Origin of the sequence: Nocardioides sp. NPDC127503 (assembly GCF_040302165.1) — a bacterium.
In the GTDB taxonomy this organism is placed as follows: Bacteria; Actinomycetota; Actinomycetes; order Propionibacteriales; family Nocardioidaceae; genus Nocardioides.
This window is the reverse complement of sequence record NZ_JBEORH010000017.1, coordinates 56,348-100,154: the sequence shown is the minus strand read 5'-3', so window position 1 is coordinate 100,154 and position 43,807 is coordinate 56,348. Positions and strand designations below refer to the sequence as shown.

Below are 43,807 nucleotides of genomic sequence, written 5' to 3'. Positions count from 1 at the left end.
CGGCCGCTTCGCGGTCCTGGACTCCGGACCAGATCGAGAAAAGATTTGGCTGGCTATCGGGGCGGCGGCCCGGGTGTGGCCACGGCACACTCACCTACGAAAGGTGACCGATCCACGCCTACACCAGACATGGGGTCTCCGGGTGAAAGAAAAATTTCTTCCACGTGCCAACCCCACCCCGGCCAGACACCCTCTGAGGCGAACGAAAATTCGTTCGCCCGCCGCCCCTCCGCGCGGGGAACGCAAGGCGGAAAGAAAATTCCTTCCCCTAACCCTCCCGGCTCCAAGTGGTCTCCCCGCGCCGAACGAAAATTCGTTCGCCTTCCGACCCCATCTGTCGTGTCGGTCCACGGCGGAAGGAAAATTCCTTCCACCGGTCGGCCCGACCGGCCTGAGCTCCCAAGCCCCCGCCCAACCCAAACTCCCGCGCCAAACCCCTGCCGCCGACCCGATAGCCAGCCAAAATTCTCAACGGATCCCGGTGTCAAGGATCGCCGCAGGCGACCGGCGTCAGCCGGCGGCCGAAGGCCGTCCTTTACTCCGGGATCCGTTGAGAACACCCTCCCCGAAAGGGTCGGCGGCAAACCCCAACCACAAAAACACAGCCCCGACAGAGCCGGAAAACCTACCCCCGCCGAGTCAACACCCTCTGCGCGACGACAAACACCAGCACCAGAACCCCGATAGTGATCCGAGTCCACCAAGAGGACAGCGTGCCGTCGAAGGAGATGAAGGTCTGGATCGTCCCGAGCACGAGCACTCCGAGCAGCGACCCGATCACGAACCCACGGCCACCGGTGAGCAACGTCCCGCCGATGACGACGGCGGCGATCGCGTCCAGCTCCATCCCGACCGCGTGCAGCGAGTAGCCCGAGAGCGTGTAGAGCGCGAACAGCAGTCCGCCGAGGGCCGCGCACAGCCCGCTGATCGCGTACACGCCGACCTTGGTCGCCGCCACCGGCAATCCCATCAGCAGCGCCGACGGCTCGCTACCGCCGAGCGCGTAGACGGTGCGGCCGAAGCGGGTTGAGGAGAGGACGTACGCAGCAACCGCGACGATCACCAGCGCGAAGACCGCCGTCCACCCGAGGTAGTAGCCACCGGGCAGGGTGATCGTGCCGAACGCGATGGCCTTGAAGGTCTCGTCCTTGATCGGGATCGAGTCGACGCTGATCAGGTAGCAGAGCCCGCGGGCCAGGAACATGCCCGCCAGGGTGGCGATGAACGGCTGGATGTCGAAGTAGTGGATCAACAGTCCCATCGCGGTGCCCAGCAGGGTGCCGGACAGGAGCACGATCACGATCACCGCGACCACCGGTAGGCCGAGCTCGAGCGTCCTCGCCGCGATCAGCGTCGAGAGAGCCACGTTGGAGCCGACGGAGAGGTCGATCCCGCCGGTGAGGATCACGAACGTCATCCCCACCGCGAGCACGATCAGGAACGCGTTGTCGAGCAGCAGCGTCAGGAAGACCTGCGGGTCGGCGAACCCTTCGTAGCGGATCCCGCCGACGCCGAACATGCCGATGAACAGCGCGAACGTGCCGAGCACGGGCAGGTAGCGACGCGGCGGGCTGTAGCGTGCGACCCGGGCGATGAGCCCAGTCTCGATCGCGGGCACCTGGACACTCATGCGACAGCCTCCTCGCGGCTGGTCGGCGTACGGTCGCTGCGTCGTTGCAGCACCGCTCGCGCCTTCGGCGACTGCAGCAGGCACACGATCACGACCACCAGCGCCTTGAACAGATAGTTGGCCTCGGCCGGGATGCCGATGTTGGGGATGGTCCTGGTGAGAGTGGCGATCAGCATCGCCCCGACGAGGGTGCCGGTCAGGGAGAAGCGGCCGCCGGCCAGCGACGTACCTCCGATGACGACGGCCAGGATCGCGTCCAGCTCGATCCACAGGCCGAGGCTGTTCGCGTTCACCGAGTGGGTGTTGGCAGCGATGATCAGGCCGGCGGTCCCGGCGCAGAGCGCCGCGAAGACGTAGACGGTCCAGATGATCGTGCGGGAGCGTACGCCGGCCAGCCGGCTCGCCTCCGGGTTGATCCCGACCGACTCGATGAGCAGGCCGAGCGCGGTGCGGCGTACGACGATCTGGGTGGCCGCGAAGACTCCGAGCGCGATGAGAGCCGCGACTGGGAGGGTGAGCAGGTGGCCGGAGGCCAGCGCGGCGAAGGCGTCGTTGTTGACCGTGGTGATCTGGCCGCCGGTCACCAGCATCGCGATCCCGCGGCCGGCGACCATCAGGACCAGCGTGGCGATGATCGGCTGGATGCCGACGACCGCGACCAGGAAGCCGTTCCACAGCCCCAGCGCGACACTGACGGCGAGTGCCATCGAGATTGCGATGACGGCCGTGCCGGCGGCACCGTCGGCGGGGCTCTTGACGATGTAGACGCAGGCGACGGCGCCCGCGATCGCCGCCACGGCTCCCACCGAGAGATCGATCCCGCGGGTCGCGATGACCAGCGTCATCCCGATCGCGACCAACAGCACCGGTGCACCGTTGCGGACGATGTCGACCAGGCTGCCGAAGAGGTGACCGTCCTGGATGCGTACGTTGAAGAACGTCGGCGTCGCGATCAGGTTGACCACCAGCAGCGCGCCGAGCGCGGCCAGCGGCCAGAAGAGGCGATGGGCCATCGCGCGGGCGCCGAGCGCCCTGCCCGATCTGATGGTCTCAGGCATCTGCTCGCTCCTTCTCGGCCAAGCCGCCGGGTTCGCCGGTGATGATCTCGAGTACGTCGTTGATGTCGATGCCCCGGTTGGGCCGCTCGTCGATCTTGCGGCGGTCCTTGAGGACCACCAGCCGGTGGCTCAGCCGGAGCACCTCTTCGAGCTCGGCGGAGATGAACACCACGCTCATCCCCTTCTCGGCGAGATCGGCGACGAGCTGCTGGATCTGGGTCTTGGCACCGATGTCGATGCCGCGGGTGGGCTCGTCGAGCAGGAGTACGTCGGGCTCCGTGATCAGCCAGCGCGCCAGCAGGACCTTCTGCTGGTTGCCGCCGGACAGACTTCGCATCGGCAGGCTCGGATCGGCCGGCCGTACGTCGAGAGCGGTCATGAACTCCTTGACCAGCTTCTCGCGGGTGGCCGCCGGGATCGGTCGCAGCCAGCCACGGCTGGCCTGCAGGCCGAGCAGCATGTTGTCGGCCACGGAGAGCTCCTCGAAGACGCCCTCGGCCTTGCGGTCCTCGCTGCAGAAGGCGAGCTTGCGGTCGATCGCGTGCCGAGGGCTGCGGAGCCTCCGGCGAGTCGAGCCTCGTACCGTGAGCTCGCCGGTGTCCGGAGCATCGGCACCGAACAACAGCCGGGCCAGCTCCGTACGCCCCGAGCCGAGCAGGCCGGCGATGCCGACGACCTCCCCGGGGTACAGGGTCAGGTCGGTGGCCTCCAGGCTCCCCTTGCGGCCCAGCCCGACGGCGCTCAGTACCGGGAGACGCTGCTCGGCGGTCGCCTCGGTGGCCTCGTGCACGGCGTGGTCGAGGCGCTCGAGGACCTGGAGGTCGCGGCCGATCATCAGCTGCACCAACTCCAGCTGGGTGGTCGTCTCGACCAGCCGCTCGCCCACCACCCGGCCGTTGCGCAGGATCGTCATCCGGTCGGAGATGTCGAAGACCTGGTCGAGGAAGTGGGAGACGAAGACGATCGCGGTGCCCTGGTCGCGCAGCCTGCGCATCACCTCGAAGAGCCTGGCCACCTCATCGGCGTCGAGGCTGGAGGTCGGCTCGTCGAGGATCAGCACCCGAGCATCGGTGTCGACGGCACGCGCGATCGCGACGAGCTGCTGGACGGCGATCGGGTGGCTGCCGAGCTCTGAACCGGGATCGATGTCGATGCCGAGGCCCTGCAGCGAGGCGGCCGCGCGGCGATTCATCGCCCGGCGGTCGATCGGGCCGATCCCGTTGAGGCGGCGCGGCTCGCGGCCGAGGAGCATGTTCTCGGCCACGGTGAGGTTCGGTACCAGGTTGACCTCCTGGTAGACCGTGCTGATCCCGGCGTGCTGCGCCGCGGCCGGGGTGGCGAACTGGGTCTCGACGCCGGCGATCTCCACCCGCCCCGAGTCGATCGTGTAGACCCCGGTCAGCGCCTTGATCAGCGTCGACTTCCCGGCCCCGTTCTCCCCCATGAGTGCGTGCACCTCCCCCGGCAGGAGTCGCAGCGAGACGCCGTCGAGCGCTCGGACCGCTCCGAACGTGATGGAGACGTCGAGCATCTCCACCACCGGTCGGGGTGGCTTCATTTCTGCCTGGCTCATGTCGTACTGGCTCCTGGCGGGGTCGAGGGGGGCGGCGGCGGATGCTCACCGAGGTAGCTCGGTGAGCGCGCGCTTCCCTCGTGGAGTTCCACGAGGGAAGCGACGGCTCACCGAGGCACCTCGGTCAACGGGCGTCAGTACTTGCGGTCGGGCAGCGCCTCAGCTGCCTGCTCCGGGGTGAAGGTGGTCTCCTCGGTGACGATGCGCTCGGGGACCTCCTCGCCGGCGACGACCTTCTCGGCGACGTCCATCAGCTGCGGCCCGAGCAGCGGGCTGCACTCGACGATGAAGTTGATCTCGCCGGCGGCCAGCGCGGTCATGCCGTCCTTGACCGCGTCGACGGTGATGATCTTGATGTCGGTGCCGGGCTTCTTGCCGGCTGCCTTGATCGCCTCGATCGCACCCAGGCCCATGTCGTCGTTGTGGGCGTAGACGACGTCGATCTTCGGGTTCGACTGCAAGAAGGCCTCCATGACCTGCTTGCCACCGTCACGGGTGAAGTCACCGGTCTGGGACTCGGTGATCTTGATCTTGGAGTCCGCGGAGATCTTGTCCTCGAACCCCTTCTTGCGGTCGATCGCCGGCGCCGATCCGGTGGTGCCCTGGAGCTCGACGACGTTGACCGCGCCGTCCTTGTCGACGTCCGAGGCGTCGGCGTTGTCGACCAGCCACTGACCGGCCTTCTCGCCCTCCTCGACGAAGTCGGAGCCGATGAAGGTGACGTAGAGCGAGGTGTCTTCGGTGTCCACGGCCCGGTCGGTCAGCACGACGGGGATCTTGGCGCGCTTGGCCTCCTGGAGCACCGCGTCCCAGCCGGTCTCGACGACCGGGCTGAACGCGATGACGTCCACCTTCTGCTGGATGTAGGACCGGATCGACTTGATCTGGTTCTCCTGCTTCTGCTGAGCGTCGGAGAACTTCAGGTCGATGCCGGCTTCCTTGGCCGAGTCCTGGATGGATGTGGTGTTCGCGGTGCGCCAGCCGCTCTCGGCGCCGACCTGGGCGAAGCCCATGGTGATCGAGCCGTCGTCGGCTGCTTCGCTGCCGCCGCACGCGCTGAGCGACATCCCACCCATGGCGAGCGCACACAGCCCGATGAGGGTCTTCTTCACTGTGGTCCTCCAGTGTTTTTACTGCGGCGGCCGGTGTGACCGTCGTCACGATGCGACCCAGTGTGAGCGTTAACATCCGCGCGGTCAAGCGGAATCGGAAGATCGGTTCGAATCGGCAGCAGGTCGTCCGGAACTCCCCATACTGTGTCGACCATGACGCTCACCCTGACTCCGGAACAGGCACGCCGCATCGCGGTCCGCGCCCAGCTCCTCGACGCGCGTCGGCCCGTCTCGCTGGTGGAGACCGTCGATCAGCTGACGCTCCTGCAGATCGACCCGACCAAGGCGATCGCCCCGAGCGCGGATCTGGTGGCGTGGTCGCGGTTGGGGGATGCGTACGATCATTCGGATCTGACCTTCGCCCTCGAGCAGGAGCGCTCGCTGGTGGAGTTCTCCAGCTTCATCTTCCCCATGGACGAGATCGAGACGGTCCTGGTCCTGTCTCCGGGCCGGATCCACCCCACGGCCGTCGAGTGGGTGGAGGCCAACAAGAGATTCCGTACGCAGGTCCTGGACCGCCTGCGAGCCGACGGTCCGCTCGTGGCCGGCGAGATCGAGGACACCGCCGAGGTGCCGTGGGCCTCGACCGGGTGGACCAACGACAAGAACGTCCTGCGGATGATCGAGCTGCTCAACCGGATGGGCGAGGTCGCGATCGCCGGCCGCCGCGGCAAGCTGCGCACCTGGGATCTCGCCGAGAGGGTCTACCCCTCCGACCTGCGCCTTCCTTCGGCCGAGGACGCCCTCAGGGTGGAGACGGTGCGCCGGTTGGCATCGCTCGGGATCGCCCGCCCCGGACGGAAGGACTCCTCCGGCGGCGAGGTGCTCGGCGCCGGGGACGCGGGCATCCCGTGCACCGTGGCCGGCGTCGATGGCGAGTGGCGGGTCGACCCCGAGGCCCTGGCCGCGCTCGAGGACGGGTTCGCGCCGCGTGCTGCCCTGCTCTCGCCCTTCGACCGACTCGTCTACGACCGCGACCGGGCGCTGGACCTGTTCGGGTTCGAGTACGTCCTGGAGATGTACAAGCCGGCCGCCAAGCGACGCTGGGGCTACTTCGCGCTCCCGATCCTGTACGGCGAGCGGCTGGTCGGGAAGCTCGACGCGAAGGTGGACCACAAGAAGGTGCTGCTGAACGTCTTCGCCGTCCATGAGGACTTCGGGTGGACCGCCGAGATCGGTGACGCGGTGGAGGCCGAGATCGAGGCGCTGGCCGGGTGGCTGGGCGTCGAGATCGCCCACCCGTGATCAGGCCCCGAAAACAGGGCAAACCGAAGCGAATTGCTCTTCTCCACCTCCTTCGAGGCGCTTACTGTGACTGAACGGGGTCGGAAATCGATCAAAGGAGACGATCCGGATGGCAACGCTCAACCCCTACATCAGCTTCAAGTCCGAGGCCGCTGAGGCGCTCGAGTTCTACCGATCGGTGCTCGGCGGCACCGTCGAGACGATGACCTTCGACTCCATGGGCGACGCGATGGGTCCGATGCCGCCGGAGGCGAAGGACCTGGTCATGCACGGCTCGCTGACCCTCGACGACGGCCTCGTCCTGATGGCCTCCGACACGCCTCCGGGCATGGGCATGGAGTACGTCGCCCCGACCGCCGGCGTCACCGTCGCGATGACCAGCGCCGACCCCGCCGACCAGCCGCGCTTCGCCGACTACTACGCCAAGCTCTCCGAGGGCGGCACGCCCGGGATGCCGTTCGCACAGGCTCCGTGGGGCGACTACTTCGGCCAGTTCGACGACAAGTTCGGCGTGAGTTGGATGTTCGACGTCGCCGGGCCGGAGTCGGCAGAGGCCTAGACGAAGGTCCGAACAAAGATCCGTCTTTCGTAGGAGGCGCCGGGCAGCAAGTCGTTTTACCGTCGATACATGCTGATCGCGGAAGACCTGCTGCTGCTCGTGCTCGACGACGAGAAGGGCACGCTCGCCTCGTCCTGGGTCCAGCAGGCGCTGGGCGGAGCGATCCTGACCGAGCTCGTCATGGCGGGCTCGGTCCAGATCGTCCCCAAGTCCGGGCTCACCCCGGCCAAGGCGATGGCGGTGCCGGGTCGGCGGCCGGACGAGCCGGTCCTGGCCGCTGCGTACGACGTGTTGGCGGTCAAGCCGCTGGCCGCCAAGAACGCCGTCACCAACCTCGGCAAGGGCCTGCACGAGGCCCTGGCCGCGCGGCTGTGCGACCGCAACATCCTCAAGCGCCGCGACGAGAAGATCCTCGGCATCTTCCCGCGCACCACCTGGCCGGCTGCCGACTCGAGCCACGAGAACGCCGTACGCGGCCACCTGGTCGCCGTGCTCATCCACGGTGCCGCACCGGACGCACGGACCGGCCCGCTCATCGCCCTTCTCTCCTCCATCGACCTAGCCCACAAGGTGGTCGACACGAGGGCCGTCGGCGCCGGAGCGGTCAAGAAGCGGGCGAGGGAGATCGCCCGCGGTGACTGGGCCGCAAAGGGCGTCAAGGACGCGATGGACGAGGTCACCGCGGTCATGACCGCGGTGATGGTCGCCACCACCGTCACCACGACGACCACCTGACAAAACCCGAGGATCGCAGCCGCGGAGGGGCTGCGATCCTCGGGCTCTTTGCGGGATCTCAGGCGAAGAACGCCCGCAGGTCGGCGGCGACGTCCTCGGGACGCTCCATGGCCGCGTAGTGGCCGCCTTCGGAGAACTCCGACCAGTGCTGGATGTTGGCGTTGTCCCGCTCGGCCAGCGACCTGATGGTCTGGAAGTCGTCCTTGAAGACGGCGACCCCGATCCGGCCCTGGGAGACCTCCGGCTCGCGCTCGGCGTGGCCCTCCTCGTAGTGGTAGCGCGCTGCAGAGGCGTAGGAGTTGGTCAGCCAGTAGTAGGTCGCCTGCTCGATGACCTGCTCGGGAGTGACCAGCGATGTGCCGTTGCCGAAGGACTCGAAGAGCTCGCTGTAGGCCAGCGTCCCGACCGGCGAGTCGGCCAGCGCCGCACCGATCGTCTGCGGCCGGGAGCCGTTCATGGCGTTGTAGCCGCCGACCGACTGGAACCACTGCATGTGCTCGAGCGCGGCGTACTCCTTCGGGCCGAAGCCCTCGAACTCGCTCGGGTCGCCCGACGGGAAGGAGAAGAGCTGCAGCACGTGCGCACCGAGGAAACCCTCCGGGTTCAGCAGGGCCAGCTCGCGACCGATCATCGCGCCGCCGTCGCTGCCGTGCACCCCGTAGGAGTCGTAGCCGAGCCGGCGCATCAGAACGTCGTACGCCTCGGCCGCCCGCTTCATCGTCCAGCCGGTGTCGACCACCGGCGTCGAGAGACCGAAGCCCGGCAGCTCGGGGATGACCAGGTGGAACTCGTCCGTCAGGGACTCGGTCATCGGCAGGAATTCCAGGAACGAGCCCGGGTAGGTGTGGGCGAGCAGGAGGGCCTTGGCGTCCGGGTTCGACGAGGGTACGTGGACGAAGTGGATGACCTGGCCGTCGATCTCGGTCAGGTGGTTGGGCACCGCGTTGATGCGCGCCTCGACCGCACGCCAGTCGAAGCTCTTCCAGCGCTCGACCATGTCGGCGAGGTAGGACGTCGGGGTGCCGTAGTCCCAGGAGTCGCCGGGCACGCTGGCCGCGAACCGGGTGCGCTCCAGGCGGGTGCGGAGGTCGTCGAGGTCCGCCTGCGGGAACTCGACGGTGACGGTGCTGATCTCGCCATTGGACTTGGTGCTGATTCCGGTGCTGACCTGCGTGTTCATGACTTCTCCTTGGTGGTTTCCGACCTTGTGAGACCCACGTTATGAAGGGTTCCGGCAAGCCTGATTCCGGAATTCCGGTGGCCCGTGAATCTTTTTTGCCGCACGCTGAGCCCGTGCTGGAAACCTCTGCGCGACTGCTCGCGCTCCTGGGCCTGCTGCAGTCCTCGGCCGGCTGGACCGGCGCCGACCTGGCCACCCGGCTCGACGTCTCCGAGCGCACCGTGCGCAACGACATGACCAAGCTGCGCGAGCTCGGCTATCCGGTGGAGTCCGTACGCGGCCCGGGTGGGCGCTACCGGCTCGGTGCCGGCGGCAAGCTCCCGCCGCTGCTGCTCGACGACGAGGAGGCGCTCGCCGTCGCCGTCGGGCTGCGTGCCGCGACGGGCATCACCGGCGTCGCCGAGACCAGCGCCAGGGCGCTGGGCAAGCTCGAGCAGGTGCTGCCCGACCACTTGCGCCGCAAGCTGGCCGCGGTGGTCGATGCGATGGATGCCGGCCCTGTCAACACCGACAGCAACGTCCCCGACCCGGACGTCGACTCCGGCACTCTGCAGGCGCTGGCCACCGCGATCCGGGACCACGTCGGCGTACGCGCCGACTACCGCGACGAGCCCATCGAGGTCGAGCCCTACCGGCTGATTGCCTGGCAACGCCGCTGGTACCTCGTCGCCCGCGACCCCCGTGCCGACGCCTGGCTGCCGCTGCGCGTCGACTGGCTGCGCCTGAAGGTGCCCGGCGGGCGCCCGTTCCGCCCCGCCGACCCCAGCTTCGACCTCACCGAGTTCGTCGTACGCGAGGTCGCCCGCACCGGCTGGGCCGTCCACGCCCGCCTGATCATCGCCGCCTCCGCCGAGGAGGTCATCTCCCGCATCAACCCCGCCGTCGGCACCGTCGAACCGATCTCCCCCGACCGCAGCGTCCTGGTCACCGGCGGAGACAGCCTCGAGGTCGTGGCTGTCTGGATCGGCATGCTCGGCCTCGACTTCACCGTCGAGTCCCCACCTGAGCTGGTCGACCACCTCCGCGTCCTCGCGGAGCGCTACGCGGCCGCGTCGACGATTGCGCCGAATCCGGTGTCGTGAACACCGTCCGGCCGCTACGTTTCGGGCCATGCTGATCGCCGAGGAGCTCATCCTGCTCACCCTCGAGGACATCACCGGACAGCCCGTCAAAGGCCTCCGCAACCTGGCGACGCGGGACGTGCTGGTCGGCGGTGCGCTGCTCGCCGAGCTCGCGCTCGCGGGCGCCGTCGAGGTGCACCAGCAGTCGTTCTGGCGCTCGCCCAAGGTGCGCCCCGTGAAGGTCCAGGTCGCTGACGACGCGAGCCTTCAGCACGCGTATGACATCGTCTGCGAGCGCGCCAGAACGCCGCCCAAGGTGGTCAAGCGCATCGGCACCGGAATGACTGCCTACCTGATCGGCCATCTCGTCAACCAGGGTCTGCTGCGAGCCGAGGACCGGAAGGGCCTCTTCTTCAGCACGACCGTCCACCCGGTCCTCGACCCGCGGTCGAAGCAGCCCGTGCGCGGCCGGATCGCCGGCGTCCTGCTCCACGGCCATACACCCGACGAGCGCACCGGCACCCTGATCGCACTGCTCTCCGCCGTCGACCAGGCCCACCGCCTGTTCGTCACCCCCACCGTGCCGCCCCGCGTGGTCAAGAAACGCGCCAAAGAGATCGCCCGGGCAGACTGGGCCGCCGGTGCCGTACGCGAGGCCATCATCGCCGCCCGTCAGGGCGTCGAGTCCGGCTTCAGCGACAGCGGCGGCGACGGAGGAGGGGGCGACTGACTACCGCCCGCGCTGCTCCACCGCGTCGACGAATGCTCGCACGAGGGGATGGACAGGCGCTCCCGCGAGGGCGCCGATGTGGGGCTGGAACATGCTGGTGACGTAGAACGGGTGGTCGGGGAACTCCAGGACCTCCGCGCCGGCGTCGTCCGCGGTGGCGCCGACGACGACACCGATCTTCTCCAGCGCCATCACGGCCTCAGCAGTCGGCGCGTAGTTGCAGAAGTGCATGCCGACGAACGGCTCCGGCTGCCAGCCCGCGAAGCGTGTGCCGGGGACAGGCGTCACCAGTCGCTCCTCGCCGTAGAGCGAACAGGCCAGCGCGGAGACCGCGTTGTCCTCACCCGCGCCGTCGGACTCGGCATGGGTCGCCGTGGAGCCGAGCACGTTGCGGGTCCACTCCAGCACGGCGTACTGCATCCCACCGCACACCCCGAGGAACGGGATCCCCCGCTCGCGGACCACAGTGAGGGCCGCGAGAACCGCAGCATCGTCGGCATAGGGCGAGCCGGGAACGAGCCAGACACCGTCGTACGCCCCGATGTCGAACCCCGAGTCGGTCGGCACCCACTCCGTCTCGGCACCGAGCTCGGCCAGCTGCGGCCGAAGCGCGTTGAGCTCCTGATGGCTGCGGTGTCCCCGGTCATCGCCGAGCAGTGCGATCATGCGCCGAATCCTCGCAGCCGGGCGCAACCCGATCCAACGATTTCAACTGCGGGCGGAGTGGCCGCTACTCCGGCTTGATGCCCAGGCGGTCGAGCTCCTCGTCGATGATCGCGGTGTCCAGCTTCTGGAAGACCGGGGTGGGCTTGGCGACCGGGGTGCCGACGACGATGTCGTGGCGTCCCCAGGTGGGGGCGCCGGTGTAGTCGCCGGTGATGATCGGGTAGGGCTTGCCGTCGTCGAGGTCCTCGACCTCCTCGATGCGGGGCATCGGAGCGACCTCGCCCTTGCCACCGAGCGCCTTGTCGATCTCGTTGGCGGAGAACGGCAGGAACGGGGACAGGATCAGGTTGAGGTCGGCGACGCACTGTGCCATCACGTGCAGCACGGTGCCGAGGCGCTCGCGGTCCTCGGGAGCCTTGGCCAGCTTCCACGGCTCGAGGTCGGTGACGTACTTGTTGACCTCGCCGACCGCACGCATCGCCTCGCCGATCGCCTGCTTCTGCCGGTGACGGCCGATCAGGTCGCCCACCGTGCCGAACGCGGCGCCGACGGTGTCCAGGATCGCCTGGTCGGCCTCGGTCAGCGTCCCGGCGGCGGGCAGCTCGCCGAAGTTCTTCGCGATCAGGGTGGCGGTGCGGTTGACCAGGTTGCCCCAGCCTGCGACGAGCTCGTCGTTCGTACGCCGCACGAACTCCGCCCAGGTGAAGTCGGAGTCGTTCGACTCGGGGCCGGCGGCGGCTACGAAGTAGCGGAACGCGTCGGGCTGGTAGCGCGAGAGGAGGTCGCGCACGTAGATCACGATCTTCTTCGAGGAGGAGAACTTCTTGCCCTCCATCGTCAGGTACTCGCTGGAGACGACCTCGGTCGGCAGGTTGAGGATGCCGTACGCCCCCGGCTCACCGCCCTTCGAGCCACGGCCGTTGTAGGCGAGCAGCTCGGCCGGCCAGATCTGCGAGTGGAAGGTGATGTTGTCCTTGCCCATGAAGTAGTAGGACAGCGGCTCCGCGGCGGCGAGCTCGGCGGCGGTGGCGCCCTGCGGCCCCTCGGCCGGGTTCCACCACTTCCGCCAGGCCTCGGGGTCGCCCGAGCGCCGAGCCCACTCGATCGAGGCGGACAGGTAGCCGATGACCGCGTCGAACCAGACGTACAGCTTCTTGGTCGGGTTCTCGCTCCACCCCTCGAGGGGCACCGCGATCCCCCAGTCGATGTCGCGGGTCATCGCGCGCGGGCGGATCTCCTTGAGGATGTTGCGGGAGAAGCCGATCACGTTGGGGCGCCACAGGCCGGTGCGCTCGCGCTCGGCCAGCCACTCGGACAGCGCGTCGGCCAGGGCCGGGAGGTCGAGGAAGATGTGCTGGGTCTCGATGAACTCCGGCGTCTCGCCGTTGATCTTGGAGACCGGGTTGATCAGCTGGTCCGGGTCGAGCTGGTTGCCACAGTTGTCGCACTGGTCACCGCGCGCTCCGTCGGCACCGCAGATCGGGCAGGTGCCCTCGATGTAACGGTCGGGCAGGGTCCGCCCGGTCGACGGCGAGATCGCGCCCTTGGAGGTCTGCTCGACGAAGTAGCCGTTGTTCCACACACCGAGGAACAGCTCCTGCACCACCGAGTGGTGGTTGGCCGAGGTGGTGCGGGTGTAGAGGTCGTACGTCAGGCCGAGCGAGACCAGGTCCTCGACGATGATCCGGTGGTTCTTGTCGACGAGCTCCTGGGGTGTCACGCCGGCCTCGTCGGCGGCGATCAGGATCGGGGTGCCGTGCTCGTCGGAGCCGGAGACCATGAGCACGTCGTGGCCCGCCATCCGCATGTACCGACTGAAGACGTCGGACGGTACGCCGAAACCGGCCACATGGCCGATGTGGCGCGGGCCGTTTGCGTACGGCCAGGCGACTGCGGACAGAACGTTGCTCATGGCCCCATCCTAGGGAGAGGGCGCCATCAGTTTTCTATCGACATGGCTATCGATGCGGGCAACCCGGATCACGGGTTGAACATCTGGTCCCGCTGGTAGGCGTACTTCCGGATCCACGGCAGCCACTTGGCGAGCTGGGCGCCCGGGCAGGAGGTCTCGTTGGTGTGGAAGTGGCCGTCGATGACCCAGACCCGGACGCGCCGGCCGGCCGGGAACCGGTCGCTGCCCTTCGAGATCGTCTCGAGCGTGCCGCGCTCGTCGCGGCCGGCCATGTCGAGCTTCCAGGCCGCCATCCGCTCGGTCTTGATGAGGGCGTCGTCGGAGGGACGTACGTTCTCGAAGTTGCCGATCAGGGCGATGCCCATCGACTGGTGGTTGAAGCCACGCGTGTGGGCGCCCTTGACGAGCCGGTCGATGCCGCCGGAGCGGCCCTCCCAGGCACGGCCGTACTTGTCGATGAGGAAGTTGTACGCGATGTCGAACCACCCCAGTGACCTGGTGTGATAGCTGTAGATGCCGCGGATGATCCCCGGCACGTCGCCCTTGGAATAATTGTTGCTCGTGGCGGTGTGGTGGATGTGGACCTGCTTGAGCGAGCTGTTGTACTCCGGGCGGCCGTTGCGCCAGGAGTTGTTGGCACCCCACTGCGACCGGGTGAAGATCGTCGGCTTCGGAGCCCACCGCGGTCGCGACCGCGCGACCCGGCCGCTGGCGCTGTCGTTCGAAGCACTGCCGTAGCCCAGGTCGTCGGCCTCCTTCTTCGGAGCCTTGACGTCCTCCTGCGGCCCGGTGTTGATCAGGGTCAGCTTCAGGTCCTTGGGCTGCGCGCCCTCGACCCGCACCTGTACGCCGCTGGCCCGGCCGGTCCACACCGGCTGGGTGCCCCGGCGCTCGATCTTGCCGCGCGCGGCGACGCTCTCGGCACCGTCGGGCAGGTCCTCCTGCAGCGGCAGCTCCTGCCACTCGCGCCACGTGTCCGACTTGCTCACGCGCACCTCGACCTGGGGAGTCTCCGCCCCGGTCCAGGAGACCCCGACCATCGAGAAGGTGGTCGTCCGCAGCTTCTCGGTCGAGGCCGCGGCGGCCGACCGCTCGGTCAGCCGCGGCGGCAGCTTCACGTCACGGGTGGCGATGCCGTCCTCGAGACGAGGCAGCTTGATCAGCTGGCCGTCTTCGGCGGCCGCCGGATCGATCGCCGAGCCGATGGCCGGAACGAGCATCGACGCGCCGACAACGACAGCGGTCAGGGTCATGGTGATGACGCGGGGGAAGCTGGCCATACCCTTGATTTTGAAGAGTCGAGCGCCCGACATGCCGCAAACGCATGTGTTCGGTGTGTCGTTTGGGACTTCTGTGACTAAAGCGACGGTGCCGGCACGAACGGCACCGGCCTCCCGGCGTACGCAGCCAGGTGCTCGTAAGCGCCCGAACCCTCAGGCGCCGAGAGCGCATTGGCGAAGGCCCGCCCCTTGCGCTCCGGCCCGAGGATGCGGTCCATCGCGACGACCGCCCGCTGGGCGACAGCCTCGTCGAGGCCGTCGGTCGGGCGGCCGAGCGCCGCGCACACGTCCCAGGTGTGGACCGCGATCTCGGCCGACTGCCAGTCGGGGTCGATCATCACCATGTCGTCGGGGCCGACCTCGCGCCACAGGTTGATCAGCGCGTTGCCCCTGGTGCGGAGCTCCTCGCCCAGGTTGACCGCGTAGTCCTCACGCCCGTCCCATCCCGGCGGCGAGCCCTGGAGCATCGTCACGAAGACACGCGGCTGGGCGATCATGTGGTTGGCCAGCTTGCGCAGATCCCACTCGGGGCACGGCGTCGGCCGGGTCAGGTCGTCCGCCGTGACGGTGTCGAGAAGCTCTGCTGCCTGCGTCAGGGCCCGCTGCAGCGCGAGCACTCCCATCTGGTCAACCACACCACCATGGTGTCAGGCGAGCCTGCGTCCCGCGAAAGCAGCCAGCCGCTCGTACGCCCCGGCATCCTCGGGCGCCGCCACCTCGGCGCCGAACGCACCCATGCGCATCTCCGGCTTCAGGGTCGCCTTCATGAAGGCCAGCCCGACCTCGGCCAGCTCCGGGTCGAGCTCGGAGGTCGGGACGTCGAGCGCCTGCGCGAGGTCCCAGGAGTGGGTGGCGTACTCGGCGACGAGCAGGCCGACCGGCACCGCCGCCCCGGGACCCTGTCCCCATGCGTGGAGCACGTCGTCGGCACCGACCCTGAACGTCGGGCCCCAGCTCTCGGTGACGTGCTGCGGGGGCGCGCCCCAGTCGGGCTCCCCACCACGAAGCATCGTGACGAAGTTGGTGCCGTCCGCGATCACGTGGTCGGCCAGCGTGCCGACATCCCACTGCCGGCACGGCGTCGGCCGTGAAACGGTCGCGGCGTGCACCCGGTCGAGCAGGTCGCCGGTCTGATCCAGCGCCCGCGAGAGAATTCCTGCTTCGTCTGTTGTAGCCACGCAGCCAACGTACGTCTTCGCGTCCCGACCGTCACCGCCAAATACTCGGCTACCCCATGTTCTCGAAGTCGATCTGCTGGCGGGGCTTCGGCGCGACGATCTCCGTGGGCTCATCGAAACCGCTGAAGATCACGTCTGCCGCGTCCTTGCCGGTGTTCGACACCTTGACGACGTAGTGGGGCTCCTCGGCCTGGACATAGATCGTGCCCTGCTCGCTGCTGCGGTCCTCGAGCTTGATCACCGGCTGCCCGTCGACCTGGTCCTTCGACTTCTTGATCGTCAGGCCCTCGATGGTGCTCGGGACCAGAAGCTCGAGGAACTCGTCGGAGAGCTCGTCCCAGTCGCACAGTTCGGCGAGGTCGCCGATGTCGTCGCCACCGGCGACCCACTTCTTCCCCACCATCGCGAGGACCGCGTCGGCGTCGCCACCGGCGTTGGCCTCCCAGAACGCTCGGTCGGCCTTGAACCAGCCCTTGCCGCCGACGACGAGCAGCGTCATCTCCCCGTCCGGCGTACCGATCGTGCCGGTGCAGTCGCCCGTCGTCGAGACGGTCATGTCGATGTTCATCTCATTGCCGTCATCGAGGCCGCTCCCCGAGATGTGAACGGACTTCAGCGAGCTCATCGACGCCTTCGCGTCGGCGAGAATCTTCTTAGGGGACTCGTCGGCGTACGACTTGTCCTTGCCCGAGGATGCAGTGCCTCCGCAGGCGGTCAAGCCGCCCAGCAGAGCGGCCAGCGACAGGGTAACTGTCAGCTGGCGGCGCAATCCGTTCAGAGTCATACGCGATGGTCCCACCGCCCGGAACCACTCGCGACCTCATATTCGGCTCAGCTGAAATCGAGGTCGTGGACCCGGGCACGCTTGAGCTCGTAGACGTAGGGGTAGGCGGTGATCAGCTGGAACCCGTCCCAGAGCTTGCCGGCCTCCTCGCCCTTGGGCGCCTTGGAGATGACCGGTCCGAAGAAGGCCGAGCCGTTCATCGCGATCGTCGGGGTGCCGACGTCGTTGCCGACCTGATCCATGCCCTCGTGGTGCGACTTGGCGATGTCCTCGTCGAACGAGGAGTCGTCCATCGCGTCGGCGAGCTCGACGGGCAGCTCGACCGAGGCCAGCGCGTCCTCGATGACCTCGCGGGTGAACTCCTTCTTCTCCACGTGGCGCCGGGTGCCGAGCGCCGTGTAGATCTCGGCCAGCTTCTCCTGGCCGTACTCGTTCTGCACTGCCATGCAGACCCGCACCGGGCCCCACGCGGTCGCGAGCATCTTCCGGTAGTCCTCGGGGATGTCCTTGTCCTGGTTCAGGTACGCCAGGCTCATGATGTGCCACGTCACCTCGACGTCACGCACCTTCTCGACCTCGAGGATCCAGCGTGAGGTGATCCACGCGAACGGACAGGCGGGGTCGAACCAGAAGTCGGCAGCGGTCTTCTCGGAATCGGGGGAGGTCTGCGTCATATCGACCCTCAACCACCGCTCCCCAGGATCTGTTCCAGACTCGTTACCGCTACTCGCAAGTAAAGGCCTGCATACCCCACTAGGCTTCCGCGGTCCGATCGCTCGGATCGGAGCATCCCCCACGCACAAGGACAAGTCTCGTGAGACTCTCGATCGACCGGAGAACAGGTCTGGTCGGCGGTGTCGTCGCTGTCGTTGCGACCGCCGCTGCCATGTTCTCCCTCCTGCCCTCGAACGCCGGCGCCGCGACAACGGTGGTCCTCGACGGCGTCTCGGTCGCCGTTCCCTACGGTGGCACGCAGGTCGTCACCGTGAACCGGACCTCAGGGACGTACGCCAACGTCCGCTTCTGGGTGAAGGCCGACGGGAGGTGGACCCAGAAGTTCATGACGACCAACGGGCGGATCGGCTCCGGCGGACTCGTGGCGCGCGACCAGCGCAAGCAGGGCACCAGCACGACCCCGATGGGCACCTTCAGTCTGATGTCCACCTTCGGCACCCACGCCAAGGCGACCACGCAGAAGCTCAGCCACAGAAAGATCACCAGCGAGTCCTACTGGGTCCAGGACAACAACTCGGCCTACTACAACCGCTACCGCCTCAAGTCGCAGGGCGGCTTCCGCTACTGGCTCCCGGCCAGTGACGTGAACAGCTCCGAGCGGCTGGCGGCCTACCCGACGCAGTACGAGTACGCGGTCGTCATCAAGTACAACTACGACAATCCAGTCCGCTACCGCGGCGCCGGGATCTTCCTGCACGTCAACGGCTCGGGTGCGACCGGCGGTTGCGTCAGCGTCCCGCGCTGGATGATGAAGGAGTACTTCAGCCTTCTCGACCCCACCAAGAAGCCCGTCATCGCCATCGGCGCCTGACCTAGCCGTGAAGACAGCACAGTGGGCCGGAGCGAGGATCGCTCCGGCCCACGGCCATGTGACGGATGAATCTTGCGGCCCGCCCGGTCAGTTGACGGTGGTGAAGTCACCCCCGCTGGCCCAGTAGGCGACCTCGTCGCCGCTGTAGGCGGCAGTGACGGCGTACTCACCTGCAGGGAGCTTGACGAAGGTGACGCCGGCCTTCCCGCCGCTGAGCGTCTTGGTGACCGTACGTCCACCGTTGGTCGTGATCTTGACCGTCCCGGTCGGCAGGTAGCCCGGCGCGATGACCTCGACGGCCACCTTCGCCTCTCGGGAGCCGCCGGTCGCGGTGACCTTGACGCTCGGCTTGACGCGGACCCGGCCGCTGGGGCCGTACGTCTTGGTCAGCGACTGGCCGCTGCTGGAGCGGGCGACCACGGTGACGCTGAGACGGCGACCGACGTCGGCCTCGGTCGGGTAGTACTTGTTGCTCGTCGCCCCGGAGATCGGCGTGCCTTCACGCGTCCACTGGTAGGAGAGGTCGACCGCCTCGCTGAAGCCGCCCGGGTCGACCTGCATCAGGCCGCCGAGACGAGTGCCGCCCTTCACGAAGCCGGCCTCGGTCTGCGCCAGCTCGCCGCCGCTCGGCGGCTCTGCCGGTTGCTGCGGAGCCTTGCCACCACCGACGAGCGTGTCGGCGAAGGCGTACGAGTGCTTCGGACGATAGCCCACCTGGACACCGACGACGACCGCCCCGATCCTCTTTCCGGAGGCCGCTGCGGGCACCTTCAGGAAGCGGGACTTGGTGCGCGTGATCAGCTGCTTGTCGGCGTACCACCTGACCTCGCCGATCTTGGCCGACGGCTCGTAGTCGGCGCCGCCGACGGAGATCGTCGAGCCGACCTTCTGGGTACCGCTGATCTTCGGCTGCGCTAGAACCTTGAACGTGCCCTGCTTGATCGGCGGCAGGATCTCGCTCATCGTCCTGGCCTCGCTGTAGTCCCGGCGGGTGCCGGTGAGCACTGCCGCGATCTGCTTGCCGGCGAGGTGGCCGGGGATGCGGAAGGTCTTGTTGGTCGCACCCGGGATCGGCTTCTTGTCGACGATCCACTGGTAGCGGATCTTGTTCGGGTTCGGGCTCCACGAGCCGGTGTTGACCGTGACCGCCTTGCCGACCTGTGCCGTGCCCTCGACCGTGGGGCGCTTGGTGACCGAGAGGCGCTGGTCGTTGAAGTGGATGAACCCGGTCGGGTAGTTCACCGAGTCCTTGCCGATCCGGCGCCAGCTGATGTCGCTGCCGTAGTTGGACTCCGAGATCGTGATCGTGTCCGCGCCGACCTTCTCGACCATCGCGACGTGCCCGAAGCGGCTCGCGCTCGGGTGCGAGGAGTGCCACCAGGCGACCGACCCGACGGTCGGCGTCCGGTTCGTCATCCGGCTCAGCACGACGCCCCAGTTGGTGGCGTTGCCCTCGCCCGACCAGGGGCGAGCGTTCGGCAGACCGGTCTGGATCAGCTTGTACGCGACGTAGTTGGTGCAGTTCCGACCGGCGTACATCCGCCAGTACATGCTCCCCCACGCACTCTCGTACCCGCCGGTGGAGTAGCCCTTGCTGCGGCAGTCCGAGAAGCCGGAGCAGAGCGTGATAGAGCCCGCGTGCGCCGGTGATGCCAACTTGGGGATGACTTGCACACCGAGGCCGACGAGCAGCAGAACCGCGCCGGTGACCAAGGTCCGGCGCAGCGCCCCGCCAGGCTTCCCCACCCGGCGCGACTCCTGTGAATACTGGTGTTTCTGTGACTTGAGGGGCACATGAGTACCCTAGGGAAAGTTGTCAACCATTGATACCGGTGTGTCGGAATTACAACACTGTATTTTTACTTTTCACGCTCAGTGACTCCCAAGAACGGGCAACAACGGCGATATAAATGTCTCGAAATCCGGGCGCAGTGAGAGGATCCAGCCATGCCTGGAACCAATCTGACGCGCGCCGAAGCCACCGCTAGGGCCGCACTACTCGACGTCCTCTCGTACGACATCGATCTCGACCTCACCACGGGTGCTGAGACCTTCGGTTCGACGACGACGATCACCTTCACCTCCACCGAGGCCGGCGCCTCGACCTTCGCCGATCTGGTCGGCGCGACGGTCCACGAGATCACGCTCAACGGCGTGGCGCTCGACCCCGCGGTGGCATACCAGGACTCCCGGATCCTCCTCGACGGCCTCGCGGCCGAGAACGTGCTCGTCGTCAAGGCCGACTGCGCCTACTCCCACACCGGCGAGGGGCTGCACCGCTTCGTCGACCCCGCCGACGACCGCGTCTACCTCTACTCCCAGTTCGAGGTCCCCGACGCGCGCCGCGTCTACACCACCTTCGAGCAGCCCGACCTCAAGTCCGTCTTCACCTTCCACGTGACCGCTCCCGAGGGCTGGAAGGTCGTCTCCAACGCGGTCACGCCCGAGCCGAAGCCGCTCGGCGACGGCCGCGCGACCTGGGACTTCGAGCCCACCAAGAAGATGTCGACCTACATCACCGCGCTGATCGCCGGTGAGTACCACGAGGTCCAGGACGTCTACGAGGGCAAGTTCGGCACCATCCCGCTGGGTCACTACTGCCGCCAGTCGCTGGTCCCCCACCTCGACCGCGACGAGCTCGTGAAGATCACCAAGCAGGGCTTCGAGTTCTTCGAGGACGCCTTCGACTTCCCCTACCCCTTCGGGAAGTACGACCAGCTCTACGTGCCCGAGTACAACATGGGCGCGATGGAGAACGCCGGCGCCGTGACGCTGCGCGACGAGTACCTGCCGCGCTCCAAGCAGCCGCGCTCCTTCTACGACTTCCGCGCCTCGGTGATCCTCCACGAGATGGCGCACATGTGGTTCGGCGACCTGGTCACCATGAAGTGGTGGGACGACTTGTGGCTCAACGAGTCGTTCGCCGAGTGGGCCTGCTACCACGCCCAGGCCAACGCGACCGAGTTCACCGACGCCTGGACCGGCTTCACCAACGCGCGCAAGCAGACCGGCTACCGCCAGGACCAGCTGCCCACGACCCACCCGATCGCCGCGGACAACTACGACCTGCAGGCCGTCGAGGTCAACTTCGACATGATCACCTACGCCAAGGGCGCCTCCGTCCTGAAGCAGCTCGTGGCGTGGGTCGGGCTCGAGCCGTTCCTGGAGGGGCTGAAGGCCTACTTCAAGGAGTTCGCCTACGGGAACTCCGAGTTCAAGGACCTGCTGCGCCACCTCGAGGCCGCCTCCGGGCGTGAGCTCCAGGGCTGGGCCCAGGAGTGGCTGCAGACGGCCGGCGTCAACACCCTCGCTCCGGAGTTCACGCTCGCCGAGGACGGTTCGTACACCTCCTTCTCCGTCCGTCAGTCGGCGGCTGCCGACTACCCGACGCTGCGCCGCCACCGCATCGGTCTGGGCCTCTACGACCTGGTCGACGGTTCGCTCGTACGCCGCGACGCGTTCGAGATCGACGTCACCGGTGAGCTGACCTCGGTTCCGCAGCTCGAGGGCGTCAAGCAGCCCGACCTGCTGCTGCTGAACGAGGGCGACCTGACGTACGCCAAGATCCGGCTCGACGAGCGCTCGCTGGCCACCGCGCTGTCGTCGCTGTCCGTGCTGGGCGACTCGCTCTCGCGCGCGCTGATCTGGGGTGCGGCCTGGGACATGACCCGCGACGCGGAGATGCGGGCGAGCGACTTCGTCGAGCTCGTGCTGGCCAACATCGGCCAGGAGACCGACGCCTGGGGCGTCACCCGGATCCCGGTCTTCGCCGCCCAGGCGGTGGGCTCGTTCTCGGCCCCGGCCAACCGCGACGCCCTCAAGGCGCGCTGGGAGACCGGCCTCAGGGAGCTGCTGGGGGCCGCCGCTCCGAGCAGCGACCACCAGCTGACCTTCGCCAGGACGTACGCCGCCGCAGCCCGCTCCGAGGCCGCGATCGCCGATCTCAAGGGTCTGCTCTCCGGTGACCTGGCCTTCGACGGTCTCGACATCGACCAGGACCTGCGCTGGGCGCTCGTCACCGGCCTGGCCGCCTCGGGCACCTTCGGTGAGGCCGAGATCGCCGCCGAGCTCGAGCGCGACAACACCATCTCCGGCCAGGAGAAGGCAGCCGCCGCCCGCGCCGCGCAGCCGACCGCCGAGGCCAAGGAAGCCGCCTGGGAGTCGGTCGTCGTCCGCACCGACGTGGCCAACGAGACCGCCCGCTCGATCGTGCTCTCGTTCCAGCGCGGCGGCCAGGACGAGGTGCTGGCGCCCTTCGTCGATCGCTACTTCGAGGCCGCCGACACCCTCTGGGACCACCTCGGCACCCACCGCGCCTCCACGGTGCTGGAGTTCATCTTCCCCAAGCCGGCCGCCTCCCCCGAGCTCCTCGAGAAGGCCGACAAGTGGCTCGAGACCTCCCCCGCCGAGCCCGCCGCCAAGCGGTACGTCCGCGAGGGACGTGACGAGGTCGCCCGCGCCCTCGCCGCCCAGGAGCGCGACGCGCAGTAGCACCACACGAAGGACCCCCCGGAAGCCGTGCTTCCGGGGGTCCTTCGTATCTGCTCGAAAACCAAGAAAGAAGGGGATATCTCCCCTTCCACTAACAACTTTATAGCGCATATAGGGGCTTGCCGCAAGACCCCCGGATTGGGGCAGAATCTCCTCCTCGAACAGGTAAAAGGCCTGATCAGACAGGGGATTCAACGTTGCAAGCATTCGATCTCGCGGGCCGTCACGATGCCAAGGCGGACCCGGCATTGATCGCTGAGGACGAGCAGCACTTCGCTGCCATCGCGAAGAGCCTCGAGGAGCAGATCTCCGAGCTGAACGAACGGCTGGACGACGTACGCCGCCGCCCGGGTGGGCATGGGCAGGAGGCGATGGACCGGGATCTGGAGGTGCACCGGATCGGTGGGCAGCTGCGGATGCTGCGCAGGTTCAGCCTGGACCTGTGCCTGGGGCGGATCGTCACGGAGTCAGGGCTCGATGGTCAGAGCCGGGCCATCTACATCGGGCGGCTCGGCCTGACCGCCAGCGACGGGCAGCGGCTGCTGGTCGACTGGCGCTCGCCGGCCGCGGAGCCGTTCTTCGCGGCCACCCATGGCGACCCGCACGGGCTGCTGAGCCGGCGCCGCTACCGCTGGACCAACGGGCGGATCACCGACTACTGGGACGAGGTCTTCACGGCCGAAGGACTCGAGGGGCATGCCGCCCTCGATGACCAGTCGGCCTTCATCGCCACGCTCGGCAGCAGCCGCTCGCCGCGGATGCGCGACGTGCTCGGCACCATCCAGGCCGACCAGGACGCCATCGTCCGAGCGTCCTCGCGGGGTGCCCTGGTCGTCGACGGCGGTCCGGGGACGGGCAAGACCGTGGTGGCGCTGCACCGCACGGCGTACCTCCTCTACTCCGACCCGCGCCTGGGCGAGGGCAAGGGTGGGGTGCTGTTCGTGGGGCCGCACGAGCCCTACCTCTCCTATGTCGCGGACGTGCTGCCGAGCCTGGGCGAGGAGGGCGTACGCACCACCACGCTGCGGCGGATGGTGCCCGAGGGTGCCTCGCTGGCGCCCGAGACGGACGCGGAGGTCGCCCGGCTCAAGGCCGACGTCCGGATGGTCGGGGCGATCGAGCCGGCGGTGGCGCTCTACGAGAAGCCTCCGTCGAAGCCGACGCTGGTCGAGACACCCTACGGCGACGCGGTGATCAGCACCGGCGACTGGGCCGAGGCGATCGCCGCGGCCGAGCAGGGTACGCCGCACAACGACGCCCGCGACCAGGTCTGGGAGGCGCTGCTGAGGATCGTGACCGAGAGGATCCAGGCGAACACCGGCGCCGACCCCGACCACGACTACGACGCCGAGGCGGATCTCGACGACTGGGGCGACTCCGACCAGGAGGAGGCCGAGTTCGACGCGTACGGCCTCGTCGACGAGGACTCGACAGACGCCCTGCGTGCCTCGCTGGAGACCAACGCCGGACTGCTCGACGTCTTCGGCGAGGTCTGGCCGCGGCTGCGGCCGGCCGACATCGTCGGGGACCTGTGGGAGGTGCCGGCGTTCCTGCGGATGTGCGCGCCCTGGCTCACTCCCGAGGAGGTGAAGACGCTGCAGCGCGCGGACCCCAAGGCCTGGACCGAGGCGGGCCTGCCGCTGCTCGATGCCGCCCATCGCCGGCTCGGCGACCCCGACGCCTCGCGGCGCCGGAGCGCCCGGAAGGCAGCGGCGGCGGCCGACCGGAAGGCGAAGGCGGCGGTCGTCTCGGACCTGATCAGCCACGACGACTCCGACATGAAGGTGATGTCGATGTTGCGCGGCCAGGACCTGCGCACCGCGCTCCTCGACGACTCGGTGCGGGAGCCGGAGGAGCTCGACCCGTACGCCGGCCCGTTCGCGCACATCGTCGTCGACGAGGCGCAGGAGCTGACCGACGCCGAGTGGCAGATGCTGATCAGCCGCTGCCCCTCGCGCAGCTTCACGATCGTCGGCGACCGCGCCCAGGCGCGGCACGGGTTCACCGAGTCGTGGCAGGAGCGGCTCGAGCGCGTCGGCCTGGACCGGATCGAGATGGCCGGCCTGAGCATCAACTACCGCACGCCCGAGGAGGTGATGACCGAGGCCGAGCCGGTCATCCGCGCGGCGCTACCCGACGCCAACGTGCCCACGTCGATCCGTGCCTCCGGCATCCCGGTCGTCCACGGCTCCGTCGCAGATCTCGACGTGATCCTCGACACGTGGCTCGCCGAGAACGAGGAGGGTATCGCCTGTGTCATCGCCGCCGACTCATCGGACACGAACGAAGGCCGCGTACGCCGGTTGAGCCCCGTGCACGCCAAGGGGCTCGAGTTCGACCTGGTCGTCCTCATCGACCCCGAGACGTACGGGACCGGGATCGAGGGTGCCGTGGACCGCTACGTCGCGATGACGCGGGCGACCCAGCAGCTGGCCATTCTCACCTGACCGACCTGAAGGGTCAGTGCGTCGCGGCGGGGAGGTTGTCGTCCTCGGCCTTGTGGGGCTTGGGCAGCAGCCCCTCGCCGCGGAACACGCCCGGCAGGAGCACCAGGAGGGAGATGACCACCATCAGGATCACCGGGATGAGCAGGATGAGCAGGAGCAGACCGGAGGCGGTCATGTCCTCGGCGACAGGCCAGCCGTTGGGGACCTCGGCGCTGGCGGGGCCGGCGGTAGCAACAGAGGCGACGACGGCGGCGGAGGCGGAGGCGCCGAGGAGGCCGGCGCGGCGCAGGATCTGGTTGCTCACGGGGCAGATACTAACCGGCGTACGTCCTGGTTCTCATCTCTGCCCCTCGTCGCCGCGGCGGGAGTCGATGCCCGGGCGGGGATTGGCCGTCGACCTTGAACGGCTTGGATACTGGAACCCATGTCCATCCCCCCGAACCCCCCACTGATCTCGGTCTCCTGGTCGACGCTCGGCGAATGGGTGATCGGCATCCCCCTGCGTATCGCCGGCCTGATCCTGCTGGCGATCGTGCTCCGCTGGATACTGCACCGGGTGATCGACAAGGTCGTCGTCCGCGCCGTGGAGGCCCCCGGGCTGAGCGGCAAGATCACCAAGATGGCCGACGGAGGCGAGGCCAGTGTCGCGTCGTCGCGCCGCAGTCAGCGCGCCCAGGCGATCGGCTCGCTGTTCAAGAGCGTCGTCACCGGCGTCATGGTCGCGATCTTCGCCACCATGATCCTGGATCAGCTCGGCATCAACATCGCCCCGATCATCGCCTCGGCCGGAATCGTCGGTCTGGCGCTCGGTTTCGGCGCCCAGTCGCTGGTGCGGGACTACCTGTCGGGCATCTTCATGATCATCGAGGACCAGTACGGCGTCGGTGACAGCATCGAGGTCAACAACATCAGCGGCACCGTCGAGGCCGTGACGCTGCGGATCACCCGGCTGCGCTCGCTCGACGGCACGGTCTGGTACATCCCCAACGGTGAGATCCTCACCGTCGGCAACCACAGCCAGAACTGGGCCCGCGCCGTCATCGACGTCGGCGTCGGCTACAACGAGGACCTCAACAAGGTGCAGCGCGTGCTGCGCGAGGTCTCCCACGACCTGTGGGTCGACGAGGACTTCAAGGGCCAGATCATCGAGGAGCCCGAGGTCACCGGCGTCGAGGCGCTGGCCGCCGACGCCATCACCGTGCGGGTGCTGATCAAGACGCTGCCGCTCAAGCAGTGGGCGATCGCGCGCGAGATGCGCCAGCGGATCAAGGCCCGTCTCGACTACGAGGGCATCGAGATGCCCTTCCCGCAGCGGGTCATCTGGCACCGTGACGAGAAGGCGGCCGCCGCCGAGGAGACGGCCAAGGCCTGAGCCCCGCTGGTCGAGCCGCCGGAGCCGCTAGGCGGAGGCGTGTCGAGACCAACACGGCCTGTCGAGCGCCGACGGGACCGTGTTGGCTTCGACACCGGCTCGCTGGCGCTCGCCGGGCTCAACCAGCGGGGGTTGATCAGGCGAGGGCGGCGTCGAGCGTGATCGTGGTGCCGGTGAGAGCCTGGCTGACCGGACAGCCGGCCTTGGCGGCCTCGGCGAGGCGGACGAAGGCGTCGTTGTCGAGCCCCTCGACCACACCACGGGTGGTCAGCTTGATGCCGGTGATGCCCTTGCCGGGGGTGAACTCGACCTCGGCGCTGGTCTGGAGGCTGGTCGGCGGGGTGCCGTTGTCGGCCAGGCCGTTGGAGAAGGCCATCGAGAAGCAGGAGGAGTGGGCGGCGGCGATGAGCTCCTCGGGGCTGGTCTTGCCGCCGGGCGCCTCCGTGCGGGCCGGCCACGAGACGTCGTAGGTCCCCAGGCCCGAGGAGTCGAGCGTCACCTTGCCGGCGCCCTCGAAGAGCGAGCCCTCCCAGACGGTGGTGGCGGTGCGGGTGGTGGCCATCGTAATCTCCCAAAGTTCGTGTGAGTGCGTACGTCCCCGATCCTGCCACGGCAGGCGAGCGGGGACCCGCGTGGAAGAATGGCTCAGTGACGTTTTATGAGGAGATCGGCGGGATGGACACCATCCGCACGATCGTGGCCAAGTTCTACGAGGGCGTGGCGACCGACGAGCTGATGCGGCCGATGTATCCTGAGGAGGATCTCGGTCCGGCGCAGGAGCGGCTGACGCTCTTCCTGGCTCAGTACTGGGGCGGCCCGACGACCTACTCCGAGCAGCGCGGCCACCCGCGGCTGCGGATGCGTCACGCGCCGTTCGAGGTCACCTCGGAGGCTCGTGACCGCTGGCTCCAGCACTTCCGCGAGGGCCTCGACGCCGCCGGGCTCACCCCCGAGCAGGACGCGCAGTTCTGGGCGTACGCCGAGCACGCAGCCAACTTCATGATCAACACTCCCAGCTGACCCTCCGGCGGGCCCGCTCGCCACGGCCGCGCGTGCCGTGCCTCTAGAGTGGCGCCCGTGTCGATGAGCTCCTCCCTCACGCGTCGAGCGCGTCGCGCTCGACCGCTGCTGCGCCATCCGGGCCAGGTGGTCGTCGCCGGGTTCGCGGTCGCGATCCTGATCGGCACCCTGCTCCTGATGCTGCCGGTGGCGCGCACCGACCCCGGCCACGCGCCGTTCCTGACCGCGTTGTTCACCTCGACCAGCGCGGTCTGCGTCACCGGTCTGGTCGTGGTCGACACCCCGACCTACTGGTCGACGTTCGGCGAGGTCACCATCCTCGGGCTGATCCAGGTCGGCGGGATCGGGATCATGACTCTCGCCTCGTTGCTGGCGCTGATCGTCTTCCGCCGCCTCGGGCTGCGCTTCCGGCTCACCGCCGCTGTGGAGCACACCAGCTCGGGACTCGGCGACGTCCGCAGCGTGGTCAAGGGAGTGGTCGGGATCAGCCTGGTCATCGAGCTGATCGTCGCGATCCCGCTGATGCTGCGGTTCTGGCTGGGTTACGGCTCCTCCCCCGAACGGGCCGCCTACGACGGTGTCTTCCACGCGATCTCCGCCTTCAACAACGCCGGCTTCGCACTGAGGTCGGACAACCTGATGGGCTACGTCGACGATCCCTGGATCTGTCTGCCCATCGTCGTCGCCGTGATCGCCGGCGGCCTCGGGTTCCCGGTGTGGCTGGAGCTGCTGCAGCGTACGAAGGTACGGATGTGGAGCCTCCACACGAAGATGACCGTCACGGGCACCATCGGCCTGCTGCTCATCGGCACCGTGTTCTTCATGGCCACGGAGTGGCGCAACCCGGACACCCTCGGGGCGCTGAGCACACCCGGGAAGCTGCTGGCCGGCTTCTTCCAGAGCACCATGACGCGTACGGCCGGGTTCAACAGCCTCGACTACGAGCAGATGCACGAAGGCACCCTGCTCGGCGTGGACGTGCTGATGCTCATCGGCGGCGGGTCGGCGGGCACTGCGGGCGGCCTCAAGATCACCACGTTCATGCTGCTCTTCTTCGTCATCCTCGCCGAGGTGCGCGGCCAGCGCGAGGTCGAGGCCTTCGACCGGCGCATCGACCCGCGCGCGATCCGTCAGGCACTCACGGTCGCGCTGCTCTCGGTCGGCTTCGTGGTCACCGGCACCATCGCCCTGCTCCATCTTGTCGACGCACCCACCCACCGGGTGCTCTTCGAGGCCGTCTCGGCCTTCGCCACGGTGGGCCTGTCGGCGAACCTCACCTACGACGTGCCCTCGGGCGGTCAGATCGTCCTCATCGCGATGATGTTCGTCGGCAGGATCGGCCCGATCACCCTCGTCTCCGCACTGGCGCTCCGCGACCGCGAGCGACTGCACCGCCTCCCGGAAGGACGGCCACTCATTGGCTAGAAAAGACACCACCTACGGCGGAGTCGCTGTGCTCGGCCTCGGCCGGTTCGGCAGCGCGCTCGCCCTGGAGCTGGTCGAGGAGGGCGAGGAGGTGCTCGCCGCCGACATGAACTCTCGGACGGTGCAGGAGCACGCCGGCCTGCTCACCCATGTGGTCGAGGCCGACACCACGAGCGAGGACGCGATGCGGGAGCTCGGCCTGAGCGAGTTCGGCACCGTGGTCGTCAGCATCGGCACCGACATCGAGGCGAGCATCCTCACCGCCTCCGTCGCGGTCCACCTCGGCGTACGCAATGTCTGGGCCAAGGCGATCAGCGCACCGCACGCCCGGATCCTCACCCAGATCGGGGTGCACCGCGTCGTACGTCCCGAGCACGACATGGGGCAGCGCGTCGCCCACCTGGTCCGCGGACGGATGCTGGACTACATCGAGTTCGACGACGGGTACGTCTTCGTCAAGACCCGGCCGCCGGCCGCGCTGCACAACCGCAGCCTCACCGGCGTCGGGGTCCGCCAGAACTACGGAGTCACCGTCGTCGGGGTCAAACCAGCCGGAGGCAAGTTCACCTACACGACGCCCGAGACCGTCATCCGCGCCGACGACGAGATCGTCGTCTCCGGGCCCCAGTACAAGGTCGAGGCCTTCGCCCGGCTCTGACGCGTGGTCTCACGCGCCCGGCTCGAGGGTGTAGCCGACGCCGGGCGTGGTGACCAGCAGGCGCGGGTGAGCCGGGTCGTCCTCGAGCTTGCGCCGCAGCTGTGCGGCATAGACGCGCAGGTAGTGGGTCTCCTTGGCGTACGCCGGCCCCCACACCTCGTTGAGGATCTGCTCACGCGTCACCAGCCGGCCGAGGTTGCGGGCCAGGAGCTCCAGGAACGACCACTCGGTCGGCGTGAGGCGTACGTCCTCCCCCGACCGGTGGACCCGCTTGCGCGCGAAGTCGATCTCCAGGTCTCCGACCGTGACGACGGCGGCGGCAGGGGGTGCGGCGTCCTGCGAGCGCCGGACGGCCGCTCGTAGGCGGGCCATCAGCTCGTTCATGGCGAACGGCTTGGTCACGTAGTCGTCGGCGCCGAGGTCGAGCGCCTCCACCTTGTCGTCGCCGTGCTGCCGGGCCGAGAGCACGACCACCGGTACCTGGGTCCAGCCGCGCAGCCCCTCGATCACCTCGGTTCCGTCCAGGTCCGGCAGACCGAGGTCGAGGAGGACCACGTCGGGGTGGGTCGCGGCGGCCGCGGCGAGACCCGATCGGCCGTCGGCGGCGGTCTCGACCTCCCAGCCGGCCGCGCGAAGGTTGATCGCGAGCGCACGCAGCAGCGCAGGCTCGTCGTCGATCACCAGCACCCGGCTCATCTCGCCCTCACTCCTGACCCGGCACGGCGCGGGGCACGGCCAGGACCATCGTCAGTCCACCGCCGGGGGTGTCCTCGGCGGTGATCCCGACGCCGAGCGTCTCGCTGAGCCCGCGCGCAACGGCCAGACCGAGGCCCAGCCCGCCCGGCGAGGTGTCGTCGAGACGCTGGAACGGCTCGAACATCCGCTCCCGCTGTGCCGCGGGCACACCGGGGCCACGATCCACGATCATCACCTCCACAGTCTCCGGGGTCACATGGGCGAGGACACGCACCGGCTCGCCCTTGGACACGCGGACGGCGTTGCCGACCACGTTGGCGACCACCCGTTCCAACAGGGCCGAGTCGGTGCGTACGAGGGGAGCGTCCTCACCCACCTCCAGGGCGACCGACCCGGGCGGCAGCCCGGCGATCGCCAGCGGTAGCGACTCGTCCAGGCTGACGGTGCGGATGACCGGATGGACCAGATCGGCGTCCACCCGGGACAGGTCGAGAAGGTCGTCGATGAGGGACTCGAGCTGCTCGGCGGACCCGGCCGCGGACTCCACCAGCTCCTTCCGGTCGGACTCCGGGACCCGCCCACCGAGCAGGCCGTCGAGGGATGCCCGCATGGTGGCCAGCGGCGTACGCAGGTCGTGGGAGACGGCGCGGAGCAGCGAGGTCGACGTCTGCTCCGCCTTCTCCAGCACGAGGGCGCGGTCGGCCTGGTCGCGGAGCCGGCGGTACTCGAGCACCAAGGAGGTCTGGACCGCGAACGCGTCCAGGACACGCTGGTCGGCCGCGCGGAGCGGCTCGCCGCGGAGGACGATCACATGGTCGTCGTCGACCCTGACCACCGTGTCGCCCGCCCCTGGCTCTCGCGCCGGGTCCTCGCCGACCGCGGCCAGCGCGTGCCACCCGGTGGCGCTCGAGCTCAGCAGCGCGACCGACCGCTGCCCGAAGCTCTCGCGTACGCGGTGGACGATCGCCTCCGCCGTGTCCTGACCAGTGAGGACCGACCTCGACAGTGCGCTCACCGTCGCCGCCTCGGCCCGCGCCCGGGCCGCCTCCTCCGAGCGCCGTGCCACTTGGTCGACGACCCCGGCGACCGCCAGCGCCATGGTCAGGAAGACCGCCAGGGCCAGGATGTTGTGCAGGCTCTGCACACGCAGCTCGAAGTACGGCTGGGTGAAGAAGAAGTTCAGCAGGCCGGCTCCGATCAGGGCGCCTGCCGCCGACGCCCAGCGGCCACCGATGAGGGCCGCCGCGACGATCGCCCCGGTCATCAGCAGGCTGGCGACCGGCAGCTGGGCGTTGCGTTCGCCGGACGGCACCAGGTAGAGCCCGCCGAGGACGATGAAGGGCAGCGCGACCGCGGCCAGCCAGCCGGCGATGCGCCGGGAGCGGCCCAGTGCGGAGCGCGGCCGCCGCAGACGTACGCCTGCTCCGGCGTGCTCATGCGTCACCAGATGTACGTCGATGCTGCCCGCGGCGATGGCGATCCGATCACCCGTGCTGCCGGTGAACAGCCGCCGAACCCGGCCGTGCCGGGAGACTCCGACGATGATCATCGTGGCGTTGGCACCGACCGCGAAGTCCACGATCGCCGCGGCCGCGTCATCGCCGATGACCGTGTGGAACGTGCCTCCCAGCGACCGGGTGAGCTCCTGGCTCCGGGGTACGTCGCTGCCCGCGGGCCGGGCCAGCCCGTCGGCGGAGATCACGTGCACGGCCAGGAGCTCTGATCCCTTGGCCCGCTGGCACAGCCGGGCCCCGCGGCGTAGCAGGGTCTCCGTCTCCGGCCCACCCGTCACCGCGACCACGATGCGCTCCTTGGTGGGCCACGGGTGCGCGATCTGGTGCTCGCGCCGGTAGTCGCCGAGCGCGTCGTCGACCCGGTCGGCGAGCCACAGCAGCGCCAGCTCGCGCAGCGCGGTGAGGTTGCCGACCCGGAAGTAGGAGGTCAGCGAGGCATCGATGGTCTCGGGCTTGTAGACGTTGCCATGAGCCATCCGCCGCCGCAGCGCCTCCGGCGCCATGTCGACCAGATGGATCATGTCGGCGGTCCGCACGAGATCGTCGGGCACGGTCTCCCGCTGGCGTACGCCGGTGATCCGCTCGACCTCGTCGTTGAGGGACTCCAGGTGCTGGATGTTGACGGTGGTGATCACGTCGATCCCGGCCGCCCGGATCTGGTAGACGTCTTGGGCGCGTTTGGTGTGCCGGCTGCCGGGCACGTTGGTGTGCGCGAGCTCGTCGATGCAGACCACCTTCGGGTCGCGGGCGATCACCGCCTCGACGTCTAGCTCGGTGAAGGTCGTCCCGCGGTAGTCGATCTCCCGGCGCGGGATCACCTCGAGCCCCTCGATCTGGCGCGCGGTGTTGCTGCGGTCGTGGGTCTCGACGAACCCGACCACCACATCGGTCCCCCGCGCCTGGCGCCGCTGCGCCTCGCCGAGCATGGCGTACGTCTTGCCGACGCCTGGCGCGGCTCCGAGATAGACGGTCAGACGACCCCGCTTGCGCGGGGACCGTCCGGCCGTTGACGTGGTCTGCACGCCCCTATTCAACCCTCTGCGCGCGCACCGCGATGTTGAGCTCGAGCACGTTGACCCGCGGCTCACCGAGGATGCCGAAGGTCCGGCCGTCGGTGTGCTCGGCCACCAGCGCCGTCACCGCCTCCTCCGAGAGCCCGTTGGCGCGGGCCACCCGGGACACCTGGAGGGCTGCGTAAGCCGGTGAGATGTCCGGGTCGATGCCGGATGCGGAGGTGGTGACGGCGTCGGCGGGGATCTGGTCGTCCGTGACGCCTTCGCGCGCGGCGATCTCGCGCCGGCGCTCCGTGATCGCCTTGACCAGATCCGGGTCCTCCGGGCCGAGGTTGGAGCCGTAGGTGGACAGCGTGTCCCAGCCGTCGCCGGCCGCGCTGGGACGCGGGTAGAAGAGGCCCTCGTCGTCGTTGCCCTGCCCGATCAGGGCCGAGCCGACCGCCTCGGCGGGGTCGTTGGTGTGCGCGCCGGACTCGGTGACCAGAGAACCGTCGGCACGCCAGCCGAAGGCGGCCTGGGCGACGCCGGTGACGACGAGCGGGTAGGCGATCCCGCACAGCAGCGTCGCGGCGATGAGCACGCGGAGCCCGGCGAGGGAGTGGCGAAGGAGTGCATAGAGATCTGACATGTTCACAGTCCTGGGATGAGGGAGATGACGAGGTCGAGCAGCTTGATCCCGACGAACGGCACGATCAGGCCGCCGACCCCGTAGAGCAGCAGGTTGCGGCGCAGCAGGGCCGAGGCCGAGGACGGCCGGTAGCGGACGCCGCGCAGCGCCAGCGGGATCAGCGCGATGATGATCAGCGCGTTGAAGACCACCGCGGAGACGATGGCAGACTCCGGCGAGGAGAGCCGCATGACGTTGAGGACGTCCAGCGCGGGAAAGGCGCCGACGAACATCGCCGGCAGGATCGCGAAGTACTTCGCGACGTCGTTGGCCACCGAGAAGGTGGTCAACGCGCCCCTGGTGATCAGCAGCTGCTTGCCGATCTCGACCACGTCGATCAGCTTGGTCGGGTCGGAGTCGAGGTCGACCATGTTGCCGGCCTCCTTGGCCGCGGTCGTCCCGGTGTTCATCGCGACACCGACATCGGCCTGCGCGAGCGCGGGCGCGTCGTTGGTGCCGTCGCCGCACATCGCGATCATCCGTCCGCCGCGCTGCTCCTTGCGGATCAGCGCCAGCTTGTCCTCCGGGGTCGCCTCGGCGAGGAAGTCGTCGACGCCCGCCTCCTTGGCGATGGCCGCGGCGGTGGCCGCGTTGTCGCCGGTGATCATGACCGTCTTGATGCCCATCGCGCGCAGCTCCTCGAACCGCTCGCGGATGCCGTCCTTGACGACGTCCTTGAGATGTACGACGCCCAGCACCCGTGCCGGGTCGCTGTTGCGGTGCTCGGCGACGACGAGCGGGGTGCCACCCGTCTCGGCGATCTCGGAGACGATCACCGCGGTCTCCGGGGGCACCTGGCCGCCGTTCTCCTTGACCCAGGCCGTCACCGCGGAGGCGGCGCCCTTGCGTACGCTCAGACCGGGGCTGTCGAGGCCGGACATCCGGGTGGTGGCGGAGAACTCCACCATCGTGGCCTCCGCCGGCCCGCCCATGGAGCGACCGACGAGCGTGAGGATGCTGCGGCCCTCCGGGGTCTGGTCGGAGAGGCTGGCCAGGACCGCGGCGTTCTCGGCGCCGGTCAGCGTGACCCCGGTGACCGGGATGATCTCGTACGCCTGCCGGTTGCCGTACGTGATCGTGCCGGTCTTGTCGAGCAGGAGCACGTCGACGTCACCGGCCGCCTCGACGGCCCTTCCCGACATCGCCAGGACGTTGCGGCGTACGAGCCGGTCCATGCCGGCGATGCCGATGGCGCTCAGCAGCGCGCCGATGGTGGTCGGGATCAGGCAGACCAGCAGGGCGGTCAGGACCAGCCAGGACTGGTGCGCGCCGGAGTAGCCGGCCAGGTAGTAGAGGCTCCAGCAGACGACCACGAAGATGGCGGTCAGGCTGGTCAGGAGCACGTTGAGCGCGATCTCGTTCGGCGTACGCTGCCGCTCCGAGCCCTCGACCAAGGCGATCATCCGGTCCACGAAGGAGTGGCCCGGGTCGGAGGTGATCCGGACGACGATGCGGTCCGAGAGGACCAGGGTGCCGCCGGTCACGGCGCTGCGGTCGCCACCAGACTCACGGATCACCGGCGCGGACTCGCCGGTCACCGCGCTCTCGTCGACGCTCGCGACCCCCTCGATGACGTCACCGTCACCGGGAATCCGCTCGCCGGCCTCGACCACGACGACGTCGCCGGCGCGCAGGTCGGTGGAAGCGACGAGCTCCTCGGCGCCACCGGCACCCCCACGCAGACGACGGGCGGTGGTCTCGGTCTGTAGGGAACGCAGGCTGGCCGCCTGGGCCTTGCCGCGGCCCTCGGCGACCGACTCGGCGAGGGAACCGAAGACGACGGTGAGCCACAGCCAGACGGTGACCAGCCAGCCCATCACCGACGGGTCGAGGATCGACATGACGGTCGTGGCGGCCGCACCGAGCTCGACCACGAGCATGACTGGGGTCGCCACCAGCTTGCGGGGATCGAGCTTGCGCAGCGCACCAGGCACCGCCTCGGCGATCTGCTTGGCCGTGAGCACCGACGGGGCTGCGTCGACATGGGTGGGGTGCTCGGTGAGTTCTTCAGGGGTACGTACGGGGGTCTGGGTCATGACAGGGACTCCACGATCGGGCCCAGCATGAGAGCCGGGACGAAGGTCAGGCCGACGACGACCAGCGCGACGCCGGTCAGCAGGCCCACGAAGAGCGGGCGGTGGGTGGGCAGGGTGCCGGCGTTGTCCGGCAGCCGGCTGGCGGTCGCGAACCGGCCCGCCAGGGCGAGCACGAAGACCATCGGGACGAACCGGCCGAGCAGCATCAGCATCCCGAGCAGCGTGTTCCAGAACGGAGTGCCCGAGGTGATGCCGGCGAAGGCGGAGCCGTTGTTGTTGGCGGCGCTGGTGACGGCGTACAGCGCCTCGGAGAGGCCGTGCGGGCCGTCGGTCGAGAGGCCGGCCAACCCTGCCGGAGCGGTCAGCGCGATCGCTGCGCCGACCAGCACCAGGATCGGCGTGGTCAGGATGTAGACCGCGACCAGCACCATCTCGTCGCGGCTGATCTTCTTGCCGAGGTACTCAGGCGTACGTCCCACCATCAGGCCGCACAGGAAGACCGTGACCACGGCGAGCATGAGCATGCCGTAGAGACCGGAGCCGACGCCGCCCGGCGCGATCTCGCCGAGCATCATCCCGAACATCGCGACGCCGCCACCAGGAGCGGTCAGGCTCTCGTGCATGCCGTTGACGGCACCGGTCGAGGTGCCGGTGGTGGCGGCGGCGAACAGCGCCGTGGCGGCCTCACCGAAGCGGGTCTCCTTGCCCTCCATCGCGGCTCCGGCGAGCTGCGGAGCGGTGCCGGGGCCGGCCATCTCCGCCCAGGTCAGCAGGGTGATGCCGACGGTGAGGAGGGTGCCCATCGTGGCCACCACCGCGCCGCCTTGGCGCTTGTCCTTGACGATCAGGCCGAAGGCCCAGGCCATCGAGAACGGCAGCACGAGGATCGCCCAGATCTCGAGCAGGTTGGTGAACGGGTTGGGGTTCTCGAAGGGGTGGGCGGAGTTGACGTTGTAGAAGCCACCGCCGTTGGTGCCGAGCTCCTTGATCGCCTCCTGGCTGGCGACCGGGCCACCGGTCAGCGGCTGGGTGCCGCCGGTCAGCGTGGTCATCTCGTGCACGGCGTGCAGGTTCTGCACGGCCCCGGCCGCGACCAGCACGATCGCGACCACGAACGCCGCCGGCAGGAGAACCCGAACCGTCGTACGCACCAGGTCGACCCAGAAGTTGCCGATCCTTCCCTGGTTGCGGGTGCGGGCGAGCCCGCGCGCGAAGGCCGCGGCGACGGAGAGACCGACCGCGGCGGAGACGAAGTTCTGCACCGCCAACCCGGCCATCTGGATCAGGTGGCCGGCGGCCGCCTCCCCGGAGTACCACTGCCAGTTGGTGTTGGTCACGAACGAGACCGCGGTGTTCCAGGCACCGTCGCTGGGCAGCGGGTCGAAGCCGCCGTCGAGCGGCAGCAGGTTCTGCAGCCGGCCGAAGGCGAACAGGAACAGGATCCCGGCCAGCGAGAAGCCCAGCGCCGACATCGCGTACGAGCGCCAGTGCTGGTCGGCCTCGGCGTCGACCTTGAGCGCCCGGTAGGCCACGGCCTCGGCGCGCAGGTGCTTCGGGCTGGTGTAGATGTGGGTGAGGTAGCGGCCGAAGAGCGGGACCGCGAGGGCCAGCGCTGCGATCAGGACGACGATCTGCAGGACGGCGGCGGCGACGGAGCTCATCGGCTCACCGCCCGCGGCTCGGTCTCGGTGGGGGTGGCGCCGGTGTCGGTGTCGGAGGGCTGGCCCAACCGTCGGTCGATGACTCCGACCAGCGCGGCGAGCCCTGCGAAGGACACCAGCGTGATGAGGATGTAGACGAGATCTAGCACGTCTCCATTGCAGCCCCGCCCGAGGCCAGTGAGGGTCGGCCTTGACGGTTCCCTGACGGCGTACGCCTCGCGATTGACGCATCCTTGACCGGTGCACTCGGGCTGGTGCTGACCGTCAACGTCGTCCTCTATATCCTCTTCCGCCGCCGCAACTGGATCTGAGAAGAGGCCCCCCACACATGATCGTCTACGCACTGCGCCCGACCGGGCTCACCGAGCACGTCCCGAAGGAGGTCCCCGATCTGCTCGACGAGCCGGACACCGTGGTGTGGATCGACATCCCGCAGTGCGACGAGGAGGCGGCCGAGCAGCTCGGACAGTGGTTCCCGTTCCACACCCTCGCGCTGGGCGACTGCATGGCCCGCAACCACATCTCGAAGTTCCACTTCTACGAGGACCACGTCTTCACGGTGCTGCACGCCCCGAAGCTGGGGACCGGCGGGCACGTGCACTACGTCGAGCTCGACCAGTTCATCGGCGCGAACTACCTGGTCACCGTGCACGGTCCGGTCAACCCGGTGGTCGACCCGGAGGTGGCGCATATCGACACCGACCACGTGCGGCGGCGGATCCTGAAGGGCGACGTCGCCCTGCGTACGTCCTGGGACGTGTCCCACGCCATCGCCTCGTCGATGATCCGCCGCGAGACGCAGCTCGTCGCCGACCTCGCCCGCGAGTCCGGGCGGATCGAGCAGCAGGTCACCGACGACGACCCCGACGACGATCCGGCGACCCTCCTGGAGGACCTGTTCCAGGTCGGTCACGCGCTGCTGACCGTACGCACCATCGCCACGCACAGCGCGGAGACGTGTCGCGCGCTAGCGCGGCGCGGGACCGGGCCGGTCGCGGGACTGGCGGCACGAGCGGCCGAGCTGGCCGACCGGTTCGACATGGTGCGCACGATGGCCGACGGGCAGGGCGAGTTCGTCCGCGGAGTGATCGACTTCTACCAGGCTCGCACCAGCACTCACCTGGCGCTGGCCACCGAGGAGCTGGCCGCCACCTCGGTGCGACAGAACGACGACATGCGCCGGATCTCGGCGTGGGTCGCCATCATCGCCGCCCCCACCCTGGTCACCGGCTTCTTCGGACAGAACGTCCCCTACCCCGGCTTCGGTCAGCTCAGCGGCTTCATCGTCTCGACCGGCGTCATCGTGGTCGCCGCGATCGTCCTGTACGTGCTGCTCAAGGCCAGACGCTGGCTGTGACCCGGCGTGGTCGGGTCATGAAACGCTGACAAAGGTCCCGCTTCTCGACAACTGACGTAAGCACTGGGAGGCTACTGGACTCAAGCAGAACATTCTGTTGACCAGAGCGCTCTCGGAGGACGCATGCGGGCAATTCAGCGGGCTATCGTCGGAGTCGGCCTTGCAGTCGTCGCCATCGTCGCGATGGCACTGCTCATCGGCGGTCTACGGTCGATCGGACCGGACCAGTCGAACCAGCCCGCGCAGCAGGCGACCGGCCAGCAGACTCCGCTCGCCGACGGCCCAACCGGCCCGCCCGAGCCCATCGACGCCGCCGAGGACACCGCGGTCGGCACGCTGCCCCCTCCGGCTGACGCCTCGCTCGCCACCCAGCTCGCCTCGCGTGACCTGCTCGCGCCGCCCGACTCGGCGCCGAACGCGTCCCCCGCCGAGGGCAGCACGCTGAGCGCCCGGAAGACGCGCGCCGGGAAGAGGTCGGGCGAGGCCTCAGGGGTCCCGACGATGCCCAGCCAGGACTTCACCGCGACCCAGGACGGCTGGGACTGGAGTGACTGGGGCGACGCGGATGGCTGGTACGGCGACAGCGACGAGGACTGCCGACGCGACCACCGCGACGGGCATCGCTACGACCGCCGCGACGACTGCGACGATGACGACCGGCGCGACTGAGGCCGTCTAGAGCACGCTCTCGACGGCCGCACGCACCTGCGGGCTGGGCTCGATGGCCTTGCCGGACTCCAGGTCGTAGAAGACCAGCGTGACCTGCCCGCGGGCGAGCCGGAGGTCTCCATCGGCGATCTCGGACTCGATGGTCATCGACTTGGTGCCCAGCCGGGAGACGTAGCTCCACACGTCGTACGGCTCCGAGCGAGCCAGGACCGGCGCGTGGTAGGTGACATCGGTCTGCGCGACCACGACGGAGGGCCAGCCGTTGATCTCGTTGTGGGAGCTGAGCCGCTTCATCAGCGCCAGTCGCGACTCCTGGAAGTACTCGAAGTACTTCACGTTGTTCACGTGCCCGTAGGCGTCGACGTCGGAGAAGCGGACGAAGAGCGGGAAGCGCCCGTCCTCGAGCCGCTTCGTCTCGCCCAGCGCGAGCGGCTTCGGCGACCATTCCTCCGGGTAGGCCTCGAGGTACGGCTGGAGGTTGGCCTTCTCCTCAGGCTTGAGCCGGCGCGGCGACTCGGTGGCGAAGACGTACGGCGCCAGGACCGTGCTCGCCCGCAGGAAGACCTTGCGGGTGCCGTCGGGCTGGTCGCGGAAGATCTCGTAGGCCATCGTGAAGCTGGCCGCCCGGATCTCGGTCACCCACGACTCGACGTAGACCGGCGTGAAGTCGAAGAGCAGCGGGGCGACGTACGTGACCTGGTGGCTGGCCACCACGACACCCTCGGCCAGGCCCTGGGTCTGCGGGCTCCGGGCGTGCGTGCGCAGCATGTCCACGCGCGCCTCTTGGAGGTAGTCGACGTAGACGACGTTGTTGACGTGGCCGAGCATGTCGAGGTCGGCCCAACGCATGGGGCATTCGTAGAGGTGGCGCACGTGGCCGATCCTTCCAGATGCCTGTATCGAGCTTGTCGAGATGATCTTGGGCACTGGGCCTGGCGACCAGACGCTGTCCGGGCGAGTATGGTGTCGACCACAGTTCAACCTACTCATCAGTAACCGGGAGTCTTCATGCCTGAGGCAGTCATCGTCGCCGCCGCCCGCACTCCGATCGGGCGAGCCAACAAGGGATCTCTGAAGGACTTCCGTCCCGACGACCTCGCGGCGCTCATCACCAAGGAAGCAGTCGGCAAGGTCGAGGGTCTCGACCCCAACGACATCGACGACCTGCTGCTCGGGTGTGGTCTGCCGGGCGGCGAATCGGGCAACAACATGGGCCGCGTGGTCTCCGTGCTGAACGGCTGGGACAAGGTGCCCGGCGCGACCATCACCCGCTACTGCTCTTCCTCGGTGCAGACCTCGCGGATGGCGCTGCACGCGATCAAGGCCGGCGAGGCCGACATCATCGTCTCGGCCGGTGTCGAGACCGTGTCCCGCTTCGTCAAGGGCACCTCGGACCACCTGCCCGACACCGTCAACCACCTCTTCGACGACGCCCAGTCGCGGACCACCGCGACCGCCGGCACCAACGAGAAGTGGCACGACCCGCGCGAGGACGGCCTGCTGCCCGACGTCTACATCGCGATGGGCCAGACCGCTGAGAACCTCGCCACCTCGCGCGGGATCTCGCGCCAGGAGATGGACGAGTTCGGCGTACGCTCCCAGAACCTCGCCGAGAAGGCCATCGCCGACGGCTTCTGGGCCCGCGAGATCACCCCGGTCACCACCCCCGACGGCACCGTCGTCTCGGGCGACGACGGCCCCCGCGCGGGCGTGACCCTGGAGGCCATCTCCGGCCTCAAGCCGGTCTTCCGCGAGGACGGCACCGTCACCGCCGGCAACTGCTGCGCTCTCAACGACGGCGCCGCCGCCGTCGTGGTCATGTCCGACACCAAGGCCGCCGAGCTCGGCGTCACCCCGCTGGCGCGGATCGTGTCCACCGGCGTCTCCGGCCTCTCCCCCGAGATCATGGGTCTCGGCCCGGTCGAGGCGACCCGGAACGCGCTGAAGTACGCCGGCATGTCGATCGGCGACATCGACCTGGTCGAGATCAACGAGGCCTTCGCGGCCCAGGTGATCCCGTCCTACCAGGACCTCGGCATCGACATCGACCGCCTCAACATCAACGGTGGCGCCATCGCCGTCGGTCACCCCTTCGGCATGACCGGCGCGCGCCTGCAGAACACCATGCTCAACAGCCTCGACTGGCACGACAAGACCACCGGTCTGATCACCATGTGCGTCGGCGGCGGCCAGGGCATGGCGATGATCCTCGAGCGCATCTGACACACCCCCTCGACTCGGTGCGTCTGCCCCAGGCAGGCGCGCCGAGTCGGCGTTTTCAGCGCATCTCGATGCCGGGGCGGTCGCTGATGAGGTGGTCGGAGACGGCGTTCATCACTCGACCCAGAGCCGCGAAGTCTTCCTCGCTGACCAGGTCGATGAGGTAGTCGCGTACGCCGGTGACGTGGACGGGAGCCGCTTCGCGCAGCAGCTCGAAGCCGCGCTCACTGAGGGTGGCGACGACACCGCGGCCGTCGTCGGCGGAGTTGCGGCGTTCGACCAGCCCGGCGCGCTCCATCCGGGTGATCGTGTGCGTGATCCGGGAGCGCGAGTGGGCCAGGGAGTCGGCGAGCTGAGCCATCCGCATGGCGCCGTCGTTCTCGGAGAGGCGTACGAGGATCTCGTACTCCGGCAGCGAGATGTCGAAGCGGGTGCGTAGATCGGCATCCAGGCGGTCATCGAGCAGGGTCATCCCCATCATCAGCGCACGCCAGGAGCGCTGTTGCTCTTCATCCAGCCACCGAGTCTCATCACCCACGGGGCATTACGTTAGCCCTGTCTACGAGCTGTTCCATGCACTGGCACCCCTTAACAGCGAGGAAGTTGTCACCGAAAGTTCGAATCACACCCGGGACGAGAGCCCTGAAACAGCCGGGACCAACGGCAGAATGAGCCGGGACCTTAGCCCGGCCATCCGCTCGACCGAAGCCGCCACAGGCCCCTAGAAACAATTCGCCACGGCCTCAGGTAAAGGCGAAGATTGTGCGGTGTCGACTCCCCCTGCTCTCGGTCTCCGTGACTTCATAGCCGCACTTCCACGCGAGGGCCGTTGGCTCCTGTCGACGGTTGCGATCCAGCTCCTCGGTCGCGGCATGACGCTGCCGTTCACGATCATCTACCTGCATGAGGTACGCGGCTTCGACCTCGGCCTCGCCGGCACCCTGATGGGCCTGATCGCCATCGTCGGCTTCCTGGTCACCGGCCCGGCGGGCAGCCTGATCGACAAGTACGGAGCCCGCCCGGTGATCCTCGGCGGCCTGGTCTGCGCGATCGCCGGTGACGTGATGCTCGCCTTCGCCACCACTCCGGTGCTCGCCGGTGCGGCGCTGTGCCTTCTGGGTGTCCAGGCCGGGGTGTCCTGGCCTGCCGCCAACGCCCTGGTCGCCACCGTGGTCGAGGGTGAGCTCCGGCAGCGCTACTACGGGGTGAACTTCGCGCTGATCAACCTCGGCATCGGCGTCGGCGGCGTCATCGGTGGTCTCTTCATCGACGTGAGCCGGCCCGAGACGTTCACCTACGCCTTTCTCGCCAATGCCGCCACCTTCACGATCCCGGCCATCGTCATGCTCGGCCCGCTGCGCCATCTGCACGGCCGCGCCGCACGTCCTGCCGCCGACGAGCCCGACGCCGCCGCCTCGTACGCCAAGATCCTGCGCCGTCCCGAAGTCATCTGGCTGGTGGTGATCGGGGTGCTGCTCTCGACCCTGGGGTATGGCCAGATCGAGAGCGGCTTCCCGGCCTACTCGCGTCAGATCGCCGAGGTCTCCACCCGGGTCATCGGGTTCGCGTTCGTGGTGAACTGCGCCGTGATCGTGCTCGCCCAGTTCTGGGTGATGAACCGTGTCAGCGGCAAGCGGCGCACTCGGGTGCTCGTCGCCACCGCCGCCATCTGGGCCGTCGCCTGGGTGGTCTTCGGGGCGACCGGCCTGGTACCCGGCTCCGTCGCCGCCATCGTCGGCGTGGTCGCCTTCCAGGGACTTTTCTTCGCCCTCGGCGAGACGCTGATGCAGTCGGCCTACCCGGCGCTGACCAACGACATGGCGCCCGACCATCTGCGCGGGCGCTACAACGCGATCAACTCGGCCTCGTTCCAGACCGGGGCGATCGTCGGCCCGATCCTGGCCGGCTTCCTGCTCGAGCACGGCCAGTCGACCTTGTTCATCGCGCTGATGGTGGTCGGCTGTGTCGGCATCGTCGCCGCTTCGATGCGGCTCGAGCGCCGGATCACCCCAGCCGTGAACGGCGTACGCCCCACCCTCGCCGAGTCGGCTCAAACTGACGCCGAATCCCGCCCAGTCGGCTCGTCATAACGCGCCGACTCGGCGCGGGATCTGGTCAAAACGCGCCGACTCGGCGCTTCTGTGCGGGACAGACGCGCCGAGTCGGCAGGGGTCGGATCAGTCGCGGGTGAGGCGACGGTGGGTGACGCGGTGGGGGCGGGCGGCCTCCTGGCCGAGGCGCTCGATCTTGTTGGCCTCGTAGGACTCGAAGTTGCCCTCGAACCAGAACCACTCGCCCTCCTTCTCCTCGGT

Annotated in this window: 40 protein-coding genes (1 of these 40 only partly in view); 16 read left to right on the top strand and 24 right to left on the bottom strand. The window is 68.6% G+C overall.

Annotation, left to right across the window (positions count from 1 at the left end):
* Positions 1–625: 625 nt before the first annotated feature.
* From yjfF to ABTW65_RS28000, 4 genes are all read right to left on the bottom strand, one after another.
* The gene (gene yjfF / locus ABTW65_RS28015; RefSeq protein WP_350666301.1) at positions 626–1,630 is read right to left on the bottom strand and encodes a galactofuranose ABC transporter, permease protein YjfF; all 1,005 of its coding nucleotides are present in this window, start codon (positions 1,628–1,630) and stop codon (positions 626–628) included.
* A complete protein-coding gene (locus ABTW65_RS28010; protein ID WP_350666299.1) occupies positions 1,627–2,688 on the bottom strand; it encodes an ABC transporter permease in 1,062 nt (353 codons plus the stop codon). The genes yjfF and ABTW65_RS28010 overlap by 4 nt, the downstream gene beginning before the upstream one ends.
* Positions 2,681–4,261, bottom strand: coding sequence for a sugar ABC transporter ATP-binding protein (locus tag ABTW65_RS28005; RefSeq protein WP_350666297.1), 1,581 nt, complete (start codon positions 4,259–4,261; stop codon positions 2,681–2,683). Before ABTW65_RS28005 ends, ABTW65_RS28010 begins: the two co-directional genes overlap by 8 nt.
* Positions 4,262–4,395: 134 nt before the next feature.
* Complete coding sequence (locus ABTW65_RS28000; protein WP_350666296.1) at positions 4,396–5,373, bottom strand: ABC transporter substrate-binding protein; 978 nt, start codon at positions 5,371–5,373, stop codon at positions 4,396–4,398.
* A 153-nt stretch (positions 5,374–5,526) separates the two neighbouring features.
* On the opposite strand from ABTW65_RS28000, the gene ABTW65_RS27995 reads away from it, so the two are divergent.
* The 3 genes from ABTW65_RS27995 (at position 5,527) to ABTW65_RS27985 (ending at position 7,912) form a co-directional block, all read left to right on the top strand.
* Positions 5,527–6,618: a DNA glycosylase AlkZ-like family protein gene (locus tag ABTW65_RS27995; protein ID WP_350666294.1), complete on the top strand. Its 1,092-nt coding sequence runs from the start codon at positions 5,527–5,529 to the stop codon at positions 6,616–6,618.
* 109 nt (positions 6,619–6,727) lie between these two features.
* Positions 6,728–7,177 carry a VOC family protein gene (locus ABTW65_RS27990; protein ID WP_350666293.1) on the top strand — a complete coding sequence of 150 codons (450 nt, stop codon included), beginning with the start codon at positions 6,728–6,730 and terminating at the stop codon, positions 7,175–7,177.
* A gap of 69 nt (positions 7,178–7,246) precedes the next feature.
* Positions 7,247–7,912 carry a GOLPH3/VPS74 family protein gene (locus ABTW65_RS27985; RefSeq protein ID WP_350666291.1) on the top strand — a complete coding sequence of 222 codons (666 nt, stop codon included), beginning with the start codon at positions 7,247–7,249 and terminating at the stop codon, positions 7,910–7,912.
* 58 nt (positions 7,913–7,970) lie between these two features.
* Here ABTW65_RS27985 and ABTW65_RS27980 read toward each other — a convergent pair whose 3' ends face one another.
* Positions 7,971–9,092, bottom strand: a complete 1,122-nt coding sequence (locus tag ABTW65_RS27980; RefSeq protein WP_350666289.1) for an epoxide hydrolase family protein — start codon at positions 9,090–9,092, stop codon at positions 7,971–7,973.
* A 113-nt stretch (positions 9,093–9,205) separates the two neighbouring features.
* On the opposite strand from ABTW65_RS27980, the gene ABTW65_RS27975 reads away from it, so the two are divergent.
* Together ABTW65_RS27975 and ABTW65_RS27970 are read left to right on the top strand one after the other, a co-directional pair.
* Positions 9,206–10,174 carry a helix-turn-helix transcriptional regulator gene (locus tag ABTW65_RS27975; RefSeq protein WP_350666287.1) on the top strand — a complete coding sequence of 323 codons (969 nt, stop codon included), beginning with the start codon at positions 9,206–9,208 and terminating at the stop codon, positions 10,172–10,174.
* A 28-nt stretch (positions 10,175–10,202) separates the two neighbouring features.
* Positions 10,203–10,883 carry a GOLPH3/VPS74 family protein gene (locus ABTW65_RS27970; RefSeq protein ID WP_350666285.1) on the top strand — a complete coding sequence of 227 codons (681 nt, stop codon included), beginning with the start codon at positions 10,203–10,205 and terminating at the stop codon, positions 10,881–10,883.
* Here ABTW65_RS27970 and ABTW65_RS27965 read toward each other — a convergent pair whose 3' ends face one another.
* From ABTW65_RS27965 to ABTW65_RS27935, 7 genes are all read right to left on the bottom strand, one after another.
* Positions 10,884–11,549: a glutamine amidotransferase-related protein gene (locus ABTW65_RS27965; protein ID WP_350666283.1), complete on the bottom strand. Its 666-nt coding sequence runs from the start codon at positions 11,547–11,549 to the stop codon at positions 10,884–10,886. It abuts the gene before it with no gap.
* Between the two features lie 64 nt (positions 11,550–11,613).
* Complete coding sequence (gene metG / locus ABTW65_RS27960) at positions 11,614–13,461, bottom strand: methionine--tRNA ligase (protein WP_350666281.1); 1,848 nt, start codon at positions 13,459–13,461, stop codon at positions 11,614–11,616.
* A gap of 68 nt (positions 13,462–13,529) precedes the next feature.
* Positions 13,530–14,741, bottom strand: a complete 1,212-nt coding sequence (locus ABTW65_RS27955) for a peptidoglycan recognition protein family protein (protein ID WP_350666279.1) — start codon at positions 14,739–14,741, stop codon at positions 13,530–13,532.
* Between the two features lie 77 nt (positions 14,742–14,818).
* Entirely contained in the window at positions 14,819–15,376 is a 558-nt protein-coding gene (locus ABTW65_RS27950; protein WP_350666277.1) for a maleylpyruvate isomerase family mycothiol-dependent enzyme, read from the bottom strand.
* A 12-nt stretch (positions 15,377–15,388) separates the two neighbouring features.
* Entirely contained in the window at positions 15,389–15,919 is a 531-nt protein-coding gene (locus tag ABTW65_RS27945) for a TIGR03086 family metal-binding protein (protein ID WP_350666275.1), read from the bottom strand.
* A gap of 49 nt (positions 15,920–15,968) precedes the next feature.
* Complete coding sequence (locus ABTW65_RS27940) at positions 15,969–16,703, bottom strand: hypothetical protein (RefSeq protein WP_350666273.1); 735 nt, start codon at positions 16,701–16,703, stop codon at positions 15,969–15,971.
* Positions 16,704–16,750: 47 nt separating this feature from the next.
* A complete protein-coding gene (locus tag ABTW65_RS27935) occupies positions 16,751–17,377 on the bottom strand; it encodes a mycothiol-dependent nitroreductase Rv2466c family protein (protein ID WP_350666272.1) in 627 nt (208 codons plus the stop codon).
* A gap of 140 nt (positions 17,378–17,517) precedes the next feature.
* Here ABTW65_RS27935 and ABTW65_RS27930 point away from each other — a divergent pair, with 140 nt between their 5' ends.
* Positions 17,518–18,249 carry a L,D-transpeptidase family protein gene (locus tag ABTW65_RS27930; RefSeq protein ID WP_350666270.1) on the top strand — a complete coding sequence of 244 codons (732 nt, stop codon included), beginning with the start codon at positions 17,518–17,520 and terminating at the stop codon, positions 18,247–18,249.
* An 87-nt stretch (positions 18,250–18,336) separates the two neighbouring features.
* Here the strand turns inward: ABTW65_RS27930 and ABTW65_RS27925 are convergent, their stop codons facing one another.
* Positions 18,337–19,995 (bottom strand): CHAP domain-containing protein, encoded by a 1,659-nt coding sequence (locus ABTW65_RS27925; RefSeq protein ID WP_350666268.1) that lies wholly within the window; start codon positions 19,993–19,995, stop codon positions 18,337–18,339.
* 201 nt (positions 19,996–20,196) lie between these two features.
* On the opposite strand from ABTW65_RS27925, the gene pepN reads away from it, so the two are divergent.
* Entirely contained in the window at positions 20,197–22,740 is a 2,544-nt protein-coding gene (pepN, locus tag ABTW65_RS27920) for an aminopeptidase N (protein WP_350666266.1), read from the top strand.
* Positions 22,741–22,937: 197 nt separating this feature from the next.
* Entirely contained in the window at positions 22,938–25,187 is a 2,250-nt protein-coding gene (helR, locus tag ABTW65_RS27915) for an RNA polymerase recycling motor ATPase HelR (RefSeq protein ID WP_350666264.1), read from the top strand.
* 13 nt (positions 25,188–25,200) lie between these two features.
* Here the strand turns inward: helR and ABTW65_RS27910 are convergent, their stop codons facing one another.
* A complete protein-coding gene (locus tag ABTW65_RS27910; RefSeq protein WP_350666262.1) occupies positions 25,201–25,491 on the bottom strand; it encodes a hypothetical protein in 291 nt (96 codons plus the stop codon).
* Between the two features lie 120 nt (positions 25,492–25,611).
* On the opposite strand from ABTW65_RS27910, the gene ABTW65_RS27905 reads away from it, so the two are divergent.
* Complete coding sequence (locus ABTW65_RS27905) at positions 25,612–26,559, top strand: mechanosensitive ion channel family protein (RefSeq protein ID WP_350666260.1); 948 nt, start codon at positions 25,612–25,614, stop codon at positions 26,557–26,559.
* Between the two features lie 136 nt (positions 26,560–26,695).
* Here ABTW65_RS27905 and ABTW65_RS27900 read toward each other — a convergent pair whose 3' ends face one another.
* Positions 26,696–27,121: an OsmC family peroxiredoxin gene (locus ABTW65_RS27900; RefSeq protein WP_350666258.1), complete on the bottom strand. Its 426-nt coding sequence runs from the start codon at positions 27,119–27,121 to the stop codon at positions 26,696–26,698.
* 86 nt (positions 27,122–27,207) lie between these two features.
* Between ABTW65_RS27900 and ABTW65_RS27895 the strand changes: the two genes are divergently transcribed.
* From ABTW65_RS27895 to ABTW65_RS27885, 3 genes are all read left to right on the top strand, one after another.
* On the top strand, positions 27,208–27,579 hold the full coding sequence (locus ABTW65_RS27895) for a globin (RefSeq protein WP_160025142.1): 372 nt from the start codon (positions 27,208–27,210) through the stop codon (positions 27,577–27,579).
* 63 nt (positions 27,580–27,642) lie between these two features.
* Entirely contained in the window at positions 27,643–29,004 is a 1,362-nt protein-coding gene (locus ABTW65_RS27890; RefSeq protein WP_350666305.1) for a TrkH family potassium uptake protein, read from the top strand.
* Complete coding sequence (locus tag ABTW65_RS27885) at positions 28,997–29,662, top strand: potassium channel family protein (RefSeq protein ID WP_350666256.1); 666 nt, start codon at positions 28,997–28,999, stop codon at positions 29,660–29,662. The genes ABTW65_RS27890 and ABTW65_RS27885 overlap by 8 nt, the downstream gene beginning before the upstream one ends.
* A gap of 9 nt (positions 29,663–29,671) precedes the next feature.
* On the opposite strand, the gene ABTW65_RS27880 is transcribed toward ABTW65_RS27885, so the two are convergent.
* Genes ABTW65_RS27880 through ABTW65_RS27855 form a run of 6 tightly spaced genes read right to left on the bottom strand, consistent with a single transcriptional unit; the run spans position 29,672 to position 37,398 of the window.
* Positions 29,672–30,358, bottom strand: coding sequence for a response regulator (locus ABTW65_RS27880; RefSeq protein WP_350666254.1), 687 nt, complete (start codon positions 30,356–30,358; stop codon positions 29,672–29,674).
* A 7-nt stretch (positions 30,359–30,365) separates the two neighbouring features.
* Positions 30,366–32,894: an ATP-binding protein gene (locus ABTW65_RS27875; RefSeq protein ID WP_350666252.1), complete on the bottom strand. Its 2,529-nt coding sequence runs from the start codon at positions 32,892–32,894 to the stop codon at positions 30,366–30,368.
* Between the two features lie 4 nt (positions 32,895–32,898).
* Positions 32,899–33,513: a potassium-transporting ATPase subunit KdpC gene (kdpC, locus tag ABTW65_RS27870; protein ID WP_350666250.1), complete on the bottom strand. Its 615-nt coding sequence runs from the start codon at positions 33,511–33,513 to the stop codon at positions 32,899–32,901.
* Positions 33,514–33,515: 2 nt separating this feature from the next.
* Positions 33,516–35,588, bottom strand: coding sequence for a potassium-transporting ATPase subunit KdpB (gene kdpB / locus ABTW65_RS27865; protein WP_350666248.1), 2,073 nt, complete (start codon positions 35,586–35,588; stop codon positions 33,516–33,518).
* The gene (gene kdpA, locus ABTW65_RS27860) at positions 35,585–37,249 is read right to left on the bottom strand and encodes a potassium-transporting ATPase subunit KdpA (RefSeq protein ID WP_350666246.1); all 1,665 of its coding nucleotides are present in this window, start codon (positions 37,247–37,249) and stop codon (positions 35,585–35,587) included. The genes kdpB and kdpA overlap by 4 nt, the downstream gene beginning before the upstream one ends.
* On the bottom strand, positions 37,246–37,398 hold the full coding sequence (locus ABTW65_RS27855) for a hypothetical protein (protein WP_350666244.1): 153 nt from the start codon (positions 37,396–37,398) through the stop codon (positions 37,246–37,248). Before ABTW65_RS27855 ends, kdpA begins: the two co-directional genes overlap by 4 nt.
* Before the next feature lie 179 nt (positions 37,399–37,577).
* Here ABTW65_RS27855 and ABTW65_RS27850 point away from each other — a divergent pair, with 179 nt between their 5' ends.
* Positions 37,578–38,606 carry a magnesium transporter CorA family protein gene (locus ABTW65_RS27850; protein ID WP_350666242.1) on the top strand — a complete coding sequence of 343 codons (1,029 nt, stop codon included), beginning with the start codon at positions 37,578–37,580 and terminating at the stop codon, positions 38,604–38,606.
* A gap of 123 nt (positions 38,607–38,729) precedes the next feature.
* Positions 38,730–39,275 carry a hypothetical protein gene (locus ABTW65_RS27845; RefSeq protein WP_350666240.1) on the top strand — a complete coding sequence of 182 codons (546 nt, stop codon included), beginning with the start codon at positions 38,730–38,732 and terminating at the stop codon, positions 39,273–39,275.
* 6 nt (positions 39,276–39,281) lie between these two features.
* On the opposite strand, the gene ABTW65_RS27840 is transcribed toward ABTW65_RS27845, so the two are convergent.
* Entirely contained in the window at positions 39,282–40,124 is an 843-nt protein-coding gene (locus ABTW65_RS27840) for an acyl-CoA thioesterase (RefSeq protein ID WP_350666238.1), read from the bottom strand.
* Between the two features lie 159 nt (positions 40,125–40,283).
* Between ABTW65_RS27840 and ABTW65_RS27835 the strand changes: the two genes are divergently transcribed.
* Complete coding sequence (locus ABTW65_RS27835; protein WP_350666236.1) at positions 40,284–41,498, top strand: acetyl-CoA C-acetyltransferase; 1,215 nt, start codon at positions 40,284–40,286, stop codon at positions 41,496–41,498.
* A 55-nt stretch (positions 41,499–41,553) separates the two neighbouring features.
* On the opposite strand, the gene ABTW65_RS27830 is transcribed toward ABTW65_RS27835, so the two are convergent.
* The gene (locus tag ABTW65_RS27830; RefSeq protein ID WP_350666234.1) at positions 41,554–42,033 is read right to left on the bottom strand and encodes a MarR family winged helix-turn-helix transcriptional regulator; all 480 of its coding nucleotides are present in this window, start codon (positions 42,031–42,033) and stop codon (positions 41,554–41,556) included.
* A gap of 229 nt (positions 42,034–42,262) precedes the next feature.
* Between ABTW65_RS27830 and ABTW65_RS27825 the strand changes: the two genes are divergently transcribed.
* Positions 42,263–43,585, top strand: a complete 1,323-nt coding sequence (locus ABTW65_RS27825) for an MFS transporter (protein ID WP_350666232.1) — start codon at positions 42,263–42,265, stop codon at positions 43,583–43,585.
* Between the two features lie 87 nt (positions 43,586–43,672).
* Here the strand turns inward: ABTW65_RS27825 and ettA are convergent, their stop codons facing one another.
* Positions 43,673–43,807, bottom strand: the final stretch of a protein-coding gene (ettA, locus tag ABTW65_RS27820; RefSeq protein WP_350666230.1) for an energy-dependent translational throttle protein EttA. 1,548 nt of this gene lie beyond the right edge of the window; the window shows 135 of its 1,683 coding nt (coding positions 1,549–1,683); its start codon lies beyond the right edge, outside the window — the gene reads right to left on this strand; it ends in the stop codon at positions 43,673–43,675.

Coding starts and splice junctions, on each gene's coding strand:
- yjfF (WP_350666301.1), bottom strand. CDS start 1,630: ATGAGTGTCCAGGTGCCCGCGATCGAGACTGGGCTCATCGCCCGGGTC.
- ABTW65_RS28010 (WP_350666299.1), bottom strand. CDS start 2,688: ATGCCTGAGACCATCAGATCGGGCAGGGCGCTCGGCGCCCGCGCGATG.
- ABTW65_RS28005 (WP_350666297.1), bottom strand. CDS start 4,261: ATGAGCCAGGCAGAAATGAAGCCACCCCGACCGGTGGTGGAGATGCTC.
- ABTW65_RS27995 (WP_350666294.1), top strand. CDS start 5,527: ATGACGCTCACCCTGACTCCGGAACAGGCACGCCGCATCGCGGTCCGC.
- ABTW65_RS27990 (WP_350666293.1), top strand. CDS start 6,728: ATGGCAACGCTCAACCCCTACATCAGCTTCAAGTCCGAGGCCGCTGAG.
- ABTW65_RS27985 (WP_350666291.1), top strand. CDS start 7,247: ATGCTGATCGCGGAAGACCTGCTGCTGCTCGTGCTCGACGACGAGAAG.
- ABTW65_RS27980 (WP_350666289.1), bottom strand. CDS start 9,092: ATGAACACGCAGGTCAGCACCGGAATCAGCACCAAGTCCAATGGCGAG.
- ABTW65_RS27970 (WP_350666285.1), top strand. CDS start 10,203: ATGCTGATCGCCGAGGAGCTCATCCTGCTCACCCTCGAGGACATCACC.
- ABTW65_RS27965 (WP_350666283.1), bottom strand. CDS start 11,549: ATGATCGCACTGCTCGGCGATGACCGGGGACACCGCAGCCATCAGGAG.
- metG (WP_350666281.1), bottom strand. CDS start 13,461: ATGAGCAACGTTCTGTCCGCAGTCGCCTGGCCGTACGCAAACGGCCCG.
- ABTW65_RS27955 (WP_350666279.1), bottom strand. CDS start 14,741: ATGGCCAGCTTCCCCCGCGTCATCACCATGACCCTGACCGCTGTCGTT.
- ABTW65_RS27940 (WP_350666273.1), bottom strand. CDS start 16,703: ATGACTCTGAACGGATTGCGCCGCCAGCTGACAGTTACCCTGTCGCTG.
- ABTW65_RS27935 (WP_350666272.1), bottom strand. CDS start 17,377: ATGACGCAGACCTCCCCCGATTCCGAGAAGACCGCTGCCGACTTCTGG.
- pepN (WP_350666266.1), top strand. CDS start 20,197: ATGCCTGGAACCAATCTGACGCGCGCCGAAGCCACCGCTAGGGCCGCA.
- ABTW65_RS27905 (WP_350666260.1), top strand. CDS start 25,612: ATGTCCATCCCCCCGAACCCCCCACTGATCTCGGTCTCCTGGTCGACG.
- ABTW65_RS27900 (WP_350666258.1), bottom strand. CDS start 27,121: ATGGCCACCACCCGCACCGCCACCACCGTCTGGGAGGGCTCGCTCTTC.
- ABTW65_RS27890 (WP_350666305.1), top strand. CDS start 27,643: ATGAGCTCCTCCCTCACGCGTCGAGCGCGTCGCGCTCGACCGCTGCTG.
- ABTW65_RS27880 (WP_350666254.1), bottom strand. CDS start 30,358: ATGAGCCGGGTGCTGGTGATCGACGACGAGCCTGCGCTGCTGCGTGCG.
- kdpC (WP_350666250.1), bottom strand. CDS start 33,513: ATGTCAGATCTCTATGCACTCCTTCGCCACTCCCTCGCCGGGCTCCGC.
- kdpB (WP_350666248.1), bottom strand. CDS start 35,588: ATGACCCAGACCCCCGTACGTACCCCTGAAGAACTCACCGAGCACCCC.
- kdpA (WP_350666246.1), bottom strand. CDS start 37,249: ATGAGCTCCGTCGCCGCCGCCGTCCTGCAGATCGTCGTCCTGATCGCA.
- ABTW65_RS27850 (WP_350666242.1), top strand. CDS start 37,578: ATGATCGTCTACGCACTGCGCCCGACCGGGCTCACCGAGCACGTCCCG.
- ABTW65_RS27845 (WP_350666240.1), top strand. CDS start 38,730: ATGCGGGCAATTCAGCGGGCTATCGTCGGAGTCGGCCTTGCAGTCGTC.
- ABTW65_RS27840 (WP_350666238.1), bottom strand. CDS start 40,124: ATGCGTTGGGCCGACCTCGACATGCTCGGCCACGTCAACAACGTCGTC.
- ABTW65_RS27835 (WP_350666236.1), top strand. CDS start 40,284: ATGCCTGAGGCAGTCATCGTCGCCGCCGCCCGCACTCCGATCGGGCGA.